Origin of the sequence: Cryobacterium mannosilyticum (genome assembly GCF_004402705.1) — a bacterium.
Taxonomy (GTDB): Bacteria; Actinomycetota; Actinomycetes; order Actinomycetales; family Microbacteriaceae; genus Cryobacterium; species Cryobacterium mannosilyticum.
This window is the reverse complement of the sequence record NZ_SOFM01000030.1, coordinates 1-49,420: the sequence shown is the minus strand read 5'-3', so window position 1 is coordinate 49,420 and position 49,420 is coordinate 1. Positions and strand designations below refer to the sequence as shown.

Genomic DNA, 49,420 nt, shown 5'->3' with positions numbered 1-49,420 from the left:
GGCAACAGAAACGACTGATCACGATCCACAGGACGGTAATGAAGGGCCATGAACCATTTTCTCAGACCCCTCAAACACGCCCAGGAACGACACGCCCTGGCGGTGGGCAGCCCCATAAAGCAACAGGCTCTACGCCCGTCGGGCTCGACCGAAACGGTAGAACTCGACGCCAGGGCGGTGGTCCTCCACAGAGGGCAACCTCGGGCTGGTGTGCACGGGGGCGGCTGGCTCCGGTGCGGAGGAGCGCCGCGTCGCAATGATCGGCGGGTGGACACTCGCGACTTCCTGCATCCAACAGCCCTCTCCCTGACGCGCCGCAGCCAGCCGGTGCCGTCCCACCACTCGGCAGCCCGGGTGTGGGGTCTGCCGATACTGGGCCGGTGGCCTGCGAACGTGCATCTCCTCCTCCCCGCCGGCGCCAAGCGAAGAACCCACGCCAGGGTCGTCTGGCCCTATGACAATTTCCGCGACGATGAGGTCGTCGAATCGGACGACTACCTGGTCACCAGCCGACTGCGCACGCTGGTCGATCTCGTACGCGCAACTCCGTTCGCCTCCGCCGTGACTACTCTCGACGCCGGACTTCGCGCGCCCTACCTCTTGCCGGACGGGGAGCGCAGCGAGACGATCGCCCAGGAAGAACTCCAGGAGGCCGTGGCACGGCTCGGCGGGATGCCGGCGCCGATTCTCCAGGTCGCCTACCCGATCCCCGGCGGCGGCGAGGACAGGGTCGAAGGTCCGGGAGGATCGACTCCGGGCCCCGAATCGGGCAATGGCGCGCCGGCTCCGGGCCGTTCTGGTGAGCCCGACGAGACTCCGAACTCTGCTCATCGCCGCCGGGCTGAGGCCGGAACGGTGACCAGCCGCGGCCACTCCGCCCTGTGCGGCCGAGACCGACCGGTGCGCAGGTCGGTTTCGACCGAAAAGGCAGATCTCGGCGGTTGGGGGACGCGAACCGTCGGCGCGGAGGGCGCCGGGCCGGAGCGGTGGCGAACGGCCGCTGCATCCGGTAGTCTTGGCAGGTTGTCTGCGCGCCGGAATCCCGGCCTCCGCCTTCGACACATGCACAACCCTCCTGTTGCAGAGATTCTGCAGCCGTTTAGTCCGAAGGAGGTGGGTTAGTCATGCATCAGTACGAGTTGATGGTTATCCTCGATCCCGAGATCGATGAGCGCACCGTAGCTCCCAGCCTTGACAAGTTCCTCAACGTTGTTCGCAACGATGGTGGAACGATTGACAAGGTTGACGTTTGGGGTCGCCGCCGTCTCGCATACGAGATCAACAAGAAGACCGAGGGCATCTATGCCGTCGTCGACTTCACCGCGAACGCTTCTGCGACGGCCGAGCTCGACCGCCAGTTGAAGCTGTCCGAGGCAGTCATGCGCACCAAGGTTCTCCGCGCAGAAGAAGGCATCGCCCAGGTTGCCGTCGCGAGCAAGCTTGCCGCCGAGAAGGCCGCCCGCAAGGCAGCCAACCCGAAGGTCATCGCAGCCAAGGCTGAAGCCGCCGCTGCCGCTCCCGCCGCCAAGGTCGCCGCATCCGTGAAGCCCGCATCGGCATCCGCCGCCGCGGCCGTCAAGGCTGCTCCCGCCAAGGTCGACGCTCCTGCCGCGACGGAAGCCGACGCTCCCGCCGCTGCCGTGCCCGCCGACAAGGCAAGCGACAAGTAGCCGATGGCCGGCGAGACCGTAATCACCGTAGTGGGCAACCTCACCAGCGACCCGGAGCTGCGTTACACGCAGAACGGACTGGCGGTTGCCAACTTCACCATCGCATCCACTCCGCGCAATTTCGATCGCGCATCGAGCGAGTGGAAAGATGGTGAGTCGTTGTTCCTGCGTGCGAGCGTCTGGCGTGAATTCGCCGAGCACGTTGCAGGGTCACTGACCAAGGGTTCCCGAGTCATCGCTACCGGGCGTCTCAAGCAGCGTTCGTATGAGACGAAGGAAGGCGAGAAGCGCACGAGCATGGAGCTCGAGATCGACGAAATTGGTCCCTCGCTGCGCTACGCCACCGCTTCGCTCACCCGCGCGCAGTCATCGTCCTCTCCTCGTGGCGGCGGCGCACCTGCCGTCTCCGGGAACGACGAGCCCTGGGCAGCCACCGCCCCCGCCGCGAACACCGGCGGAGACGTGTGGAACACTCCGGGCAACTTCAGCGACGAGACACCCTTCTAAGCCAGGCCCCCGGGCAGCTGGCTGAAAAACTCTTCTTAAGAAAGTAAGGAAATCATGGCTGGAAAGTCGAGCGGCGACCGCCGCAAGCCGCTCCGCGGAGCTAAGGGTGGCAAGAATGCCGCTCCCGCGAAGTCGATCCGGGTTGGTGTCATCGATTACAAGGATGTCCCCACCCTTCGCAAGTTCATCTCCGAGCGTGGAAAGATCCGCGCCCGCCGCATCACCGGTGTCTCCGTCCAGGAGCAGCGTCTGATCGCCCGTGCCGTCAAGAACGCCCGTGAAATGGCGTTGTTGCCTTACGCCGGCTCAGGCAGGTAGGGAACCCACATGTCAAAAATCATTCTGACGCACGAGGTCTCCGGCCTCGGAGCACCCGGTGACATCGTCGAGGTCAAGAACGGGTACGCCCGTAACTACCTCTACCCGCAGGGGTTCGCCGTGTCCTGGACCCGCGGTGGCGAGAAGCAGATCGAACAGATCAAGGCAGCTCGCGTAGCCCGTGAGCACGCCACCCTCGAAGAGGCGCAGGCACTCAAGGCCGCACTCGAGAACGCCAAGGTCAAGCTGGTCGTCAAGGCCGGCGAAGGCGGACGCCTCTTCGGGTCCGTCAAGCAGTCCGATGTTGCCGAGGCAGTTGCGGCTGCCGGACTCGGTGCCATCGACAAGCGCAAGATCGAGCTCAGCCCGGTCAAGATGACCGGTGAGCACAAGGCAACGGTTCGTCTTCGTGACGAGCTCAGCGCGACCATCACCCTGCTGGTGATAGCCGCAAAGTAAGCCTGCCGAACGGAAGTAGCGGTGGGGTCCGAGAGGACCTCACCGCTACTCCTTTTTAACGCCGGCGTATCCCCCTACTTCGGGGGCATTTCAGATGCTGAAAGCCAGCTTTTGTACACAGGGCACGTCTCACAATCCCAAGGTTCAATGCGTAGTTGAGACAAGTTTTTACACACAGCTGTGAATAGATTTAACAGCTGGTCAGACCTAATATTTTGGCACGCACTCTTAAGTTGTCCACAGCTGAATGCACAGCTTGTGCACAACACACACGGCGTTTCGCCCAGATTATCCACAGTGTTATCCACAGGGGGGTTTGGTCCCTGTGAAGACGCGTCCGTATCGTGGGCACGCGGCCGATTCGTGGTGTGCACGGGGTGCGGACAGGTGTTGTCGGTGGGCCCTGATAGACCAGCACCAGGAATAGAAGGAGGCACCGGTGTCGATCGCTCACTTGGGTCTGGCAGACAAGCGCGGAGCAGATGCGCGCGGCGGAGCCGAGACCCGGCACACGGAACGCACCCTCCCCCACGACCTTCTCGCAGAGCAGAGCGCCCTCGGCGGAATGATGCTGAGCAAGGATGCCGTCGCCGACGTCGTCGAGACCGTCCGGGCCGCGGACTTCTACATCCCCAAGCACGAAATCATCTTCGACGCGATCCTCTCGCTCTACGCGCAGGGTGAGCCGACCGACGTCATCGCGGTCACCGACGAACTCACCAAGCTCGGCGAACTGTCCAGGGCCGGCGGCGCCGACTACCTGCACACCCTCACCAGCCTGGTTCCGACCGCGGCCAACGCGGGCTTCTATTCCTCGATCGTCGCCGAGCGGGCGCTGCTGCGCCGCCTGGTCGAGGCCGGCACCCGCATCGCCCAGATGGGCTACTCCGGCGAGGGCGAGGTGCTCGACCTGGTGAACACGGCCCAGGCCGAGATCTACGCCGTCACCGGCGGCACCGAAACCGAAGACTACGTGCCGTTGACGGATGCCGTCACGGCCGCCATCGACGAGATCGAGGCCGCCAAGCTCAAAGACGGTCAGATGACCGGAGTGCCGACCGGTTTCGCGGACATGGACGAGCTCACCAACGGCTTCCACCCGGGCCAGCTGATCATCGTGGCGGCCCGCCCGGCCCTCGGCAAGTCCACCCTGGCCCTCGACTTCGCCCGGGCCGCGTCGATCAAACACGACATGCCCAGCATCTTCTTCTCCCTGGAAATGGGCCGCAGCGAGATCGCGATGCGCCTGCTCGCCGCCGAGGCATCCGTGCCGCTGCAGAGCATGCGCAAGGGATCCGTCGACGCCCGGGACTGGACCACGATCGCAGCAACCCGCGGCCGGATCAATGATGCCCCGCTCTACATCGACGACAGCCCCAACATGACCCTGGTCGAGATCCGGGCCAAGTGCCGCCGGCTCAAGCAGCGCGTCGGCCTGAAGATGGTCATCATCGACTACCTGCAGCTGATGACGTCAGGCAAGAAGGTCGAGTCCCGCCAGCAGGAAGTCAGTGAGTTCTCGCGGGCGCTCAAGCTGATGGCCAAGGAACTGCAGGTTCCCGTGATCGCGTTGTCCCAGCTGAACCGTGGCCCCGAACAGCGCGCAGACAAGATGCCCGCCATCTCCGACCTCCGAGAGTCCGGCTCGCTCGAGCAGGATGCCGACATGGTCATCCTTCTGCACCGCGAGAGCGCCTACGAGAAAGACAACCCACGTGCCGGGGAGGCCGACCTCATCGTCGCCAAACACCGCAACGGGCCCACCCGCACGGTCACGGTCGCGTTCCACGGCCACTACTCGCGCTTCGCCGATATGGTACCGGGAGCCTAGCCACCCAGGCACCGGGCCATCCGGGGGGTTCCGGGTTTACCGGACGCCCAGCCATCCCCGTCATTCCATTCCCGCAGCGGTACGCGGTGGCGAAGGGCGTGCGCGATCATATTCGCCGAACGGCAAACGATCACCGCTACGCTACGAACGGGGCGTAAGTGCCGCGCAAGCGTTCGGAACGGTCCGTGCTCGCTCGTGGCTGGGCGCCATGGAGGAGACGCGCGTGAAGGTTGGCATCGGTCGAGAGCGACATGAGGGCGAACGCCGCGTTGCGGCAACACCGGAGACGGTACTCCAGATGACGGCGCTCGGCGTCGAGGTTCTGATCGAATCCGGCGCAGGCGTCGAGGCGGGGCATCCCGACTCCGCCTACACGGAGGCCGGGGCATCCGTCGTCACCGAGCTGCCGCTCGCCGAGGTCGACGTGTACTGCCACGTGCGACCGCTCAGCCCGGAGCGCGCGGCGCAACTCCACCCCGACCAGATCACGATCGGCCTGGCCGCGCCGGCCGCGGAGCTGCCCACCGTGGCCGCCCTCGCGCAGGCCGGGGTCACCGCCTTCGCCCTCGAACTGGTGCCGCGCATCTCCCGGGCCCAGTCCATGGATGCCCTCACCTCCCAGGCCCTCGTCGCCGGCTACCGCGTCGTGCTCGAGGCCGCCATCCGTTTCCCCCGGTTCTTCCCGCTCTACATGACCGCGGCCGGAACGATCCCGCCCGCCCGCGTGCTCGTGCTCGGGGCCGGAGTGGCCGGCCTGCAGGCCATCGCCACCGCCAAGCGCCTGGGCGCCCGCGTTTCCGCGTACGACGTGCGACCGGCGTCGGCCGACGAGGTCACCTCGATGGGCGGAACCTTCATCGCGCTCGACCTGGACGCCATCGAGGGCGTCGGCGGATACGCCCGCGAGCTCAGCGAGGACCGTGCCGTGCGCCAGCGCGACCTGCTCGCTCCCCACGTGGCCGCCGCCGATGTGCTGATCACCACGGCCGCGATCCCGGGCCGCCCGGCACCCCTGCTGGTGACCCGCGAGATGGTCGCCGGCATGCGGATGGGCTCGGTCGTCATCGACCTGGCCGCCGAATCCGGCGGCAACGTCGAGGGCGTCGTCGCCGGGCAGGACGTCTTCGTGCGCACCAGCGCCGACGACGGCGTGGTCACCCTGGTCGGCATGAAGGACCCGGCGTCGACCATGCCTGCCGACGCCTCCCGGCTCTACGCCAAGAACGTGGCCAACCTCCTCGCCCTGATGACGCACGACGGGCAGGTCTCCCCCGACTTCACCGACGAGGTCATCGCCGGCGCATGCCTCACCCACGCCGGCGAGGTGCGACACGCGCCGACCGCGGCGGCACTGACCGCCGCAGCACCGAACGGAGAACACTGATGGATCCCGTCACCCTGCTGACCGTCGTCGTCCTGGCGGTCTTCGTCGGCTTCGAGGTCGTCTCCAAGGTCTCGAGCACCCTGCACACGCCCCTGATGAGCGGTGCGAACGCCATCCACGGCATCATCCTGATCGGCGCCATCACGGTCGCCGGGCAAAGCCTGAACCCGTGGCTGCTCACGATCGCCCTGATCGCCGTCGTGCTCGCGACCGCCAACCTGGTCGGCGGCTTCGTCGTCACCGACCGGATGCTCAAGATGTTCGCCCCCCGCAAACCGGCCGGCGCTGACGCGAAGGACGCAAAGAAATGAGCCTGCTCTCCCCCGAGTGGACCGGCCTGCTCTACCTGGTCGCCGCGGTCTGTTTCATCCTCGCCCTGCGTGGGCTCTCGTCGCCGAAGACCGCCCGCCGCGGCAACCTGATCGGCGCCGCCGGCGCGCTCCTCGCCGTCATCACGGTGTTCCTCTCCGCCCGGATCGAGAACATCCCCGCCATCCTGATCGCCATCGCGGTCGGCTCGGCAATCGCCGCCCCCATCTCCCGCCGGGTCGAGATGACGCAGATGCCCCAGCTCGTCGCGCTGTTCAACGGCGTCGGCGGCGGAGCCGCCGCCCTCGTCGCGATGCTCGAGCTGGGCAACACCGACGGGCCGTGGGCCAAGGTTGCCGTCGTCTTCACGATGCTCGTCGGCGCCGTCTCGTTCTCCGGGTCGGCCGTCACCGTCGGCAAGCTGCAGGGCCTGATCAGCTCCCGCCCGCTCGTCTTCCCGGGGCTCGCGCTCGTGATGGGCGGAATCGTGCTCGTGGCCCTCGTCGCCGGCGGTTTCGTCGTCGCGACCGGCGCCGCGCTCTGGGCGGTCATCCTGCTCGGGATCGGCCTCATCGTCGGGGCACTGCTGGTACTGCCGGTCGGCGGCGCCGACGTGCCGATCGTCATCTCGCTGCTCAACGCGTTCACCGGCCTCGCGGTCGCCGCCTCCGGAATCGTGCTCGGCAACCTGCTGCTCGTCGTGGCCGGCACCCTCGTCGGGGCCAGCGGTACCATCCTCACCCGGGCCATGGCCTCGGCGATGGGCCGCGGGGTCAGCGGCATCCTCTTCGGCGCGTTCAAGGGCGGCTCGACGGCGGGGTCGACCACTCAGAGCGACCGCCCGGTGCGCACGTCCAACCCCGAGGACGTGGCGGTGCTGCTCAACTACGCCCAGCGGGTCGTGATCGTGCCCGGCTACGGCCTTGCCGTCGCGCAGGGGCAGCACACGATCGCCGAACTGGCCACCACCCTCGAGGCGCGCGGCGTGGAGGTCGTCTTCGCCATCCACCCGGTGGCCGGGCGGATGCCGGGCCATATGAACGTGCTGCTCGCCGAGGCGAACGTGCCCTACGAGTCACTCCGGGAGATGGCCGAGGTCAACCCCGAGTTCAAGAACACGGACGTCGCCCTCGTCGTCGGGGCCAACGACGTCGTCAACCCTGCAGCGAAGACGTCTCCCGGCTCACCGATCTACGGCATGCCGATCCTCGACGTCGGCGACGCCCGCCAGGTCGTCTTCCTCAAGCGGTCGATGCGCCCGGGCTTCGCCGGGATCGAGAACGAGCTCCTCTACGACCCGAAGACCAGCCTGCTCTTCGGCGACGCCAAGGACTCCCTGACCAAGATGCTCGGCGCCGTCAACGCCCTGTGAACGTGGGGTCGGTCCAGCCGAGCGCAGCCTGACCTGAGGCGTGCCGCGTAGACTGAACCAGTCCTAACCCGTTACGAAAGAGGTTGCCGCGTGGCGAACGTCCAGGCAGTCAGCGCCGTCGGCACCCGGTACTGGACGGTCCCGATCGTGCGCGCGGCACTGGCCCTCGTGCCGGCCGCAGCGATCACGTTCAACGCGAACCACTCGGCCGAGTTCGGCCTCTTCGCGTTCGGCGCCTTCGCCCTGCTCAGTGGCCTGGCGGTGGGCGTGCTCAGCCGCCGCACCCTGGCCGACCCGCGGGACCGTTCCCTGTTCCTTGTCCAGGGTTCCGTGGGCGTCACCGCCGGCACGATCGCCCTGGTCTTCCACGGCGGCGGGCTCGGTTTCTTCCTCTACCTCGTCACCGTCTGGGCGGCCGTGACCGGCTTCGCCGAGCTGTACAGCGGCATCCGTGCCCGCCGCCGCGACCCGGGTGAGCGCGACTGGATGCTGGTCGGCGCACTGACCGCGGTGCTCGCCCTCGTCTTCCTGCTCCTGCCGCCGAACGCCGTCGTCTCCGTCGGCCTGTTCGGTGCCTACCTCGTGCTGCTCGGCGTCTACCTCGTCATCGCCGGGCTCTCGCTCAAATGGGCGACGCCCGCCGCGCGCGTCGACCCGGCACCACCCAACGATTCGGACACCCTGTGACCCAGAACACCCCCCGCAAGCCCAGCCGCTCCGAACTCCTGAAGCCGCTCGAACTCGTCGGCCTGTCCGGCGTGATGGCGCTCTTCCTCGGGCTGGTGATCCTGATGAGCACGCGCGAACCCGTCCTGGCCGTGATCGGCTTCGGCGTGACCTTCATCGTCGTGCTCGTCGTGATCGCGATGCTCGTGCTCGGCATGAAGCCGAATGATGCCGAGAAGACCGATCTGGACGAGCAGAACAAGGGCCTCTGACCCTCTCCGCGGGCGGTGCGGCCGCGCGGGCGGCACCCCACCCGCGCGGCGCGTGATCGCTAGGGCAGGTAGTCGACCAGGGAGTCCGCGAGCCCGACGTACGCGGCAGGGGTGAGCGCGAGCAGCCGGGCCTTGGCCTCATCGCCGATCTCGAGCCCGGTGACGAAGGCCACCAGGTCGGCCTGGTTGATGCGCTTCCCGCGGGTGAGCTCCTTGAGCAGCGCGTACGGGTCCGCGATCGTGGACCGGCCCGCCGAGACCTCGGCCCGGATCACGGTCTGGATCGCCTCGCCGAGGATCTCCCAGTTCGAGTCCAGGTCGCTCGCCAGCAGGGTGCGATCGATGTCGATCTCCCCGAGGCCGCGCACGATGTTGTCCAGGGCCAGCAGGGAATGGCCGAAGCCCACGCCGATGTTGCGCTGCGTGGTCGAGTCGGTCAGGTCCCGCTGCAGCCGTGAGGTGACGAGGGTGGCGGCGAGCGAATCGAGGATCGCGCTGGAGAGCTCGAGGTTGGCCTCCGCGTTCTCGAACCGGATCGGGTTGATCTTGTGCGGCATGGTCGACGACCCCGTGGCGCCGGCCTGCGGGATCTGACGGAAGTAACCGAGGGAGATGTAGGTCCAGACATCCGTGGCCAGGTTGTGCAGCACCCGGTTGGCGTGGGAGACCTTCGAATAGAGCTCGGCCTGCCAATCGTGGGATTCAATCTGGGTGGTGAGCGGGTTCCAGGTCAGGCCGAGTCCTTCGACGAACTCGCGGGACACGGTCGGCCAGTCCACGGCAGGGTCCGCGGCGACATGCGCGGCGAACGTTCCGGTCGCGCCGCTGAACTTGCCGAGATACTCGTTGGCGGCGATCTGCTTGTCCAGGCGCTCGAGCCGGTAGACGAACACCGCGAGCTCCTTTCCGACGGTGGTGGGCGTGGCGGGCTGGCCGTGGGTGCGGGCGAGCATGGCGTCGGCCCGGTACTCGAGGGCGCGCAGGCGGAGGGCGTCGATGGTGGCCCGGAACTTCGGCAGCCAGACCTCGCGGACGGCCTCGCTCACCGTCAGGGCGTAGGAGAGGTTGTTGATGTCCTCGCTGGTGGCCGCGAAATGGGTGAGTTCGCTGATGTGGTCGAGGCCGAGCGCGGTGAGACGGCGGCGGACCAGGTACTCCACGGCCTTCACGTCGTGGCGGGTGGTGGCCTCGAGCACGGCGAGTTCGTCGATCTCGGCCTGGCCGAACCCGGTGACCAGGGCGCGCAGCGCCGACTTCTGATCAGCGGTGAGCGGGGCGGACCCGAACAGGCTGCGGTCGGTGAGGGTGATCAGCCATTCCACTTCGACCTGCACGCGAGCGCGATTGAGGCCGGCCTCGGACAGGTACTCTCCCAGTTCGGTGACGGCGGCCAGGTAGCGGCCATCGAGTGGGCTGAGGACCTGGGGCGGTAGTGGACTCATCGGACTCCCTGTCTGATTGCGGGCGCGAGTTGCGCGAAAAGCGCGTGGTTTGCCCTCTCAATCATGCCTAAAACGGAGTCAAACAGCGCATCGTCGGAATAGTAGGGGTCCGGCACGTCGAGGAGGGGCGCCTGTTCCGGGTCGAAACTGAGCAGCAGGCGCACCTTGCTGCGGTCTCGATCGGTCGTCGCCCAGTTGTGCAGGATGCGTTCCTGCGCCCGGTCGAGCACGACAACGAGGTCGAGGTCGGCGTACCAGTCCGGGTCGAACTGGCGGGCGCGATGGTGGCTTCCGTCGTAGCCCCGGCGGGCGAGTGCGGCGATCGTGCGGGCATCGGCCTGCTCGCCCACGTGCCAGTCCCCCGTGCCGGCGGAGCTCGTGGCGATCAGCCGGCCGAGGCCGGAGCGGGTGACCAGGTCACGCAGGGTCACCTCGGCCATCGGCGAGCGGCAACTGTTCCCGGTGCAGACGAAGATTATCCGGAAGGGCGTCGACTCGTCGGGAGAGAGCGCCGCAAAATTCATGCCTCCATTGTGGTCCCCATTCCTCTCCTCCACACACCCCCGTCGGGCGTACAGCGGGTGAATTCCGTGCTCGGACGGCCGGCGCCTTGCCCGGTGTGCTTCGCTGGGCAGCCAACCAGGGAGGCGCCGCCGTGATCCAGACCGGCCCGATCGTGCTCGTCGACCCCGCCCGGCGCGAGAGACGGCTGGCCGAACTGCGTCACAGACGGATGCTGCTGGGCGGGCTCCGGGACGACGTCGACCTCGCCTGGCGGGCGCTCGCCCCCGCCGACCTCGACGGTTCCTGGCGGTCGGCTGCCCAACGCGGCTACTCCGAGCGCCGCCGGGAACTCGCGGACGGGCTCCGCCGGGCCTGCCGGGACCTCGACGACGCGCAGACGGCTGTCGAGGCGGCGATCGCCGCGGCCACGGCATCCGCGTGACGGGGGTCGAGGCGGCCGGGCGCTCGGTCCCCGGCGGTGAGGGTGGGGGCTCCTCCACCGACCTGATCGTCTCCGGCGGCGGCAGCCTGGTCGCCACCGACGTGCTGCTGGCCGAGGCGGTGACGCTGCGCGCGCTGCAGGCGGCGGCGGGCGGCTGGCTTGAACGGCTGGAACGCATCCGGTTGCTCGACTCGGAGCCGGTCCCGGCCCCGCAGTGGTCCGGTTCCGACGTCGGGATGAGCGTGTTCGCGGCCGAACGAGCCATCCACGAGGTCGGCCGGAGGAGCGGTGCCCTGGCCGACGCCCTGGTCTGCGCGGCAGAGGGCTACGGCCGGGCCGAGCGATCGGCGGAGTTCCTCGGCGGGCTGGGCGGGGTGTGGCTCGGCTATCTGGTCGGACGGGTGGGACCGTTCCTCGCGCTGGCCGCGGTGCCGGCCCTCACCGCCGGAGCGGTCGGCTGGTTCCTCGGCAGCCTGCTGACCGGCAGCCGCCCCGGGGCCGCGCCGGAGGCGGCGGCACGGTGGTTGGCCGACAACCCGCGGGCGCTGACCAACCCGATCCTGCCCGCCGCGCTGCGCGTGCTCGTGTCGTCGGTCGACGACGCGGCGGCGGGGGTGAGCGCGCTCCCGTTCCCCGTGTCGTTCGCGCTCGGCGACCAGGGCGCCGGGCTGCTCGGCGTGACGACGTCCGCGGCGGGGGTGCTGGCTCTCGCCCGCCCGCTCGGCCTGCTCAGGGAGACCGGCGTCACGGTCGGCCGGGTCGGCCGGCCCGCGCCGGCCCGCCCGCCGACCGGGTTCGCTGAACTGGCCGCCCGCATCCCGGCGGCCACCGCCGGCGGGGCGCAGGTGCGGGTCGAGCGCTACGGTCCGGCCGGCTCAGCGGCCTGGGTCGTCTACCTCGGCGGCACGGCCGAGTGGAGTCCGGGGGTCACCGCGGAGCCGTGGGACCTCAGCTCGAACGTCGCCGCCGTGGCCGAGGAGGGTGCCGGGTCCTACCGGGCAGTCATGGCGGCCATGCGCGAGGCCGGGGTGCGACCGGCCGACCCGGTGGTGCAGGTCGGGCACTCCCAGGGCGGGCTGGTCGCCAGCCAGGTGGCGGCATCCGGGGAGTTCAACACCGTCCTGATCGCGACCTTCGGCGCCCCGAACGGCCAGGTCGAGGTTCCGGCCGGCCTGGCCGCCGTGGCGGTCGAGCACGCCGACGACATCGTCCCCGCTCTCGGCGGGATCGGGGCACGGGCGGAGGACCGCCTGATCGTGCGCCGGGAGGTGTTCGCCACCGAGCCGGTACCCGTCGACCGGGGCCTGCCGGCCCACGCCCTCACCGCGTACCGGGAGACGGCGCGGCTGATGGATGCTTCGCCGGAGCCACGGCTGCGGGAGTTCCGTTCGGCACTGGGAACGGTGCTCGGCGGCGAGCCGGGGACCGTGTCCCGGTGGCGGGGGGTGCGGGCGCCCGGGGACTGACCCGGTCCGGCCGCCGGCGCCCGACCGGGGCGGTCTGCCGGGGCCGGTCTACCGGCGGGGCGTGGCCGGCCGGGCGAGCAGGCCGAGCAGCCAGCTGACGACGCCGAGCACGAGGGCGCCCAGCACACCCCAGCCGAAGCTGTCGACGACGAGTCCGAAGCCGAGAAGGCCGGAGATCCAGGCGACCAGCAGCAGGAGCAGACCGTTGACGACGAGCGCCAGCAGACCCAGGGTGAGGATGTAGAGCGGGAACGCGACCACGCGCACGAACCCGCCGACCACCCCATTCACGATGCCGAAGATGAGGGCGATCAGCAGGTAGCTGATCAGCACGGCGGCCGTGTCCGGCGCGTACGGGACCACGTGCACCCCGACCACGAGCAGGGTCGTGATCCACAGGGCGACGGCGTTGAGGATCAGCTTGATCAGGAATCTGGCCATGCCCCCACTATGGCACCGGATGCCGGGGGCCGCACCGCATTTCACTGTCTGCATATGGCCCGGCGTAGAATCGGCGAGTGAGCCCATCAGACCAGCCATCGGTCCGCCTGCGCCCCGAGATTGTCGCCCTTCCGGCCTATAAGCAGGGACGGGCCGCCGCGGCCACGGCGTTCAAACTCTCGAGCAACGAGAACCCCTTCGACCCGCTGCCCGGCGTCATCGACGCCGTCAGCGCCGAGACCGCCTACAACCGGTACCCGGATGCCTCGGCCCTCGCCCTACGTGAGCGTCTCGCCGCGAAGTACGAGGTCGGTGTCGACGAGGTCCACGTCGGCGCCGGATCGGTTGCCCTGCTGGCGCAGTTCATCCTCGCGGCGGCCGGGCCCGGCGACGAGGTGCTGTACTCCTGGCGGTCCTTCGAGGCCTACCCCAGCCTCGTCACCGTCGCCGGCGCGACCAGTGTGCGCGTGCCGAACCGGGACGACCACGGGCACGACCTGCCGGAGATGGCCGCCCGGATCACCGAGCGCACCCGCGTCGTCATCGTCTGCAGCCCGAACAACCCCACCGGCACCATCGTCACCTCGGACGAGTTCGAGGCGTTCATGGCCGTTGTGCCGAACAACCTCCTGGTCCTGCTCGACGAGGCCTATGCCGAATTCGTCACCGACCCCGAGGCGGTCATCGGCCTGCCGCTGTTGAAGCGCTACCCGAACCTCGTCCTGCTGCGCACCTTCTCGAAGGCGTACGGCCTGGCCGGCCTGCGGGTCGGCTACGCGCTGGGTCCGGTGCCGATCCTCGACGCCGCCCGCGCCACCGCGATCCCCCTGTCGGTCACCGGAGTCGCCGCCGCCGCCGCCATCGCCTCCCTCGCGGCATCCGACCAGCTGTTGCGGCGGGTGCGCACCATCACGGAACGCCGGGACGCGGCCTGGCGGGCGCTCACCGAGCAGGGCTGGAACATCCCCGCACCCCAGGGCAACTTCGTCTGGCTGCCCGCCGGCGAGGAAACCACCGACATCGCCGACGTCCTGTCCGCCGTCGGACTGGTCGTGCGTCCGTTCCCGCCGGAAGGCATCCGGATCTCGATCGGCGAGGAAGAATCTGTGGAAAAGCTCGTATGCATGTGCGCAGACATTGTCGATGATCTACCAACGGGGCATCCGGCCCGGCGGATAGGTTAGGACGGTGTCAGCGACCCCGAACGCCTCGCCAACGGTGCAATTGCTCTCCCCCGCCGGTGTCTTCGCGCCCAGCGAGGCCGCGGCAGAGTTCCTGCCCTACCTCGACCGGCTCACCGAGGCCGACCACCGCCGGTTCTACCGGGACATGGTCGTCATCCGCCGGTTCGACAAGGAGGCGGCCAACCTGCAGCGCCAGGGGCAGCTCGCCCTCTGGGTGCCCAGCCACGGCCAGGAGGCCGCCCAGGTCGGATCCGCCTACGCCACCCGCCCGCAGGACCACATCTTCCCGTCCTACCGGGAGCACGTCGTCGGCATGATCCGCGGCCTCGACCTGGTCGACATCCTCCGGATGCTGCGCGGGGTCACCCTCGGCGGCTGGACTCCCGAGGACCACGGCAACTTCCACCTGTACACGCTCGTGCTCGCCTCGCAGACCCTGCACGCCACGGGCTACGCAATGGGAATGCAGTTGGACGGCTCGACGGCGACCGGCAACCCGGAGACCGACCAGGCCGTCATCGTCTACTACGGCGACGGTGCATCCTCCCAGGGCGACGCCAACGAGGCCCTCGTCTTCGCGGCCAGCTACCAGACCCCGCAGGTGTTCTTCCTGCAGAACAACCACTGGGCCATCTCCGTGCCGGTGACACGCCAGTCGCGCACCCCGCTGTACCTGCGGGCCGGCGGATTCGGCATCCCGGGAACCCAGGTCGACGGCAACGACGTGCTCGCCAGCTACGCGGTGACCGCCAAGCACCTCGACGACGCGCGTGCCGGCAAGGGTCCGGCCCTGATCGAGGCCCTCACCTACCGGGTGGGCGCACACACCACGGCCGACGACCCCACCAAGTACCGCGACCCCGACGAACTCGCCTACTGGGTGGCCAGGGACCCGATCGTGCGGTTCCGCGCCTACCTGCAGGGACTCGGCGTCGAACAGGAATTCCTCGACGCCGTCGACGAGGAGGCGGAGGACAACGCCGCCGACGTGCGCCGGCGCGCCCTGGAGATCCACTCGCCGGAGAAGAACGTGATCTTCGACAACGTGTACGCCGAACCCCACCCGCGGGTGCAGGAGCAAGAGGCCTGGCTGGGGCGCTATGAAGCATCCTTCGAAGGAGGCGACGCATGAGCGACACGATCGTTTCGGCCTCCGCGCACGCCGCACCGGCGTCGGGAACCGCAGTGACCCCGGTCGGCCCGGAGACGGCCAGCCTGCCGATGACCAAGGCCCTGAACGCCGGGCTGCGCAAGGCGATGCAGGACAACCCGAAGGTGCTTCTGATGGGCGAGGACATCGGCCCGCTCGGCGGCGTCTTCCGGGTGACGGAGGGCCTGTACGCCGAATTCGGCGACAAGCGCGTGCTGGACACCCCGCTGGCGGAGTCCGGCATCATCGGCACCGCGATCGGCCTCGCGCTGCGCGGATTCCGCCCGGTCTGCGAGATCCAGTTCGACGGTTTCGTGTTCCCCGGCTTCGACCAGATCACCAGCCAGCTCTCCCGCATGCGCAACCGGCACGAGGGACAGGTGATCATGCCCGTCGTGATCCGCATCCCCTACGGCGGCCACATCGGCTCGATCGAACACCACCAGGAGAGCCCGGAGGCCTACTTCGCGCACACGCCGGGCCTGCGGGTGGTCAGCCCGTCCAACCCGCATGACGCCTACTGGATGATGCAGGAGGCCATCGCCTCCGACGACCCGATCATCTTCTTCGAGCCCAAGAGCCGCTACTGGCCCAAGGGCGAGGTGAACCTGGGAACCAGCGGCACCCCTCTCCACGCCAGCCGGGTTGTGCGCACCGGCACGGATGTCACCGTGCTCGGCCACGGCGCCATGGTCAGTGTGCTGCTCCAGGCCGCCGAGCTCGCCGCCGCGGAGGGCATCAGCATCGAGGTCATCGACCTTCGCTCGATCTCCCCCGTCGACTACGGGCCGATCCTCGCCTCGGTGGAGAAGACGGGCCACCTCGTCGTCGCCCAGGAGGCGCACGGCTTCGTCAGCGTCGGGTCGGAGATCGCCGCCACCGTGATGGAGAAGGCGTTCTACCTGCTCGAGGCCCCCGTGCTGCGCGTCTCCGGCTTCGACACCCCGTTCCCGCCCGCCGCCGTGGAGACGCACTTCCTCCCAAGCCCGGACCGGGTGCTCGAGGCCGTCGACCGCGCCCTCGCCTACTGAATATGCCCTGCATGCTCCCCTCCCTCACCAATCGCAAGGAGCGCACTCCATGAGCGTGTCGAAGTTCACACTGCCGGATGTCGGCGAGGGTCTCACCGAGGCCGAAATCGTCGAGTGGAAGGTGGCGCCGGGCGACACCGTCGCGATCAACCAGGTGCTGGTCGAGATCGAGACGGCCAAGTCCCTCGTCGAACTGCCCTCCCCCTACATCGGCGTGGTCGGCGAGATCCTCGTCCAGCCCGGAACGACGGTCGACGTCGGGACCGTGATCATCACGATCGTCTCCGACTCCGCAGCCGATGCCGCGGCGTCCGTTCCCCCGGTCGCGCCCGGCGCCCCGGCAGATGCCACCGAGAACGAGCTGGCCGGCGCGGCAGCAGATGCCGGTTCCACCATCACCGACGAACCGGCCGAAAAGCCCGGCGCCGTGCTCGTCGGCCGCGGCGCCACCGCCACCATGCCCACCAGGCGCCAGCGCCACGGCGGCACCCCCGTCGCCCACGAGTCGATCGCGCCGCCGCCCGTCGCCGCCCCGCGGCCCGCGGCAGCGCCGCTCCCCCAGCTGCCCCGCGCGGCATCCGCCGGACCGGTCATCGCCAAGCCGCCCATCCGCAAGCTCGCCAAAGACCTCGGCGTCGACCTCGCGCTGGTCGAGGCGACCGGCCCGGTCGGCGACGTGACCCGGGAGGACGTGCTGCGCGCCGCCACCCAGGCCAGCGTCTTCCGCAACATCCAGACGCCCGAGTGGCCGAGCGACCGTGAGGAGCACATCCCCGTCAAAGGCGTGCGCAAGGCCATCGCCCAGGCCATGGTCTCCAGCGCGTTCAGCGCACCGCACGTGAGCCTGTTCGTCGACGTGGACGCCACCCGCACGATGGAATTCGTCAAACGGCTCAAGGCCTCCACCGACTTCGCCGGCGTGCGGGTCTCCCCCATGCTGATCATGGCCAAGGCCATGATCTGGGCGGTGCGCCGCAATCCCACGGTCAACTCGATCTTCACCGACGAGGAGATCATCATCAAGCACTACGTCAACCTCGGCATCGCGGCGGCGACCCCGCGGGGCCTGATCGTGCCCAATGTGAAAGAGGCGCAGGACATGAGCCTGCTCGAGCTGGCGGGTGCGCTCGAGCGCCTCACGATGACCGCGCGCGACGGCAAGACCACCCCGGCGGACATGTCGGGCGGCACGATCACGATCACCAACATCGGCGTGTTCGGGATGGACACGGGCACTCCCATCCTCAACTCCGGCGAGGCCGGCATCGTCGCCCTCGGCACGATCAAGCCCAAGCCGTGGGTCGTCGACGGCGAGGTACGGGTGCGCCAGGTCACCACCATCGGGGCGAGCTTCGACCACCGGGTCGTCGACGGAGACGTCGCCAGCCGCTTCCTGGCCGACGTCGCGAGCATCATCGAGGAACCGGCCCTCCTCCTCGAATAACGAGCCTGAACTTTGGGAAGCCTCACCTCACCACCTCTTTAACGCGCTGGTGAGGTAAGGCTTTCCACGCTGGCGGCCTTCGATTCCGTGTGTTCTGATGTTCACATGACCTCCATCGCCCCCGCCAGAATCGCCCCGGTCACTCCCTCGGTCGACACCGCAGCCGACGACCGGAAGCCTGCCGAGAGCCATGCCGGCCGCCTGAACTGGCTCCGCGCCGGGGTGCTCGGCGCCAACGACGGCATCGTCTCCGTCGCAGCGCTCGTCGTCGGAGTCGCGGGGGCAACCCACTCGACCGCCGCGATCGCCGCGGCCGGTACCGCCGGCCTCGTCGGCGGCGCCATCTCCATGGCCCTCGGGGAATATGTCTCGGTGAGCAGCCAGAGCGACAGCCAGCGCACCCTCATCGCGCGCGAGAAGAGGGAACTCCTCGCCGATCCGGTCGGCGAGCTCGAGGAACTCGCCAGACTCTACGAGAACCAGGGCCTCGCCCCCGCCACCGCCCGGCAGGTCGCCGTGGAATTCACCACGATCGACCCCGTTCGGGCCCATCTTCTCGCGGAGCACAACATTGCGGAGGACGACGTCGTGAGCGCCTGGCACGCCGCCTGGGTCTCCGCCATGGCCTTCACGCTCGGCGCGCTCCTGCCGTTCCTGGCGATCCTGCTGCTGCCGGAGACCGTGAGGGTCCCGGTGACCTTCGCCGCCGTCCTGATCGCGCTGGCTGCCCTCGGGGCGACGGGCGCCCACCTCGGCGGCAGCCCGAAACCCCGCGCGATCGCTCGGGTGGTCCTCGGCGGCGCCGCAGCCCTCTTTGTGACGTTTGCCATCGGCTCGCTCCTCGGAACTTCCGGAGTCGTCTAGGCCCGACGGCTCACCCCCCCCCGGGCGTCCGCACGGCCCGCTGACAAGGGTGGCGCGCGCACGAGCAACAGTTGTCCGTAGCGGCAACAGTTGCGGCGCCGATCGTTGGACGGGACGCGGCGCGCACACCTAATGGTTTTGACACTCATTATCAATAGGCATATCGTTGACGGTGTGACCACCTCGAAACTCGTCCTGCCAGCGATCCTGGTCGCGGCCGCGCTCGCGCTCAGCGGATGCTCGGCAGCGACGTCCGGGTCGGCCGGCGGTTCCGGCGGCTCGTCGGGTGAACTCACGGTTGTGGCAACGACGACCCAGGTCGCCGATCTCACCCGCAACGTGGTGGGGGACACCAGCGGGGTCAGTCTGACCCAGCTGGTGCAGCCCAACCAGAGCGCCCACGCCTACGACCCCTCGGCCGCCGACCTCACCGCCCTCGGCCGCGCCGACGTGCTCGTGATCAACGGCGTCGGCCTCGAGGAATGGCTCACCGACGCGATCGACGCCTCCGGCTTCCATGGAGTCACGATCGAATCCGACACCGGCATCACCATCGCCGCGGATGCCGCGGGCAACGATGAGACGGCGCCCCGCGGCGACGCCGCCCAGGACAACGCCGGCGGGAACCCGCACATCTGGACCGACGTGGCCAACGCCGAGGCCATGGTGCGCACCATCGAGACGGGGCTCGGCGCGGCCTCACCGCGCCACGCCGACGCGTTCGCCGCCAACGCGGCCGCCTACGGGGCCAAGCTGGCAGAACTCGACGCGTGGATCCGGGCCAATGTCGACCAGGTCCCGGCCGGCCAGCGCCTGCTCGTGAGCAACCACGACGCCTTCGGCTACTTCACGACCGCCTACGGCATCACCTACGTCGGCAGCGTCATCCCGAGCTTCGACGACAACGCCGAGCCGAGCGCCGCCGCCATCGACCGGCTGGTCGCCGCCATCAAGGCCACCGGAGTGAAGGCGGTGTTCTCCGAGGCCTCGATCAGCCCGAAGGCCGCGGACACCATCGCCACCCAGGCCGGCGTCGCCGTCTACTCCGGCGCGAACGCCCTCTACGGCGACTCCCTCGGCCCGGCCGGGAGCGACGGCGCCTCCTACATCGCGTCCCAACTGCACAACGTGCGACTGATCCTCCGGTCGTGGGGAGTCACCCCCTCCGCGATCCCGGCCGACCTGCAATAGTGGACTCGTGAACGAGAACGATTCTCAGCTGGGCGGGACGCCCACCGCCGCCCTCAGGGTGGCCGGCGCATCCTTCTCCTACGGGCAGAAGCCGGCCCTGGAAGACATCAGCTTCGCGCTGGCAGCCGGCGAGGCTGTGGCCCTGATCGGCCCCAACGGCTCCGGCAAGTCCACCCTGCTCAAGGGCATCCTCGGCCTGATCACCCGGGTCGCCGGCACCGTCGAGGTGCTCGGGGAGTCGCCGGCCCCGACCGGCACGATCGGCTATGTGCCGCAGACCGACGAGCTCGACCCCGAATTCCCGGTCACCCTCGGGCAGGTGGTGCTGATGGGCCGCTACCGCACGCTCGGCTGGCTCCGGTTGCCCGGCAAACGCGACCGTGCCCTGGCGGCGAAAGCGCTCGACGCCGTCGGTCTCGGCCACCTCGCGAAGACCCGTTTCGGCGAGCTCTCCGGCGGCCAGCAGCAACGGGGCCTGCTCGCCCGGGCCATCGCCTCCGGGCCGCGCCTGCTGCTGCTCGACGAACCGTTCAACGGCCTCGACCAGGAGAACCGGGCGGCGCTGGTCGACACGGTCAAACGGCTGAAGAGCGACGGCGTGGCCGTCCTCGTCTCCACCCACGACCTCGGACTTGCCCGCGAAGTCTGCGAAGACGTCCTCCTGCTCAACGGCAGCCAGGTGGCCTTCGGGCCGACGGAGCAGGTGCTGAGCCTGGAAAACGTGCAGCGCACGTTCAAGGCCGTCGGCGTCGAAATGGACGAGCACACCGTTGTCGTCCCCGGCCACACCGGTCACTGAGTTGGACATCCCCGGCGCCCTGTTCGACGCATTCACGCTGCCGTTCATGGCCCGCGCCCTCGTGCTCCTGCTCGTGCTCAGCCTGGTCGCCGGAGTGGTCGGGGTGCTCGTGAACCTTCGCGGACTCGAATTCATCAGCGACGGGCTCACCCATGCCGTCTTCCCCGGCATCGCCATCGGTTTCGTCTGGGGAGGCCGGGAAGGTCTCTTCGCCGGCGCCATGGTCGCCGCCGTGCTCACGGCCGTCGTGCTCGCCCTGATCGCGCGCCGGGCCGTGGCCATCGACGCCGCGATCGCGATCGTCTTCACCGCCATGTTCAGCATCGGCGTCATCGTGGTGTCGCGGGAGACGAACTACGTCGGCCAGCTCGAACAGCTCTTGTTCGGGCGCCTCCTCACGGTGAGCCCGGTCGAGGTGATCCAGACCGTGGTCATCTGCGCGGCAGCGCTTTCCATTGTGGCCGTCACCCTCAAGGAACAGGTCTTCCGGGCGTTCGACCGCACCGGCTTCGCCGCGGTCGGCTTCCACCCGCTCCTCCTGGACGTGCTCCTCAACGTCGCGATCGCCCTCGTGGTGGTGGCCGCATCGAGCGCCGTCGGGACGCTGCTCGTGCTGGCCGTGCTGATCGTCCCCGGTGCCGTGGCCCGGCTGGCCACGAACCGGCTCTGGCTGCTCTTCCCGATCGCTGCGACGGTCGCCGCCGTCGGGGCCTGGCTGGGGCTCACGCTGGGCTATGCGGCATCCGTCAGCGCCGGGATCGACCTGCCCAGCGGCGCGACCGTCGTGCTCGTGCTGGTGGCCGCGTACTTCCTCGCACTCGTGGGGCGGCTCGCCGTCGACCGGCTGAGACGTGCGCGGGTGGCCCGTTGATGGGCTACTTCGAGAAGGCACTGCTGGCCGCCGCGGTGATCGGGGCGCTCTGCGGACTGGTCGGCGCGCTGGTCATCCTGCGCCGGCGCACCTTCTTCGCCCAGGCCCTGACTCATGCGACCTTTCCCGGCGCGGTGGCGGCGGCCGTCCTCGGCCAGAGTATTCCGTTGGGGGCATTTCTTGCCAGCATCGCGATCGTGGGCGTGATGACGCTGATCGGACGGGTGCGCCGGCAGGGGAGCCAGGTCGCCTCCGGGATCGTGCTGACCGCCGGTTTCGCGTTCGGGGTGCTCCTGCAATCGCTGAACCCCGCCCTGCCGGTGCACGTCGACTCCTTCCTGGTCGGGTCGATCCTCACCGTGGCGACGGCGGATGTCGCGCTGGCCGGCGGGGTGCTCGTGGTCGCCGTGCTCGTCGTCGTCTTCCTCGGCAAGGAGATCCTGTTCTCGACCTTCGATCGCACCGGATACCGGGCGGCGGGCTACCGGGAATGGCCGATCGAGCTCCTCAGCCTCGCGCTGATCACCGCGACCGTCGTCACGGCCATGCCGGCCGTCGGCGCCATTCTCGCCATCGCGCTGATCGCGGCGCCGGCCGCCGCGACACGCCTGCTGGCCCGCACGACGACACAGATCTTCCTTGCCGCCCCGGTGCTCGGCGCCGTCGCCGGCATCAGCGGGGTGCTGCTGTCCCGAGGGCTGGATATCGCGGCCGGGCCCGCCATCGCCCTCACCGCCGCCGCATTCTTCCTGGCCGCCCTCGGTGTGCGCTCCCTCGGCCGGGCGCGGTTACGGTTGAGACCATGAGGTTGAGACCGTGAAGCGAAACACCTGGCAGCGGGAGGCCGTGCGTACGGCACTCGGCGACACCGAGGGCTTCGTGAGTGCCCAGGGCCTGCATTCCCGGCTGCACTCCACCGGGTCGCCGATCGGCCTCGCCACGGTCTACCGGGCCCTGGCCGACCTGGCCCTCGAGGGCGAGGCCGACTCCCTGCAGTCCCCGGAGGGGGAGAGCCTGTACCGCGCGTGCAGCACCACCGACCATCACCACCACCTGATCTGCCGCCGGTGCGGCCTCACTATCGAAATCGAAGTGGATGCCGTCGAGAACTGGGCGACGAACGTGGCCGCCGAGCACGGCTTCAGCCAGGCGGCGCACGTGATCGACATCTTCGGAGTCTGCGCCGCCTGCACCGCGGCATCCGTCACCGCCTGACCTGCCGTCGCCCTGAACCGGGCCACCCGGCCCGGGAGCGGTACCGGTTTGCGGATCGGCGGCCGTGCCCGTAGTGTTGGACGTTGCTGCGCATATCTGTGCGTGCACTGCCGTGTCACGGGCTCCCGGTTCACCGGGAATCGCCTGCGTTTCGGCCGACAAGAGATCTTGGGAAGGGCATTCGCCCTTCGGTATTGGAGGAGAACCATGGCAGCTACCTGCCAGGTGACCGGAGCCGTTCCCGGCTTTGGACACAACATTTCGCACTCGCACCGACGCACCAAGCGTCGCTTCGACCCGAACGTTCAGACCAAAAAGTACTACGTACCGTCGCTTCGCCGTAACGTGACCCTGACCCTCTCGGTCAAGGGCATCAAGGTAATCGATGCTCGTGGCATCGAGTCGGTCGTCAAGGACCTTCTCGCCCGTGGGGAGAAAATCTAATGGCCAAGCAGCATGACGTCCGCCCGATCATCAAGCTTCGTTCGACGGCCGGAACCGGTTACACCTATGTGACCAAGAAGAACCGCCGCAATGACCCCGACCGTCTCGTGCTCAAGAAGTACGACCCCGTAGTGCGCAAGCACGTTGACTTCCGTGAGGAGCGCTAAAAATGGCGAAGAAGAGCATGATTGCCAAGAACAACCAGCGCAAGGTTATCGTCGAGCGCTACGCGGCGAAGCGCCTTGAACTGAAGAAGGCCCTCGTTGACCCGGCCGGCACCGACGAGTCGCGTGAAGCGGCTCGCCTCGGCCTGCAGAAGCTGCCCCGCAACGCGTCGCCGGTTCGCCTGCGCAACCGCGACGCGGTCGACGGCCGTCCACGCGGACACCTCAGCAAGTTCGGGATCTCGCGCGTTCGTTTCCGCGACATGGCTCACCGGGGCGAACTGCCCGGGATCACCAAGTCCAGCTGGTAATACCGCCTGATTCCGGTTCGAGACCCAGGTTTTGAACAGTGAAGGGGATGTCGACTTCGGTCGGCATCCCCTTTGTTTTGCGCGGAGAGCGCAAAATGAGCCGCTTCCGGGGGTGAATGCGTCTCAAAACGCCGTAAATCCGCGGTTTTTCGCGGAACTCTGTTAGATTCAACGCGGTCGAACCGACCAACGGGGTCGCTCTCAGGGCGTCGCCCGCATTTACGTGAAAACCTGTTTTTACAGACAAAGGTCCGAGGAGGACACTCAATGGCTGACAAGTCGCTGAACAAGACCGAGCTCGTTGCCAAGGTTGCCGCAGACTCTGGCCAGAGCCAGGCTGCCGTCGACGGCGTTCTGAACGCTTTCTTCGCAACCCTCGCCGACACCGTTGCAAACGACGGCAAGGTCACGATCCCGGGTTGGCTCGGAGTCGAGCGCACCGCTACCGCAGCGCGCACGGGCCGCAACCCGCAGACCGGTGAAGAGATCGCCATCGCCGCGGGCCACCGTGTCAAGCTGACCGCCGGCAGCAAGCTGAAGGCCGCCGCAAAGTAGTCTCGCTTTCGTGCAGGGGGCGTCGACTTCGGTCGACGCCCCCTGTGTTTAACCTCCCTGGTGTGAGTGAGGGAGGTCTGGGCGTTCGGCACAGGTGGGCGCGGATAGGCTGAGTCAGTGACTCGTCTCCTGCGCATCTCCGGTCCGGCGGTCCTCCTGATCGCGGCCGTGCTGTCGGCCCTGGTCGCTCTCGCGTACGGCGGCGGCGCCACCGGACAGCTGCTCGCCGACCCGGGTCCCGTCGTGCGGTGGGGTCTTCCGCTGGCCAAACTGCTCGTCAACCTCGGTGCGGCCGGAACCATCGGTGCGCTCGTGCTCACCTGTTTCGCGCTGAGCCCGCGGGAGCCGGAATTCAACACGGCGATCGACTTCGCCGCGGCATCCGCCGCCCTGCTCACGGTGGCCGCTGCGCTGACCGGCTTCCTTACCTTCCTGCAGGTGACCAATGTGCCGCTCAGCTTCGACGACCGGTTCAGTGCGACCGCCGGGCAGTTCTTCAGTGAGATCGAACTCGGCCAGGCCTGGCTCGGCACGACGCTCATCGCGGCGGGCGTCACGGTGCTCTGCTTCGCGGTGCGGAACCAGACCGCGCTGGTGTTCGTGGCGGCCCTCGCCGTCGGGGCGCTCGTGCCCATGGCGTTGCAGGGGCACGCGGCCGGCGCGGAGGGGCACGACGTCGCCATCACCGCCCTTGGCCTGCATCTCGTCTTCGCGGCCGTCTGGCTCGGCGGCCTGCTCACCATCGTCGTGCTCCGCAAACACTTGGTCGGGAGTCGGATCGGCGTCGTGATCGGCCGGTATTCCTCACTGGCCATGGTCTGCTTCATCGTCGTCGCGGCCACCGGCTATGTCAGCGCCGAGCTCCGCATCGGAACCTGGGAGCGGCTGCTCACGGGCTATGGCATTCTCGTGCTGGTCAAGGTGATCGCGCTGATCGCCCTCGGCGGGTTCGGGGTGCTGCAGCGCCGCTTCCTGGTGGCCCGGATGCAACGGAGCGCGCAGCCGGGCGACGACCGGTCGCGCACCTGGTTCTGGTGGCTTGTCGTGGCCGAACTGGGCTTCATGGGCCTGGCCTCCGGCGTCGCCGCGGCGCTGGCGCGCACGGCCACCCCGGTGGCGCAGATCGTGGCGACGTCGGTGCCGACCGCGACCCCCGCCCAGATCCTGACGGGGGAGGTGCTTCCGCCGGAACTCACCTTCGGCCGGTATTTCACCGAGTGGAGGTTCGACCTGGCCTGGGTGTTGTTCTGCGCGTTCGGGATCTTCTTCTACCTCGCGGGCGTGGCCCGCCTGCGGCGCCGCGGCGACAAGTGGCCGGTCTACCGCACCGTGCTCTGGGTCATCGGCATGCTCATCCTTTTCTACATCACCAACGGCGGGGCCAACCTCTACGCGAGCTACCTGTTCTCGTCGCACATGCTCATGCATATGGCGCTGACGATGCTCGTGCCGGTGTTCCTCGTGCCCGGAGCGCCCGTGACGCTCGCCGCCAGGGCCATCCGCAAGCGTCAGGACGGCAGCCGGGGCCCGCGCGAGTGGATCCTGCTGGCCGTGCACTCCCGCTATGCGGGCATCCTGGCGAACCCGCTCGTCGCCGCCGGACTCTGGGCCGGGTCGTTGTGGGTGTTCTACTACTCTTCCCTGTTCAGCTGGGCGACGACCGACCACATCGGCCACGAGTGGATGGTGGTGCACTTCCTGATCACCGGGTACCTGTTCGTGCAGTCGCTGATCGGGATCGACCCGGTGCCCTACCGACTGCCGTATGCCGGCCGGCTGCTCCTGCTGCTCGGGACGATGGCGTTCCACGCCTTCTTCGGGGTGACCCTGATGACCGGCACCGGGCTCCTGCTGGCCGACTGGTATGGCGCGATGGGACGGGACTGGGGCCTCAGTGGCATTGCCGACCAGCAGATGGGCGGCGGCATCGCGTGGAGCGTCGGCGAGATCCCGACGATCGCCCTGGCCATCGCCGTCGCCATCCAGTGGAGCCGCAGTGATGAGAAGGAATCCCGGCGCACCGACCGCAACGCGGACCGCACCGGCGAGGCGGAGTTGAAGCGGTACAACGACCAGTTGGCCGCCCTGGCCTCCCGCGACCGGCTGGGCTGAACGGGCCGGCGGGTTGAACGGGCCGGCGGGCTGAACGGCGGGCTGAACGAGTCAGTGCAGCTGGATCGCCAGCGATCCGTCGGGCCGGACGGTCACGCTCAGCGCGACCGCGAACGGGACGTCCTCGTCGCGGGTCTCGACGTCGCCGTCGAACAGGGACTGCACCTCGACGACGATGTGGGCCTGGCCGGTGGTGTCGGCCATCTCGAAGGTGGTTGTTCCCGCGGTCAGGGCCACCACCGGGTAGGCCGCGATCGTCCAGACCGGAACGCCTTTGACCCGGTCGTTGATCTCGATGCCGAAGGGGCAGTTCGACGGCTGGAGCACCTGCTGTGTGGTGCAGGCGTCGAGGAAGCCGTTCAGCTCGGTCTGCACCTGATCGAGGAACAGCTTGTTCGGTTCGGCGTCGACCGTGACATCCGCGGCCCCGTTCTTCGTGACCGCGATCTGCTGGGCCGGGGCGGTGAGCAGGTTCGACGAGTGTCCGACGGAGTACAGCGCGGGCGCGAACGCGAGGTACGCGGCCTGGTTCGAGAAGGTGGCCGGGGCGTCGGCCGCTGCGTGTGCCCGGGTGTCGAGGGTCAGGCCGTTGACCGTGAAGGACGCCTCGTGCAGCACCGTGACCTGCAACACGGCGAGCGGGCTGGCGTTGAAGCGCCAACTGTCGAAAACCCCGGCGAAGGTGCCGGTGTGGGCGACGCTGAACGCCATCGAGGCGGGCTTGCCGTCGAGGCGGAAACCGTAGACGACGGTGTGCTTGCCCGGTTCGTCCTCGGTGTCACTGGTCAGGTGGATGTCGGTGAGCGCGCCGAGCACCGCCGGTCGCAGCAGGGTGGCCGGCAGGTTCTGGGGCAGTTTGGCGGCCTTGAGCGCCTTATCCGTGAGTTCGACCCCGGGCAACTGGAGCGCACTGGTCGTGTCGTGCCGGGCGATGGCCTCGAGGTACTGGCGCACGAAACCGCCGGCGCTGTACAGGTCGCGGTTGAGCGAACCGATCGCGGCCGCGAAGGCGGCACAGAGCAGGGCGGCAATCACGACCATGGCGAGGATGGCGCGTCGCCGGCTGCCACGGCCCGTGCCGTCCCCATTGCTCACGTCCATATCCTCCCATGGCGCGGGTCCACGGGCAGGCACCCGCTCAGCCGGAGTGCACAAGCCGGGTGGTGACGGCCGCCGGTCGCAGGACAGCGGATACAGTGGAATGTCCCTCCCGCACCCATCGAAAGCGTCCCACGTGTCCGAGATCCCGCTGTCGCGCGAACAAGCCGAGGTGTTCCAGGCGATCGAGGGCACCCGCCAGAACGTCTTCGTCACCGGCCGGGCCGGAACGGGAAAGTCCACGCTGCTGAACCACCTCTCCTGGAACACCAGCAAGCAGATCGTCATCGCGGCGCCCACCGGCGTCGCCGCCCTCAATGTGGGCGGCCAGACCATCCACTCGCTGTTCCGGCTGCCGATCGGGGTGATCGCCGATCACCCGATCGACCAGAACGACCAGCTGCGCAAGCTGCTCAACACGATCGACACCGTGGTCATCGACGAGGTGTCCATGGTCAACGCCGACCTGATGGATGCGATCGACCGCAGCCTGCGCCAGGCCCGCCAACGGCCCAATGACACCTTCGGCGGGGCCCAGATCGTGCTCTTCGGCGACCCGTACCAGCTTGCCCCGGTCCCGGGGGACTCCGACGAGCGCGCCTACTTCGCCGACACCTACCGGTCGATGTGGTTCTTCGACGCCAAGGTCTGGCGGGACGCCGACCTGCGCATCTTCGAGCTCAGTGAGGTGCACCGCCAGCGCGACGCGGACTTCAAGCTCATGCTCAACGCGGTCCGGCACGGCCAGGTCACGCCGGAGATCGGCGGGGCGCTCAACGCGGCGGGGGAGCGGAAGCCGCCGACGGAGGGCGTGATCACCCTCGCGACCCGGAACGATTCCGTGAACCGGATCAATGCGGCCGCGTTGAAGAGGCTCTCCGGGAAGGCCCTCACCGCCAAAGCGGACGTCACCGGCGATTTCGGCGGCCGCACGTTCCCGGCCGACGAGGTGCTCGAACTGAAGGTGGGCGCGCAGGTCATGTTCCTGCGCAACGATTCCCCGCAGGACGGCGGTCCGCGCTGGGTGAACGGCAGCATCGGCACCGTCACCCGGGTCGACTCGACGGTCTACGTGGACATCGACGGGGTCACCCACGAGGTGGAGCCCGCCGTGTGGGAGAAGTTCAAGTACACCTACAACGCCACCACCAAGAAACTGAGCAAGGACGTCGTGGCCGAGTTCACGCAGTTCCCATTGCGGTTGGCCTGGGCGGTCACCATCCACAAGTCGCAGGGGGCCACCTACGAGCGGGCGATCGTGGACCTCGGGGCGCGGGTGTTCAGTCCAGGTCAGACCTACGTCGCCCTGAGCCGGCTGACCAGCCTCGACGGCCTCTACCTCACCCGGCCGCTGCGGCCGAGCGACATCATCGTGGACGAGAACGTGCAGCGGTTCATGAACGGTCCCCGCGGCGACCTGCCGGTCCTGCCCGCCTGACCTGCCCGCCTGACCTGCCCGCCTGACCTGCCCGCCTGACCTGCCCGCCTGACCGGCCCGCCCGGTCTGCGCGTCACGAACGAGCGCCGCGGCGCACGTTGCGAAAGCGGGCGCACGATCGAACATGCGCCCCCAGCTCGAACCTGCGCCGCGAGGCGACGGATGCCCGGGGTCAGTGCTGGTGGCCGGTCGGGTCGAGGGTGGGGGACGTCGACGCCGGGAGACCGTGCGAGCCGTGCGCCACGGCGTGGGCTCCGGCCTCCGTCGCGGCCAGGGCCGGCGTGGTCAGGCCGGAGAACAACAGCCCGCCGATCGTGAGGGCGACGAGGAAACGCCAGCCCTGCGGGGAGGCCGCGGCATTAGGTCGCCCGGCGCCGGGCTCGGCGGTGCCCGCGCCACCGGCCGCGCGGCGACCGATGGCGAGGGCGGCGGCGATGAAGAGACCGAACAGCGACGCCACCACCATCGGGAAGAGGGGGAGGCCCGTGGCGCCGGTGGGCAGCCCGAACCCGCTGCCCAGCGTCGCCGTCGCTCCCCACACGAAGACGGGGATGAGGGCGCCGAACAGGGCCAGGTCCGTGGCGACCAGCCGCCCGCGGACCAGCGTCACGACGCCCCAGCCGAGTTCGGCGGCGCCGAACCCGACCAGGACGATCGCGAGGAGCACCGGGGCGCTCGCGCCGACGGCGAGGTGGATCGTGCCGGCGCCCATCGCGGCGAAGGCGAGCCAGAGGCGGCTGATCGAGGTCATGGCGTGCCTTTCGGTTGATCGGGCGTTGACGACGGCGGTGCGGGCCGGGCAGTGGCCGATCAGGCCGTGGCGGCGCGGTCGTGGCTGCGGTTGACGACCTTGTCGGTTGCGAGGCCGGCGCCGAGCAGCACGATGGCGCTGGCGAGGTGCAGGAAGTGGTCCGGCGTGTTGAGCGCGAGGATGTTCAGCGCGGTGCTCGCGATGAAGAAGCCGACGATGCCGAGCAGCAGGTAGACCGCTCCGATCGTGGTGTTGACGGCCTTCGCGGCGGGAACACTCGCCAGCCCGGCGATCAGGAGCGCCGCGCCGATCAGAAGGTGGGCCACGTTGTGCAGCGGGTTGACCGCGAAGAGGCCGAGGAGCAGGCCGCCCTCGGTCGCGATGAAGCTGATGCCGCCGGTCACGGCGAAGCCGAGGAGTCCGACGAGCAGGTAGACAGCGCCGAAGACCGTGGCGACGAGGCGGTTGGGTGAAGTGCGCATGAGAAGACCTCCTGTTTGGTGTCACGGTCGATCCGTGCACGATAACTATTCGGAGTTCCGGGCGATTCGGTTTGGTCAATGCACGCACGGCATCCGGGTCCTGAGTACACTCCCTCGTAGAGGGGTCAGCAGCCGATGGGGGTAACGGAATGAACGTCGAGATGTCATGACGAACGCTGGGAGGGCGCCCCGACGATGCGCCGTGAGCGCACTCGCGGTGAGCGCGGCCCTTCTGCTCTCCGGATGCACGGGCACGGCCGGTGCCGTCGGCGACAGCCACCCGCAGGTGCAGGCCCCGTTCCCGGCGGCGATCGCCGGCCGCCTGGACGCAGCCCTCGCCGAAGCGATCACCCAGTCCGGCTCCAGCGGAGCCCTCGCCGGCGTCTGGGCGCCGTGGGCGGGGCAATGGGTCGTGTCGCCCGGCACCACGGCGCCGGGGAACGCCGTTCCCATGGGCACGGCCATGACCTACCGGATCGGCACGAACACGACCGCGCTGACCTGCACTGTGCTGGCGAAGCTCGTCGATGAGGGCATCGTGAAGCTCGACGACCAGGTCTCGACCTACCTCGACCGGATGGTGGGACTCGAGGGAGTCACTCTCGGCCAGTTGTGCCGCAACACGTCCGGCCTGGCCGACTACACCCGGAACCTGCTCCCGCAGTTCGTGAAGAACCCGACCCGGATCTGGCCGGCGCAGGAGGTGGTGTCCAGCGGGATGGGGTCTCCGCGCGTGGGGTTGCCCGGTGGCGTCTGGGCGCAGTCCGACACCGGGGTTGTGCTGCTCGGGATGGCCCTCGAGGAGGCGGCCCACCAGGACCTGTCGTCTCTCTACCGCAGCCTGGTGCTCGACCCGGTGGGCATGACCGGCACGAGCCTGCCCGGCCCGAATGAGCTGGGCCTGCCCGGCTCACACCCCGAGGGGCTCACCGCCGCGCTCGACGCGGCCGGGCACCCCGTCTGCGACAGTGTCCTCACCGTGACCGAGCTGTCGCCGTCGATGGGCGGTGCCGCGGCCGGCGCCGTGTCGACCCTGGCCGATCAGAAGAAGTGGGTGAGCGCCCTCGCCGAGGGCAGCCTGCTCACCGACGCGACGGCGAAGGCGCAGTGGGCGACGGTGGCCGAAGGAGCCGACGCGCCCGGCTGGCGCCGCTACGGCCTCGGCGCCGAGCAGATCGGTCCGCTCCGCGGGCGGTCCGGGGCGATCCCCGGGTTCATCTCGGCGGCGTACTCCGATCCGGCCAGCGGCCTCACGATCGTGGTCGCCTTCAACAACTCGACTGACGGGGCCGGTTTCGCCGAGGCCGTGGCGCGGCGCCTCGCCGCCATCGTGTGGGCCGTGCCTGCGGCTGACGACACGGCAGGCACCGGGGCAGGTGCCGCCGCCCCCGCCGCGGACTCTGCGCCGGCCCCCGCACCGACGACACCCTTGCCGTGGACCGAGGAGCAGGCTGCGGAAGCGATCCGCGCCGCCACGGCGTGCGCCCCTCCCGCTGCGCCGGCACCGGCCGGGTAGGATCTGCCCATGGCAATCGACCCAGACACGAAGGACTGGACCTGGGTGCTCGAGACCCGGTGCCCCGACTGCGGTTTCGCGGCAGCCGAGGTCGACTTCGACGACATCCCTCGGCTCGTGCGCCGGAACGCGGCCCGATGGATTCCGGTGTTGCACCGCGCGGATGTCGCGGTGCGCCCGAACGACCACACCTGGTCGGCCCTGGAGTACGCGGCCCATGTCCGCGACGTCTTCCGCATCTTCGAGGCACGCCTGCGGATGATGCTCACCGAGGTCGACCCGGCCTTCCCGAATTGGGACCAGGACGCGACGGCGGTCGCCGACCAGTACGACCAGCAGGAACCAGCCGTCGTGGCCCGGGAACTCACCGAGGCCGCGGCATCCGTCGCCGACGCGTTCGCCCACGTCGCGGTCGGCGACCTGGGGCGCACCGGGCGCCGAAGCGACGGCGCCGTGTTCACCGTGGCGACGCTGGGTCGGTACTTCCTGCACGACCCGGTGCATCATCTGCACGATGTAGCCGGCGACTGACACCCGACTGACACCCGGAGGTCACGAAAAAACGGGCGCACCATGACTGGTGCGCCCGTTCTCGGCTGAGTGGCCTTCGTGCCGGTCAGGCCCGGCGGCGTCCGGCGAGGGCGCCGTAGACCAGAAGCACGATGATCGATCCGGCGATGGCGAGCAGCCAGGTCGAGATCGAGAAGAAGTCGCCGAGGTTGACCCCGAAGATGATTGATCCGAGCCAGCCGCCGAGGAACGCGCCGATAACGCCGAGGAGCAGCGTGAGGAACCAGCCGCCGCCCTGACGGCCCGGCAGGATCGCCTTTGCGATGGCGCCGGCGATAAGTCCGAGAATCAGAAATCCGATGAAGCTCATGGGTGTGTCCTTCTTTTTTGTGGGGGAGTCGGGTCGGTGGACCCTGGGTCAGTACACGAGTGGGGGCGCCGAAGCGCGGGTCGAGCGGGTTCGCTTGGGTTGGTTACTCCTGGACGGCCGGGGTCTCGGGCTCGTCGGCCGGGGTCGCGGCGTAGTGGACATCCTTGACGGTCACGTCGACAGCGGTCACCTGCATGCCCACGATCGTGTGGATCGCAGTCGTGATCGCGGCCCGCACTTCATCGGCGACCTTCTGCAGTTCGTGGGGGTACTCCACGACCAGGGAGATGTCCACGGCGACGCGGGTCTCATCGACGGTGATACTCACGCCCTGGGACGGGTCGGTTCCGCTGATGGCCTCCCGGATAGCGCCGAGGGCGCGCCCGGCGCCGCCACCGAGGGCGAAGACCCCGGGAACCTCCCGCGCCGCGATCCCGACGATCTTCGCAACTACGCCGTCCACGATGACGGTCTTGCCGGTGCCGGTGGCTGCCGCGGCTTCGAATGCGGTGGTGTCGACGATGGTGAACTCCAGTCTCTCTCGGCCTGCCCGCCCGGAACGGGCGGCGACCGCAGCTTGGTCAATTACTAAGACGTTAGCCGGGACGGATTCGTCACGTCGAAGTTGCAAAAAGTCTGGAAGACGTGACAATCCGGTGCGGGAGGCGCGGGGCGGACGCCGTCGCCCGCCGTTTTCGGCGACGTTGCACTCCTGGTCGGGCATATGCCCTGAGTTAAGCTGAAACCGGCTCGGCAACCCCGAACTCGCGGGCCTCAGGCAACACCCACGGAGGTTCTCGTGCTCGAAACCACACTGCCGGTCCTCATCCAGGGCGGCATGGGCATGGCCGTCTCCTCATGGCAACTCGCCCGCACGGTGTCCCAGGCCGGTCAGCTCGGCGTCGTGTCCGGGATCGCGCTCGACACCGTGCTCACCCGGCGGCTGCAGGACGGCGACGTGACCGGCGACATCCGTCGGGCCCTCGCCGCCTTCCCGGTGCCGGCCATCGCCGAGCGAGTGCTGGAGCGGTTCTTCCTGGTCGACGGCCGCCCCGCGGGAGGCTCCTACCTGCCCGTGCCCAAGCTCTCCCTGCACCCCACCCGGGATCAGCAGGAACTGAGCGTGCTGGGCAACTTCGTCGAGGTCTGGCTGGCGAAGGAGGGCCATGCCGGCCTGGTCGGCATCAATTACATGGAGAAGGTACAACTCGCCACCCCCGCCGCGGCCTTGGGCGCGATGCTGGCAGGCGTGGATTATGTGCTGATGGGAGCGGGAATCCCGCGGGAGATCCCGCACCTGCTGAACGAGTTCGCGGCGGGCAGGGAGGGCCGGGTCACCATCGACGTCTCCGGCTCGGAGACCGTGCACACCATCGGCGTCGACCCGGTCGCCCTGCTCGGCGAGGCGCTCCCCTCCCTGAAACGCCCGAAGTTCCTCGCGATCGTCGCCGCGCACGTGCTCGCGTTCTACCTGGCCAGGGACGAGGAGATCCGCCCCGACGGCTTCATCATCGAGGGCCCGACGGCCGGCGGCCACAATGCACCGCCGCGCGGCCGGCTCACCCTCGACGACGACAAGCAGCCCATTTACGGCCCCCGGGACGACGCCAACCTCGAGAAGATCGCCGACCTGGGCCTGCCGTTCTGGCTCGCCGGCGGCTATGGCCAGCCCGAACGCGTGGCCGAGGCCCTCCGGGCCGGCGCGGCCGGTGTGCAGGTCGGCACGCTGTTCGCGCTGAGCCGCGAGTCCGGCCTCGCTGACACCCTCCGTGATGCCGTGCTCGACCGGCTCGACGACGGCGAACTGTCGATCAGAACGGATGCCGCGGCCTCGCCGACCGGCTTCCCGTTCAAGGTCGCGCAACTGCCGGGAACGCTCTCCGTGGCCGCCGTCTACGACGATCGGGTGCGGCTCTGCGACCTCAGCTACCTGCGCGAACCCTACCAGCGAAAGGACGGCGTCGTCGGCTTCCGCTGCCCCAGCGAGCCGGTGCACATGTACGTGCGCAAAGGCGGCGCCGCAGAGGACACGGTCGGCCGAGCCTGCCTCTGCAACGCGCTCACCGCGACGGTCGGCCTGGGCCAGACCCGCAAGACCGGGTACGTCGAGTCGCCCCTGCTCACCCTCGGCAACGACATCGAGGGTGCCGGTCTGCTCCGCACCATGCATCCCGAGGGCTGGGGTGCGGCCGACGTCGTGGCCTGGCTGCTCGGCCAGGTGCCCGCCGCCCGCTGAGCCGCGACTAGCCGGGCCTCCAGCCCGCGCTGCAGGTGAATCACGGCGAAAGCACCTTCCGCTCACACCTTCCGCTCAAGGGGGAGGGTGCTTTTCTCCGCAACTCAGCCGAACGCGGTGTCCCGGCGACGGGTGTGCGCGGCTCAGCCGGCGACGTCGAACACGGCCGTGAGGGTGTGGCTCTGGTCGGGTTCGAGCCGCACCCGGTTCTCCCGCACGTTCGCCGATTCGACGCAGACCATCCCGGTCCACTCGTCGTCGCCGAAGTCGCCCATCGAGGCGGCCTTGGCCATCCACGGGTTCCAGACGATCGTGCTGTGCGAGCCCTGGGTCGTGATCCCAACGGTGCGCCCGGAGCCCTCGGTCACGGCCGTGGCGGCGGGGGTGTCCAGGTAGATCCGGTCCGTCTCGGCGCCGAACCGCACCGGGCCGGTCTCGGTCCCGACCGACATCCCGGCGAGCTGGTCGAGGTAGGGCGCACCCTCGAGGCCGGTGACCTCGGTGGCGCGGATGTCGTCCACGGCCAGGTAGCTGTGCAGCGCCTCCTCGAAGCTGACGGAATCCGTGTCCCGGTTCGTCACCGTCAGCGCGAGGGTCAGCCGGGCGCCGACGGTCACGGTGTAGAGCGCCTCGAAACGGTGCGGCCAGGCCGTGGCGCGGGTGGCCGGGCTGTCTGCCAGCCGCAGGGAGACGGTCACGGTCTCGCCGTCGTCTCGCGCGGCGACGAGCTCCCACTCGGCCAACCGGGCGAATCCGTGCGCGGGGGCGCCCGGATCGAGCGGGTTGGCGCCGAACCACGGGAAGCAGATCGGCACTCCGCCGCGGATGGCCTTCGCCTCGGTGAACAGGCTGGCCGCGCTCAGCCAGAGCACCGGCCGCCCGTCGGCCGGCGTCCACCTGGTCAGGTGAGCGCCGTGCAGGTACAGCTCGGCAGAACCGCGTGAGCCGTCCACCCGCACGACGGGCAGGCCGCCCTCGCCGGTCTCCAGGCGAACGGATGCCGGCAGAGCGGCCGGGTCGAAGGGTGCGGGTGACAAGGGGCCTCCAGAATGTTGGCAGCGCCAACGCCGGACTCCAGTTTCGCAGCTTCGCGGCCCTGCCGTTGCGGGACCTCCGCCCAGTGGCGGCGGCGGGCCGGCGGGGCTACCGTGTGCCCTGGGCGATCGCGTCATCCGGCCCGATCGGGCTGACCAGCCAACCAGGAGGTGGCGGACATGTCAGGATTCACGGAACCAGGCCAATCGGGCTTCGTGCCCGGTCAGGACGCCTCGGCGCAGCCAGCAATGGACCGGGAATGGGCGGGCAGGAGGCTCGAACGCAGTCGCAAGCTCGGCGACACCATTGTGGCGTATGTTGTCATCAACCTGTTCCTGATCGGCATCTGGGCGGCGGTCGGCATGGGCTATTTCTGGCCCGGCTGGGTACTCGCCGGGTGGGGTGTCGCGCTGGTGCTGGAATCCTGGAGCCTGTCCTACCGCCGGGCCATCACGGACGCCGACATCGAGCGGGAGATGCGCAAGGGCAGCTAACGGCGCGATCACGACGAGACGGAGTTGGACATGGCGAAAAAACGGTGGAGCGACCTGACCGGCAGCCAGCGGGCGGGGACGATCGTGGGCTCGGCGGTGCAGTTCGCCCTGGCAGCAGCGGCGTGGTCCGACCTCGCGAACCGGCCGGCGAAGCTCGTCAACGGGAAGAAGGCGGTGTGGGCGGTGGTCATCGCGGTGAACTTCGTCGGCCCGATCTCATACTTCCTGTTGGGTCGACGCGCTCACCGGTGACTTCGCCCGGGAGGTCGGTTTCAGCGTTCCGCGCGGCTGTGTCCTAGGTCCAGCAGTCGGCGGGCGTGGTGGCGATCCTCCGGGACGCCGCCATTGCCGCGCGGGGCGTCGCGGAATAGCCTGTGCGCATGTGCGGACGCTTCGCGATGGACAAGGACACCGACGACCTGATCCGGGAGTTCGTCGCATCCGGCGGCGATTTCCGGGACTGGCGGCCGTCGTACAACATCGCCCCGACCGATCTCGTCCCCGTCGTGCGCGAGTGGGAGCACGACCAGACCGTCACCCGCGAGGTGGACGGGGCCACCTGGGGCCTGGCCCCGGCCTGGGCGGCCGGCACGAAGGCCGCGCCGGCCGGCTCGACGACCAATGCCCGGCGCCCGGCCCCGATCAACGCCCGCCTCGAGACCGTGGCCACGAACGGCATGTTCCGTGCCGCGTTCACCTCCCGGCGGTGCATCGTGCCGATGACCGGCTATTACGAATGGGAAGACCTGCCCGACGGCAAACAACCGCACTTCATCCATGGCGACGGCGTCCTGGCAGCGGCCGGACTCTACGCCGGGCGGCAGGAGCACGACGGAACCTGGTCGCACAGCATGGCGGTGATCACCAGGGAGGCCCGGGACGCCTCCGGCGACATCCACGACCGGATGCCCGCCTTCCTCACCAGGGATGCCTGGGATGAGTGGCTACGGCCGGGCAAGGTCGCCGACCCCGGTGCCCTGCTCGACCTGCTCGACCGGTCGTCACTGGCGGTGGCCGGCAACATCAGGAGCCACCCGGTGTCGCGCCGCGTCAACAACGCGCGGGTGCCCGACGAGGAGAAGCGGGACCCGGAGCTCATTGCGCCGGTGGGACTGTGAGCGGATGACGGGAATCGAACCCGCGCTATCAGCTTGGGAAGCTGAAGTTCTACCATTGAACTACATCCGCGCGCCGGGTGAAGGGGTAAGCCCGCACCGAACCGTGCCAGCATATCAACTCCACGCCGTTAGGCTGGAACCGTGCTGCTCTCGGATCGCGATATCAAGGCTGAAATCGACGCTGAACGAATCCGTCTGGAGCCGTATCGGCCCGACATGATCCAACCGTCGAGCATCGATGTGCGCCTGGACGGCTTCTTCCGCCTGTTCGACAACCACAAGTATCCGTACATCGACCCGGCAGAAGACCAGCCGGACCTCACCCGGCTGATCGAGACGCCCCGGGACGAGCCGTTCATCCTGCACCCGGGCGAATTCGTTCTCGGCGCCACCTACGAAAAGGTGAGCCTGCCCGACGACATCGCCGCCCGGCTGGAGGGCAAGAGCTCCCTGGGCCGCCTCGGCCTGCTCACGCACTCCACGGCCGGGTTCATCGACCCCGGCTTCACCGGCCACGTCACGCTCGAGCTGAGCAACGTCGCCACACTGCCGATCAAGCTGTGGCCCGGCATGAAGATCGGCCAGCTGTGCTTCTTCCGGCTGAGCTCGCCGGCAGAGAAGCCCTACGGCTCGAGCGAGTACAGCTCCCGCTACCAGGGCCAGCGCGGACCGACGGCGTCCCGGTCGTTCCTCAACTTCCACCGCACCGACGTCACGGTCTCGACAAGCCCGACCGCCACGGAGTAGTTCGACCAGGGGGAGCAGCCCGTTCATACGGATGCAACACGCGCCCGGTAAAATCGGCTCATGATCACATCCGTGCCCCGTTTCGCCGAGGCGCTCATCGCGCCGGGACCGACGCCCGAGTACCCCGGGCGGATGCGCCGGTTCGGCCAGCTCGTCGGCAGCTGGGCGGCCAAGGGTTCACGGCTCGACGAGGCCAGCGGGGAGTGGCGCGAACGCGACTTCACCTGGATCGTCGAATTCGTCCTGGACGGGCGCGCCGTGCAGGACCTCGAGGTGGTCGCCAGTGACACGCACCCGAGCGGTTTCGAGACCGTGGCGATGGCCGTGCGCGTCTACGACCCGCACGCCGGCGCCTGGCGGGTCAGCTACTTCGCGCCCAAGATCGGGGAGTACTGCCACCTCGTGGCCACCCCGCACCGCAACGGCCTGCGCCAGGACGGCACGGGCACCGACGGCCGGCCGATCCGCTGGAACTTCGTCTCGATCACGGACGACTCCTACTCCTGGGAGGGCTGGGTGTCCGACGACGAGGGCGCGACCTGGCTGCTGGTCGAGCACAACGAGGCCACTCGCATCCGTTAGTCGGTCGCGTGCGTGCCGGGCCGGACGATCTCCGTCGCCGCGCCCGACACGAGCTTCGGAACGAGGCCGAGCATGCCGAGCACGAGGATGATCTCCAGGCCGCCGAGAGCGAAGTATGCGGTCTGCAGCACAGAATATTGCCTGATCACGGCGATCTCGACGAAGATCCAGATGAGCATCCCGAAACCGGCGACGGCCGAGGCGAGGAGCGCCCAATTTCGGCGCAGCACGAGACCGACCGCACCGGCGAGCTGGGTGCCGCCGACGATGAGGCCGAGCACGAGCCCTGGCACGAGGTACGAGTCGAACGGACTGCCCTCGAGGTAGGAGAGGGGCATGCCGCCGCCGTTGGCCGCGATTGCGATCACCGCACCAGCGAAGGAGGAAACCGCGCCGAAGATCAGCAGGCCGAACAGGATGCCGCGGAGCACGGTGAAGGGGATGCTGAATCTCATGATGGATGGCCTTTCGCCCGGAGGCGATGGTCAGCGCCTGCACAGCGAGGATATTCCTCCCGGTGAGTCTGCACCCGATCGCCTTGCGGCCGCGTCCGCTGGCCGAGCGCTCCAGTTCCGCCGCTGCGCGCCCGGCACGCCTGGTGCGCAGAGGCGGAATTGGAGCGCTGCCGCCTGCCGCGGCGTGCGGGGCCGGCCCTAAAGGGCGAAGGGGAAGGCGAGGTCGGCGGGGTAGTCGCCGAGGGCGGTGAGCTGCGCTGCGGAACGCTGCAGGGCCGCGAGGGTGAGACCCAGTGAGCCGGGACCGAAGCTGACCCGGGAGACGCCGAGCTCGGCGAGGCGGGCCAGCGGCACGGCGCCCGGATGCCCGATCACCGAGATGCGGCCGTTGACCTCGTCGAGGGCGCGCTTCACCTTGTTCTCGTCGTTCAGCCCGAGGAAGAAGATCACATCGGCGCCCGCGTCGAGGTAGGCGTTCGCGCGGGCGACGGCCTCGTCCCACTCGCCGCCGCCGGCCAGGGTGTCCACCCGCGCGTTGATCACGAGCGGGATCCCGGTCGCTTCCGCGGCGGTGCGGGCCGCGGAGACCCGGGCGGCCGCGGTCGGGATGTCGAACTGGGGAGCCTTCGGCGCGCCGACCGAGTCCTCGAGGTTGATGCCGACGGCGCCGGACTCCTCGATCAGGCGGCGCACGTTTCGGGCCACCCCCGCGGCATCCGGGGCATAGCCCTTCTCGAAATCGACCGACACCGGAAGGTCGACCGCGTCGACGATCAGGCGCGCCGCGGCGATGGCCTCGTTCACGCTGAGCCCTTCGCCGTCCTGCAGCCCGCGCACATTCGACACCGAATGCGAGGCGGTCGCGAGAGCCCGCACGCCGGACGCCTGCGCCACGACCGTAGCGGTGATGGCGTCCCACACGTTCGTGACAATCAGCGGTGTCCCGGGGAGGTGCAGCGCGTTGAGGAGTTCGGCCTTCTGGATCTGCAAGGTAGTCATCACTCCAGCCTGACAACGAAGACCGGCCCGGACGAGAGTTCAGCGAATGTCCAGAGAACAAACAGGTTATGTTCAGCCGATTTGGTCCTGTTTCGGCTTCACCGGAATCAGCACGAGCAGACCGACGAAGAGGACCAGCACGATGCCCAGGATGCCCCAGTAGGTCTCGCCGAAGATCGTGACCATCAGCGCGAACATGGTCGGGGCGAGGAAGCTCACCGCACGCCCCGTGGTGGCGTAGAGGCCGAACACCTCGCCTTCGCGCCCCGGCGGGATCAGCCGGGCCAGGAAGGTGCGGCTGGCCGACTGGGCGGGCCCGACGAAGAGGGTCAGGGCGAGGCCGGCGGTCCAGAACACGATCTGCCCGCCGTCGTGCAGGAAGAAGACCAGCCCGCCGCAGACGATCAGCCCGACCAGGGCCGTCACGATCACCGGTTTCGCGCCGAGGCGGTCGTCGAGAACGCCGACGCTGATGGTCGCGATGCCGGCGACCACATTCGCCGCGATCGCGAAGATGATCACCTCGCCGGGCGAGAAACCGAAAACGGATGCCGCGAGCACCCCGCCGAAGGTGAACACCCCGGCCAGGCCGTCCCGGAACACCGCGCTGGCGATCAGGAAGTACACCGTGTGCCGGCTGGTGCGCCAGAGCCGGGCGATGTCCTGGCCGAGTACGACATAGGAGCGGAGAAAGCCCACCCGTTCCCGCCGCACGGTGGCGGGGGAGTGGTATTCGGGCACGGTGAGCAGCACCGGCAGGGCGAACAGGCCGAACCAGGCCGCCGCGATCAGCATGGCAACCCGAACCGACAGGCCGTTCTCCCCGGTCACACCGAACAGGCCCACCTCCGGCCTGATGAAGCCGAAGTAGACGATCAGCAGCAGCACGATCCCGCCGATGTAGCCCATGCCCCAGCCGAAGCCGCTGACCTTGCCGATCGTGCGCGGGGTGGACACCTGGGCGAGCATGGCGTTGTAGTTCACGCTGGCGAACTCGAAGAAGACGTTGCCGGCGGCCACCAGGACCAGGCCGAGCAGCAGGAAGCCGGGTGAGGCCTGCACGAAGAACATCCCGGCGGTGATGCCCACGACGATGAACGTGTTCACTCCGAGCCACAGCTTTCGCCGGCCTGACGTATCGGAGCGCTGCCCGGTGATCGGCGCGAGAACCGCGACCAGGAAACCGGCGATCGCCAGGGCCCAGCCCAACTGCGCCGAGATCACGTCCTTGTCGCCGAAGGAGGATCCCGTGAGGTACACCGTGAAGACGAAGGTGGTCACCACCGCGTTGAACGCCGCCGAGCCCCAGTCCCAGAAGCTCCAGGCCACCACGCGGCGGCGACGCGTCTCGTGTGGCAACACCTGGGCATCCGTGCCGCCCTGCGCAATCCCGGTCATGCGCCCAGAGTAGTGGGCGGCGGCCGCGAATCGGGGGAAACGGCCGCGCCTTCTTTCGCCGCTCAAAGTTGAGTCGTTCACACTCAACTTTCAGGTGGCTGGCTTGACTCGGATTTGCGGTGATGCCACACTTGAGTCATTACCGCTCAAGTCTGATGAATCATACCGATCACTCACGCTGAGAAACACTTTTGAAGGAGAACGCACACATGGCCCGTGCAGTAGGCATCGACCTCGGAACCACCAACTCTGTGGTGGCCGTCCTCGAGGGTGGAGAACCCACCGTCATCGCAAACGCCGAAGGCTTCCGGACCACCCCCTCGGTGGTCGCCTTCACCAAAGACGGCGAGGTGCTCGTCGGCGAGACCGCCAAGCGCCAGGCCGTCACCAACGTCGACCGCACGATCGCTTCGGTCAAGCGCCACATGGGCACCGACTGGAACGTCGCCATCGACGACAAGAAGTACACCCCGCAGGAGATCTCGGCCCGCATCCTGGCCAAGCTCAAGCGCGACGCCGAGGCGTACCTGGGCGACAAGGTGACGGATGCCGTCATCACCGTTCCCGCGTACTTCAACGACGCCGAGCGCCAGGCCACCAAGGAGGCCGGCGAGATCTCCGGCCTCAACGTGCTCCGCATCATCAACGAGCCCACCGCCGCCGCACTCGCCTACGGCCTCGACAAGGGCAAGGAAGACGAACTCATCCTGGTTTTCGACCTCGGCGGCGGAACCTTCGACGTCTCCCTCCTCGAGGTGGGCAAGGACGACGACTTCTCCACGATCCAGGTTCGGTCCACCGCGGGCGACAACCGCCTCGGCGGCGACGACTGGGACCAGCGCATCGTCGACCACCTGATCAAGAAGTTCAAGGAAACCACCGGCGTCGACGTCTCCAAGGACAAGATCGCCAAGCAGCGCCTCAAGGAAGCCGCCGAGCAGGCCAAGAAGGAACTGTCCTCGAGCATGTCGGCCAGCATCCAGCTGCCCTACCTTTCGCTCACCGAGAACGGCCCCGCGAACCTCGACGAGACGCTCACCCGCGCCCAGTTCGAGAAGATGACCGAAGACCTGCTCGACCGCACCAAGAAGCCGTTCCAGGACGTCATCCGTGAGGCCGGCATCAAGGTGGGCGACATCGCCCACGTCGTGCTCGTCGGAGGTTCCACCCGCATGCCCGCCGTCTACGAGCTCGTCAAGGCGGAGACCGGTGGCAAGGACCCGAACAAGGGCGTCAACCCGGACGAGGTCGTCGCCGTCGGCGCCGCCCTGCAGGCCGGCGTGCTGAAGGGCGAGCGCAAGGACGTCCTGCTCATTGACGTCACCCCGCTGAGCCTCGGCATCGAAACCAAGGGCGGCATCATGACGCGCCTGATCGAGCGCAACACGGCCATCCCGACCAAGCGCAGTGAGACGTTCACGACGGCGGACGACAACCAGCCGTCCGTGGCGATCCAGGTCTTCCAGGGAGAGCGCGAGTTCACCCGCGACAACAAGAACCTGGGCACGTTCGAGCTGACCGGGATCGCACCGGCGCCGCGCGGCATCCCGCAGGTCGAGGTCACCTTCGACCTCGACGCCAACGGCATCGTGCACGTGTCCGCGAAGGACAAGGGCACCGGCAAGGAGCAGTCGATGACCATCACCGGCGGCTCGTCGCTGGCGAAGGAAGACATCGAGCGCATGGTCCGCGAGGGCGAGGAGCACGCCGCGGAGGACAAGCGCCGCCGCGAGGCCGCTGAAACCCGCAACACCGCGGAGCAGCTCGCCTACTCGATCGAGAAGCTGATCAAGGAGAACGACGAGAAGCTTCCCGAGGAGGTCAAGACGGAGGTCCAGGCCGACGTCGACGCCCTCAAGTCCGCACTGGCCGGAGACGACGACGCGGCCGTGAAGACCGCGTTCGACAAGCTCAACGAGAGCCAGGGCAAGATCGGCGAGGCCATCTACAAGACCAGCCAGGCGGATGCCGCAACGCCTCCCGCCGACGCCGGGGAGCCGCAGGCCGAGTCGGGCAGCGCCGATGAAGACGTCGTCGACGCCGAGGTTGTCGACGACGAGGACGAAGCGAAGAAGTAATGGCAGACGACACGCGTCCCGAGGACGAGCCGTTCGAGCAGGGGGTGCCCGCTGAGGGTGCCCCCGGGGCGGGCGACACGGCGGAGACCGGCGCTCCGGCCGACGGGATCGACGAGGACGAACTCACTGTCCAGGACATCCTCGACGCCGCAGACCGGGAAGCCGCCGAGCCGTCCGACGAGCACCTCGCCGACCTCAAACGGGTCACCGCTGAGTACGCGAACTACCGCAAGCGCACCGAAGCGAACCGCGAGGTCGAGCGCGAGCGCGTCACCGTGGATGTCGTCAAGGGCCTGATCCCGGTGCTCGACGACCTGGACCGGGCGGAGAAGCACGGCGACCTCGTTGCCGACACGGCGTTCAGCACGATTGCCGCCAAGCTGCGGGCGAGCGTGGAGCGCCTCGGCGTGAAGCCGTTCGGCGCGGTGGGGGAGGCCTTCGACCCGAACGTGCACGAGGCGATCTTCCAGATGCCCACCGCGGGCATTGAGGTGGACACCGTCGGTGATGTCGTGGAGACCGGCTACTTCCTCGGTTCGACGCTCCTGCGGGTGGCCAAGGTCGTAGTTCAGGTACCGAGCGATGGCTAGCCAGGACTGGTTTGACAAGGACTTCTACAAGGTCCTGGGGGTATCGAAGGACGTCACTCCGGCCGAGCTGAAGAAGGCTTACCGGAAGCTGGCGCGAAAGTACCACCCTGACTCCAACCCGGGCAACCCGGCAGCCGAGGCGAAGTTCAAGGAAATCAGCGAGGCGCACTCGGTGATCGGCGACCCTGCCCAGCGCAAGGAGTACGATGCCGTTCGCGCCATGGGCGGTGGAGCTCGCTTCACCGCCCCCCGGGGCGGCGGCGGGCAGGCCGGCGGTTTCGACGACGTGTTCGGCGGCATGTTCGGCGGCGGTGCCCGACAACAGGGCTACTCCTACGAGCAGGGCGGCTACGACGACCTCCTCGGCGGGCTGTTCGGCCGAGGTGGCGGAGGCGGCGGCGGCGGTTTCGGCAGCACGAGCGGCGGCTTCCGCGGCTACGGCGGCCCGACCCGTGGGCGTGACGTCATCGCGTCGACCACGGTCGACTTCATCACGGCCACCCATGGTGACCAGATCACCCTGCAGACGCAGGATGGCCGCGCGATCAAGGTGAAGATCCCGGCCGGTGTCGCCGACGGGCAGAAGATCAAGCTTCGCGGCCAGGGGCAGCACAGCCCCGACGGCGGCGAGGCCGGCGACATCGTGCTCACGGTCTCGGTGCGCAAGCATCCGGTCTTCGAGCGCGAGGGGCTCAACCTCAGGGTGGCCGTTCCGGTCACCTTCGTCGAGGCCACGCTGGGGGCGACGATCGAGGTGCCCACCCTGGGCGGTCCCCCGGTCAAGCTGCGGATCGTGCCCGGCACCCCGAGCGGGCGCGTGCTGCGCGTCAAGGGGAGAGGCGTCGTGACACCCAAGGGCACCGGCGACCTGCTCGCCGAGGTTCAGGTTGCCGTGCCGTCGCACCTGTCGAAGGACGCGGAGGAGAAACTCGAAGCCTTCGCGGCAGCCCTGCCGAAGGAGAACCCGCGCGACGACCTCCTGGCGAAGGCGAGAGACTAGCGGTGGATGAGAACACCCGGGTTTTCGTGATCTCGATGGCGGCGGAGCTTGCGGGCATGCACCCGCAAACCCTCCGCCAGTACGACCGCCTGGGGCTGGTGAGCCCCGACCGCACCCCCGGTCGGTCCCGCCGGTATTCCATGCGGGACGTGGCGAAGCTGCGGGAGATCGCGGACCTGGGTGCCGAGGGTGTGAGCCTGGAAGGCATCCGGCGCATCCTCGAACTCGAAGACCATGTTCGCGGGCTCGAGTCCCGCCTGCGCGAACTCGAGGCAGCCCTCGCCGACGAACTGCTCAACCGTCCGGGCCGCCGTGTCTTCGCGGCCGGCTCGGCCGGTGAGGTCATCTCGATGCGCGCCGGCACCCGCACCAGGCGCGCGAACCAGATCGTGATCTGGCGCCCGCTCGGCCACCGGGAATAGCGCCGCATGAGCCATCTGACCGGGGCGGCCGCCCAGCCGTCCCCCTTCGCCTTCGAACGGCTGCGGCGCTACCCGGATGTCGAAGCCGACAACCTCTTCGCCGTGGATGCGAGCGACCGGCTGATCCTCGATGAGGCGGCCGACGCCGTCGCGGCCGCGGCCCCCGGCGAGGTCGTGGTGATCGAAGACCGATACGGTGCCCTGACCCTGGGCGCGGCGCACCTCGGGGGAGCCCGCGACATCCGGGTGCACCAGGACGTGCTCTCGGGGGAACTCGCCCTCGCCCGCAACGCCGCCGACGCCGGTCTGGCCGGGGCGTACCGCTCGGTGGGCCTCACCGAGGAACTGCTCTCCGGCGCCAGGGTGGTGTTGCTGCAGCTCCCGCGGAGCCTCTCGGCCCTCGACGAGATCGTCGGCGCCATCGCGCGGTGGGCCGCCGCCGACGTCACCGTCTTCGCGGGTGGCCGGATCAAGCACATGGCGCCGGCGATGAACGGGGTGTTCGCCCGCCACTTCACCAGGCTGGACGTGACTCCGGCCCGTCAGAAGTCGCGGGTGCTGGTCGCGACCGGCCCGATCCGGCCGCCCTCGGCCGGGACCACCCCGGACTGGCCGCACACCCAGCGCCACGAGGACCTGGCCATCACCGTCTGCGCGCACGGCGCGGCGTTCGCGGGAACCACCGTCGACATCGGCACCCGGTACCTGCTCGAGTTCCTCGGCCGGATGAAACCGGGAGCCCGCACGGCAATCGACCTCGGCTGCGGCACCGGCGTGCTCGCGGCAGGCCTGGCCCTGCGCCGCCCCGACCTCACCGTCATCGCCTCCGACCAGTCCGCGGCCGCCGTAGCGTCGGCCGGCGCCACCATGGTCGCCAATTCCGTCGCCGACCGGGTGTCGGTGATCAGGGACGACGCCCTGGCGAGCCGACCGGATGCCTCCGCTGAGCTGATCCTGTTGAACCCGCCGTTCCACATCGGGTCGTCGGTCCACGCCGGCATCGCCCTCAAGCTGTTCGACGACGCCGCCAGAGTGCTCGCACCCGGCGGTGAACTCTGGACGGTCTGGAACACGCACCTGGGCTACCGTCCCGCGCTCACCCGCATCGTCGGACCCACCCGCCAGGTCGGCCGGAACTCCAAGTTCACCGTCACGGTCTCCACCCGTTCCTGACCCCTCAAGCCGTGGCTGCGAACCGCCGGTCGGGCCCGTGCTGACCCGCGTCCGGGGGCGACACGCCCGGGATGTAGACGAGAGTTGCGGCCCCCGGGGATTCACCGTAATGTCATTCAAGTCACCCCACAGGTTCGGAAAGCGGAAGTGCTTACCGGCCTCAAGCGGGACCACTCCCAAGTCAGTTTCTGCCAGTCAGATTCTGCTTGATGATGTCGTGTTGAGTCCCTTCACCGGGACCGAACACGACAACAAGAAACAACAGGAAGAGCCCCGAAGCGACAGCCCATTTGGGCCTGAAGTCGGGTGCGTCCGATCCTTGAGAACTCAACAGCGTGCACAATGTCAAATGCCAAAAACCTCGGTCGTAGGGCTCCTTTCTAGGGAGTACCGCGGAAGAGATTCCTTTGGAAAACATTTAAACAACAAAGCAAGTCAGTAATGATTTGTTCTGTCAGTTTCAAACTTGTGTCTGGTCCGCCCATTCCGGCGGTCAGTCACACTAGATGTGCCGGATGCTTGCATCCGTGCAATCAAACATTTACGGAGAGTTTGATCCTGGCTCAGGACGAACGCTGGCGGCGTGCTTAACACATGCAAGTCGAACGGTGATGAGGAGCTTGCTTCTCTGATCAGTGGCGAACGGGTGAGTAACACGTGAGCAATCTGCCCTTGACTCTGGGATAAGCGTTGGAAACGACGTCTAATACCGGATACGACCTTTGGAGGCATCTCTGGGGGTGGAAAGAATTTTGGTCAAGGATGAGCTCGCGGCCTATCAGCTAGTTGGTGAGGTAATGGCTCACCAAGGCGACGACGGGTAGCCGGCCTGAGAGGGTGACCGGCCACACTGGGACTGAGACACGGCCCAGACTCCTACGGGAGGCAGCAGTGGGGAATATTGCACAATGGGCGAAAGCCTGATGCAGCAACGCCGCGTGAGGGACGACGGCCTTCGGGTTGTAAACCTCTTTTAGTAGGGAAGAAGCGTAAAAGTGACGGTACCTGCAGAAAAAGCACCGGCTAACTACGTGCCAGCAGCCGCGGTAATACGTAGGGTGCAAGCGTTGTCCGGAATTATTGGGCGTAAAGAGCTCGTAGGCGGTTTGTCGCGTCTGCTGTGAAAACCCGAGGCTCAACCTCGGGCCTGCAGTGGGTACGGGCAGACTAGAGTGCGGTAGGGGAGATTGGAATTCCTGGTGTAGCGGTGGAATGCGCAGATATCAGGAGGAACACCAATGGCGAAGGCAGATCTCTGGGCCGTAACTGACGCTGAGGAGCGAAAGCATGGGGAGCGAACAGGATTAGATACCCTGGTAGTCCATGCCGTAAACGTTGGGAACTAGATGTGGGGACCATTCCACGGTCTCCGTGTCGCAGCTAACGCATTAAGTTCCCCGCCTGGGGAGTACGGCCGCAAGGCTAAAACTCAAAGGAATTGACGGGGGCCCGCACAAGCGGCGGAGCATGCGGATTAATTCGATGCAACGCGAAGAACCTTACCAAGGCTTGACATATAGAGGAAACGTCTGGAAACAGTCGCCCCGCAAGGTCTCTATACAGGTGGTGCATGGTTGTCGTCAGCTCGTGTCGTGAGATGTTGGGTTAAGTCCCGCAACGAGCGCAACCCTCGTCCTATGTTGCCAGCACGTAATGGTGGGAACTCATGGGATACTGCCGGGGTCAACTCGGAGGAAGGTGGGGATGACGTCAAATCATCATGCCCCTTATGTCTTGGGCTTCACGCATGCTACAATGGCCGGTACAAAGGGCTGCAATACCGCAAGGTGGAGCGAATCCCAAAAAGCCGGTCTCAGTTCGGATTGAGGTCTGCAACTCGACCTCATGAAGTCGGAGTCGCTAGTAATCGCAGATCAGCAACGCTGCGGTGAATACGTTCCCGGGCCTTGTACACACCGCCCGTCAAGTCATGAAAGTCGGTAACACCCGAAGCCAGTGGCCTAACCCGCAAGGGGAGGAGCTGTCGAAGGTGGGATCGGTGATTAGGACTAAGTCGTAACAAGGTAGCCGTACCGGAAGGTGCGGCTGGATCACCTCCTTTCTAAGGAGCACAGCAGTGCCGTCTGTCTACAGCGGAACACCACNCAAGAGGTTCTAATCCAGTACATGCTCTTCGGGGTATCGGAAAGGTTGGTTTCTGGCGGGTCTGTATATGCACGCTGTTGGGTCCTGAGGGACCGGAACATTCCTGGCCTTGGGCCGGCGGATGATCTGTTCCTCTGGACCTTTTCTCAGTCACATCATTCGTGGCTGGGTGAGGGTACCGCCCGTACTTTGAGAACTACACAGTGGACGCGAGCATCTTAAATTTGACAGTTTTCGGACTGCAAATTACAAAGATCTAAGCAATTAGATCATTGGTCAATTTCTGTCGCGAATTTTATTCGTGACACCAATCGATTCAAACTCATGTGATTTCAAATTTCTAAGAGCAAACGGTGAATGCCTTGGCATGTAGAGCCGAAGAAGGACGTAGTAATCTGCGATAA

At 68.2% G+C, this 49,420-nt stretch carries 53 protein-coding genes, 1 tRNA gene, 1 rRNA gene and 1 pseudogene; 43 read left to right on the top strand and 13 right to left on the bottom strand.

Annotated elements, in window-relative coordinates; translation table 11 throughout:
- Positions 1-393: 393 nt before the first annotated feature.
- The 11 genes and pseudogenes from E3O32_RS11215 (at position 394) to E3O32_RS11165 (ending at position 8,788) form a co-directional block, all read left to right on the top strand.
- Positions 394-1,122: a hypothetical protein gene (locus E3O32_RS11215; RefSeq protein ID WP_134509536.1), complete on the top strand. Its 729-nt coding sequence runs from the start codon at positions 394-396 to the stop codon at positions 1,120-1,122.
- A 2-nt stretch (positions 1,123-1,124) separates the two neighbouring features.
- Positions 1,125-1,493: pseudogene (rpsF, locus tag E3O32_RS17820) on the top strand (30S ribosomal protein S6); the annotation flags it as partial.
- A 180-nt stretch (positions 1,494-1,673) separates the two neighbouring features.
- Complete coding sequence (locus tag E3O32_RS11205) at positions 1,674-2,177, top strand: single-stranded DNA-binding protein (RefSeq protein ID WP_134509532.1); 504 nt, start codon at positions 1,674-1,676, stop codon at positions 2,175-2,177.
- 54 nt (positions 2,178-2,231) lie between these two features.
- Positions 2,232-2,495 (top strand): 30S ribosomal protein S18, encoded by a 264-nt coding sequence (rpsR, locus tag E3O32_RS11200; RefSeq protein ID WP_035835236.1) that lies wholly within the window; start codon positions 2,232-2,234, stop codon positions 2,493-2,495.
- 9 nt (positions 2,496-2,504) lie between these two features.
- Positions 2,505-2,954 carry a 50S ribosomal protein L9 gene (gene rplI / locus E3O32_RS11195; protein WP_134509530.1) on the top strand — a complete coding sequence of 150 codons (450 nt, stop codon included), beginning with the start codon at positions 2,505-2,507 and terminating at the stop codon, positions 2,952-2,954.
- Positions 2,955-3,393: 439 nt separating this feature from the next.
- Positions 3,394-4,785 carry a replicative DNA helicase gene (gene dnaB, locus E3O32_RS11190; RefSeq protein WP_134509528.1) on the top strand — a complete coding sequence of 464 codons (1,392 nt, stop codon included), beginning with the start codon at positions 3,394-3,396 and terminating at the stop codon, positions 4,783-4,785.
- A gap of 223 nt (positions 4,786-5,008) precedes the next feature.
- Positions 5,009-6,169 (top strand): Re/Si-specific NAD(P)(+) transhydrogenase subunit alpha, encoded by a 1,161-nt coding sequence (locus E3O32_RS11185; protein WP_134509526.1) that lies wholly within the window; start codon positions 5,009-5,011, stop codon positions 6,167-6,169.
- Positions 6,169-6,480, top strand: coding sequence for an NAD(P) transhydrogenase subunit alpha part 2 (locus E3O32_RS11180; RefSeq protein ID WP_134509524.1), 312 nt, complete (start codon positions 6,169-6,171; stop codon positions 6,478-6,480). Before E3O32_RS11185 ends, E3O32_RS11180 begins: the two co-directional genes overlap by 1 nt.
- A complete protein-coding gene (locus E3O32_RS11175) occupies positions 6,477-7,850 on the top strand; it encodes an NAD(P)(+) transhydrogenase (Re/Si-specific) subunit beta (protein WP_134509522.1) in 1,374 nt (457 codons plus the stop codon). Before E3O32_RS11180 ends, E3O32_RS11175 begins: the two co-directional genes overlap by 4 nt.
- Before the next feature lie 90 nt (positions 7,851-7,940).
- Positions 7,941-8,537, top strand: coding sequence for a DUF308 domain-containing protein (locus E3O32_RS11170; RefSeq protein ID WP_134509520.1), 597 nt, complete (start codon positions 7,941-7,943; stop codon positions 8,535-8,537).
- On the top strand, positions 8,534-8,788 hold the full coding sequence (locus E3O32_RS11165) for a hypothetical protein (RefSeq protein WP_134509518.1): 255 nt from the start codon (positions 8,534-8,536) through the stop codon (positions 8,786-8,788). The genes E3O32_RS11170 and E3O32_RS11165 overlap by 4 nt, the downstream gene beginning before the upstream one ends.
- Positions 8,789-8,847: 59 nt before the next feature.
- Here E3O32_RS11165 and purB read toward each other — a convergent pair whose 3' ends face one another.
- Together purB and E3O32_RS11155 are read right to left on the bottom strand one after the other, a co-directional pair.
- Positions 8,848-10,230 carry an adenylosuccinate lyase gene (gene purB, locus E3O32_RS11160; RefSeq protein WP_134509516.1) on the bottom strand — a complete coding sequence of 461 codons (1,383 nt, stop codon included), beginning with the start codon at positions 10,228-10,230 and terminating at the stop codon, positions 8,848-8,850.
- Positions 10,227-10,754, bottom strand: a complete 528-nt coding sequence (locus tag E3O32_RS11155) for a low molecular weight protein-tyrosine-phosphatase (protein WP_134509514.1) — start codon at positions 10,752-10,754, stop codon at positions 10,227-10,229. The genes purB and E3O32_RS11155 overlap by 4 nt, the downstream gene beginning before the upstream one ends.
- Positions 10,755-10,885: 131 nt before the next feature.
- On the opposite strand from E3O32_RS11155, the gene E3O32_RS11150 reads away from it, so the two are divergent.
- Positions 10,886-11,176: a hypothetical protein gene (locus tag E3O32_RS11150; protein WP_134509512.1), complete on the top strand. Its 291-nt coding sequence runs from the start codon at positions 10,886-10,888 to the stop codon at positions 11,174-11,176.
- Positions 11,173-12,642, top strand: a complete 1,470-nt coding sequence (locus E3O32_RS11145) for a hypothetical protein (RefSeq protein ID WP_134509510.1) — start codon at positions 11,173-11,175, stop codon at positions 12,640-12,642. The genes E3O32_RS11150 and E3O32_RS11145 overlap by 4 nt, the downstream gene beginning before the upstream one ends.
- Before the next feature lie 48 nt (positions 12,643-12,690).
- Here E3O32_RS11145 and E3O32_RS11140 read toward each other — a convergent pair whose 3' ends face one another.
- Positions 12,691-13,083 (bottom strand): phage holin family protein, encoded by a 393-nt coding sequence (locus E3O32_RS11140; RefSeq protein ID WP_134509508.1) that lies wholly within the window; start codon positions 13,081-13,083, stop codon positions 12,691-12,693.
- A 77-nt stretch (positions 13,084-13,160) separates the two neighbouring features.
- Here E3O32_RS11140 and E3O32_RS11135 point away from each other — a divergent pair, with 77 nt between their 5' ends.
- The 15 genes from E3O32_RS11135 to E3O32_RS11065 all read left to right on the top strand — a co-directional run bounded on the left by E3O32_RS11135 (position 13,161) and on the right by E3O32_RS11065 (position 26,418).
- Positions 13,161-14,267 carry a histidinol-phosphate transaminase gene (locus tag E3O32_RS11135; protein ID WP_134509506.1) on the top strand — a complete coding sequence of 369 codons (1,107 nt, stop codon included), beginning with the start codon at positions 13,161-13,163 and terminating at the stop codon, positions 14,265-14,267.
- 4 nt (positions 14,268-14,271) lie between these two features.
- Positions 14,272-15,399, top strand: coding sequence for a thiamine pyrophosphate-dependent dehydrogenase E1 component subunit alpha (locus E3O32_RS11130; protein ID WP_241974809.1), 1,128 nt, complete (start codon positions 14,272-14,274; stop codon positions 15,397-15,399).
- An 89-nt stretch (positions 15,400-15,488) separates the two neighbouring features.
- The gene (locus E3O32_RS11125) at positions 15,489-16,448 is read left to right on the top strand and encodes an alpha-ketoacid dehydrogenase subunit beta (RefSeq protein ID WP_241974811.1); all 960 of its coding nucleotides are present in this window, start codon (positions 15,489-15,491) and stop codon (positions 16,446-16,448) included.
- 49 nt (positions 16,449-16,497) lie between these two features.
- Positions 16,498-17,892, top strand: a complete 1,395-nt coding sequence (locus E3O32_RS11120; protein WP_134509502.1) for a dihydrolipoamide acetyltransferase family protein — start codon at positions 16,498-16,500, stop codon at positions 17,890-17,892.
- A 105-nt stretch (positions 17,893-17,997) separates the two neighbouring features.
- Positions 17,998-18,756 (top strand): VIT1/CCC1 transporter family protein, encoded by a 759-nt coding sequence (locus tag E3O32_RS11115; RefSeq protein ID WP_134509500.1) that lies wholly within the window; start codon positions 17,998-18,000, stop codon positions 18,754-18,756.
- 174 nt (positions 18,757-18,930) lie between these two features.
- Entirely contained in the window at positions 18,931-19,947 is a 1,017-nt protein-coding gene (locus tag E3O32_RS11110) for a metal ABC transporter substrate-binding protein (RefSeq protein ID WP_241974807.1), read from the top strand.
- A gap of 7 nt (positions 19,948-19,954) precedes the next feature.
- A complete protein-coding gene (locus E3O32_RS11105; RefSeq protein ID WP_241974805.1) occupies positions 19,955-20,746 on the top strand; it encodes a metal ABC transporter ATP-binding protein in 792 nt (263 codons plus the stop codon).
- Position 20,747: 1 nt separating this feature from the next.
- Positions 20,748-21,617 (top strand): metal ABC transporter permease, encoded by an 870-nt coding sequence (locus E3O32_RS11100; protein ID WP_241974803.1) that lies wholly within the window; start codon positions 20,748-20,750, stop codon positions 21,615-21,617.
- Positions 21,617-22,423 (top strand): metal ABC transporter permease, encoded by an 807-nt coding sequence (locus E3O32_RS11095; RefSeq protein WP_134509496.1) that lies wholly within the window; start codon positions 21,617-21,619, stop codon positions 22,421-22,423. The genes E3O32_RS11100 and E3O32_RS11095 overlap by 1 nt, the downstream gene beginning before the upstream one ends.
- 10 nt (positions 22,424-22,433) lie before the next feature.
- Positions 22,434-22,832 (top strand): Fur family transcriptional regulator, encoded by a 399-nt coding sequence (locus E3O32_RS11090; protein ID WP_134509494.1) that lies wholly within the window; start codon positions 22,434-22,436, stop codon positions 22,830-22,832.
- A gap of 207 nt (positions 22,833-23,039) precedes the next feature.
- The gene (rpmB, locus tag E3O32_RS11085; protein ID WP_104099753.1) at positions 23,040-23,276 is read left to right on the top strand and encodes a 50S ribosomal protein L28; all 237 of its coding nucleotides are present in this window, start codon (positions 23,040-23,042) and stop codon (positions 23,274-23,276) included.
- Complete coding sequence (gene rpmG / locus E3O32_RS11080) at positions 23,276-23,443, top strand: 50S ribosomal protein L33 (protein WP_104099752.1); 168 nt, start codon at positions 23,276-23,278, stop codon at positions 23,441-23,443. The genes rpmB and rpmG overlap by 1 nt, the downstream gene beginning before the upstream one ends.
- A 2-nt stretch (positions 23,444-23,445) precedes the next feature.
- Entirely contained in the window at positions 23,446-23,751 is a 306-nt protein-coding gene (gene rpsN, locus E3O32_RS11075) for a 30S ribosomal protein S14 (RefSeq protein WP_134364793.1), read from the top strand.
- A gap of 267 nt (positions 23,752-24,018) precedes the next feature.
- Positions 24,019-24,306: an HU family DNA-binding protein gene (locus E3O32_RS11070; RefSeq protein WP_066598601.1), complete on the top strand. Its 288-nt coding sequence runs from the start codon at positions 24,019-24,021 to the stop codon at positions 24,304-24,306.
- A 117-nt stretch (positions 24,307-24,423) separates the two neighbouring features.
- The gene (locus tag E3O32_RS11065; protein ID WP_174776507.1) at positions 24,424-26,418 is read left to right on the top strand and encodes a bifunctional copper resistance protein CopD/cytochrome c oxidase assembly protein; all 1,995 of its coding nucleotides are present in this window, start codon (positions 24,424-24,426) and stop codon (positions 26,416-26,418) included.
- A gap of 51 nt (positions 26,419-26,469) precedes the next feature.
- On the opposite strand, the gene E3O32_RS11060 is transcribed toward E3O32_RS11065, so the two are convergent.
- Positions 26,470-27,513: a hypothetical protein gene (locus E3O32_RS11060; protein ID WP_134509492.1), complete on the bottom strand. Its 1,044-nt coding sequence runs from the start codon at positions 27,511-27,513 to the stop codon at positions 26,470-26,472.
- 139 nt (positions 27,514-27,652) lie between these two features.
- Here E3O32_RS11060 and E3O32_RS11055 point away from each other — a divergent pair, with 139 nt between their 5' ends.
- Positions 27,653-28,954, top strand: a complete 1,302-nt coding sequence (locus E3O32_RS11055; RefSeq protein ID WP_134509490.1) for an ATP-dependent DNA helicase — start codon at positions 27,653-27,655, stop codon at positions 28,952-28,954.
- A 172-nt stretch (positions 28,955-29,126) separates the two neighbouring features.
- Here the strand turns inward: E3O32_RS11055 and E3O32_RS11050 are convergent, their stop codons facing one another.
- A complete protein-coding gene (locus E3O32_RS11050) occupies positions 29,127-29,705 on the bottom strand; it encodes a hypothetical protein (RefSeq protein WP_134509488.1) in 579 nt (192 codons plus the stop codon).
- A 59-nt stretch (positions 29,706-29,764) separates the two neighbouring features.
- The gene (locus tag E3O32_RS11045) at positions 29,765-30,187 is read right to left on the bottom strand and encodes a DUF4383 domain-containing protein (protein WP_134509486.1); all 423 of its coding nucleotides are present in this window, start codon (positions 30,185-30,187) and stop codon (positions 29,765-29,767) included.
- A gap of 202 nt (positions 30,188-30,389) precedes the next feature.
- Here E3O32_RS11045 and E3O32_RS11040 point away from each other — a divergent pair, with 202 nt between their 5' ends.
- A complete protein-coding gene (locus tag E3O32_RS11040) occupies positions 30,390-31,703 on the top strand; it encodes a serine hydrolase domain-containing protein (RefSeq protein WP_166790832.1) in 1,314 nt (437 codons plus the stop codon).
- Between the two features lie 9 nt (positions 31,704-31,712).
- The gene (locus E3O32_RS11035; RefSeq protein WP_134509482.1) at positions 31,713-32,234 is read left to right on the top strand and encodes a DinB family protein; all 522 of its coding nucleotides are present in this window, start codon (positions 31,713-31,715) and stop codon (positions 32,232-32,234) included.
- Positions 32,235-32,319: 85 nt separating this feature from the next.
- On the opposite strand, the gene E3O32_RS11030 is transcribed toward E3O32_RS11035, so the two are convergent.
- On the bottom strand, positions 32,320-32,583 hold the full coding sequence (locus E3O32_RS11030; RefSeq protein WP_134509480.1) for a GlsB/YeaQ/YmgE family stress response membrane protein: 264 nt from the start codon (positions 32,581-32,583) through the stop codon (positions 32,320-32,322).
- Between the two features lie 103 nt (positions 32,584-32,686).
- Positions 32,687-33,214: an Asp23/Gls24 family envelope stress response protein gene (locus E3O32_RS11025; RefSeq protein ID WP_241974801.1), complete on the bottom strand. Its 528-nt coding sequence runs from the start codon at positions 33,212-33,214 to the stop codon at positions 32,687-32,689.
- Between the two features lie 168 nt (positions 33,215-33,382).
- Between E3O32_RS11025 and E3O32_RS11020 the strand changes: the two genes are divergently transcribed.
- Positions 33,383-34,819 carry a nitronate monooxygenase gene (locus E3O32_RS11020; RefSeq protein ID WP_338145194.1) on the top strand — a complete coding sequence of 479 codons (1,437 nt, stop codon included), beginning with the start codon at positions 33,383-33,385 and terminating at the stop codon, positions 34,817-34,819.
- Between the two features lie 143 nt (positions 34,820-34,962).
- Here the strand turns inward: E3O32_RS11020 and E3O32_RS11015 are convergent, their stop codons facing one another.
- The gene (locus E3O32_RS11015; RefSeq protein ID WP_166790831.1) at positions 34,963-35,856 is read right to left on the bottom strand and encodes a D-hexose-6-phosphate mutarotase; all 894 of its coding nucleotides are present in this window, start codon (positions 35,854-35,856) and stop codon (positions 34,963-34,965) included.
- 177 nt (positions 35,857-36,033) lie between these two features.
- Here E3O32_RS11015 and E3O32_RS11010 point away from each other — a divergent pair, with 177 nt between their 5' ends.
- The 3 genes from E3O32_RS11010 (at position 36,034) to E3O32_RS11000 (ending at position 37,466) form a co-directional block, all read left to right on the top strand.
- Entirely contained in the window at positions 36,034-36,348 is a 315-nt protein-coding gene (locus E3O32_RS11010) for a 2TM domain-containing protein (RefSeq protein ID WP_134509474.1), read from the top strand.
- Positions 36,349-36,378: 30 nt separating this feature from the next.
- On the top strand, positions 36,379-36,600 hold the full coding sequence (locus E3O32_RS11005) for a PLD nuclease N-terminal domain-containing protein (protein ID WP_134509472.1): 222 nt from the start codon (positions 36,379-36,381) through the stop codon (positions 36,598-36,600).
- 128 nt (positions 36,601-36,728) lie between these two features.
- Positions 36,729-37,466, top strand: a complete 738-nt coding sequence (locus E3O32_RS11000) for an SOS response-associated peptidase (protein ID WP_134509470.1) — start codon at positions 36,729-36,731, stop codon at positions 37,464-37,466.
- On the opposite strand, the gene E3O32_RS10995 is transcribed toward E3O32_RS11000, so the two are convergent.
- Positions 37,466-37,536, bottom strand: a tRNA-Gly gene (locus E3O32_RS10995). The genes E3O32_RS11000 and E3O32_RS10995 overlap by 1 nt on opposite strands.
- 71 nt (positions 37,537-37,607) lie before the next feature.
- Here E3O32_RS10995 and dcd point away from each other — a divergent pair.
- Together dcd and E3O32_RS10985 are read left to right on the top strand one after the other, a co-directional pair.
- The gene (gene dcd / locus E3O32_RS10990) at positions 37,608-38,213 is read left to right on the top strand and encodes a dCTP deaminase (protein ID WP_134509468.1); all 606 of its coding nucleotides are present in this window, start codon (positions 37,608-37,610) and stop codon (positions 38,211-38,213) included.
- A gap of 60 nt (positions 38,214-38,273) precedes the next feature.
- Positions 38,274-38,795 carry a hypothetical protein gene (locus E3O32_RS10985; protein ID WP_134509466.1) on the top strand — a complete coding sequence of 174 codons (522 nt, stop codon included), beginning with the start codon at positions 38,274-38,276 and terminating at the stop codon, positions 38,793-38,795.
- On the opposite strand, the gene E3O32_RS10980 is transcribed toward E3O32_RS10985, so the two are convergent.
- The 3 genes from E3O32_RS10980 to E3O32_RS10970 all read right to left on the bottom strand — a co-directional run bounded on the left by E3O32_RS10980 (position 38,792) and on the right by E3O32_RS10970 (position 41,647).
- Positions 38,792-39,250, bottom strand: a complete 459-nt coding sequence (locus tag E3O32_RS10980; RefSeq protein WP_134509464.1) for a hypothetical protein — start codon at positions 39,248-39,250, stop codon at positions 38,792-38,794. The genes E3O32_RS10985 and E3O32_RS10980 overlap by 4 nt on opposite strands.
- A 198-nt stretch (positions 39,251-39,448) precedes the next feature.
- A complete protein-coding gene (locus E3O32_RS10975; RefSeq protein WP_134509462.1) occupies positions 39,449-40,249 on the bottom strand; it encodes an isocitrate lyase/PEP mutase family protein in 801 nt (266 codons plus the stop codon).
- A gap of 72 nt (positions 40,250-40,321) precedes the next feature.
- Positions 40,322-41,647 (bottom strand): MFS transporter, encoded by a 1,326-nt coding sequence (locus tag E3O32_RS10970; RefSeq protein ID WP_134509460.1) that lies wholly within the window; start codon positions 41,645-41,647, stop codon positions 40,322-40,324.
- A 209-nt stretch (positions 41,648-41,856) separates the two neighbouring features.
- On the opposite strand from E3O32_RS10970, the gene dnaK reads away from it, so the two are divergent.
- The 6 genes from dnaK to E3O32_RS10940 all read left to right on the top strand — a co-directional run bounded on the left by dnaK (position 41,857) and on the right by E3O32_RS10940 (position 48,972).
- Complete coding sequence (dnaK, locus tag E3O32_RS10965; protein WP_134509458.1) at positions 41,857-43,725, top strand: molecular chaperone DnaK; 1,869 nt, start codon at positions 41,857-41,859, stop codon at positions 43,723-43,725.
- The gene (locus E3O32_RS10960; RefSeq protein WP_134509456.1) at positions 43,725-44,315 is read left to right on the top strand and encodes a nucleotide exchange factor GrpE; all 591 of its coding nucleotides are present in this window, start codon (positions 43,725-43,727) and stop codon (positions 44,313-44,315) included. The genes dnaK and E3O32_RS10960 overlap by 1 nt, the downstream gene beginning before the upstream one ends.
- Positions 44,308-45,315 carry a DnaJ C-terminal domain-containing protein gene (locus E3O32_RS10955; RefSeq protein ID WP_134509454.1) on the top strand — a complete coding sequence of 336 codons (1,008 nt, stop codon included), beginning with the start codon at positions 44,308-44,310 and terminating at the stop codon, positions 45,313-45,315. The genes E3O32_RS10960 and E3O32_RS10955 overlap by 8 nt, the downstream gene beginning before the upstream one ends.
- A gap of 2 nt (positions 45,316-45,317) precedes the next feature.
- Complete coding sequence (locus tag E3O32_RS10950) at positions 45,318-45,737, top strand: heat shock protein transcriptional repressor HspR (RefSeq protein ID WP_134509452.1); 420 nt, start codon at positions 45,318-45,320, stop codon at positions 45,735-45,737.
- Between the two features lie 6 nt (positions 45,738-45,743).
- Complete coding sequence (locus tag E3O32_RS10945; RefSeq protein WP_174776506.1) at positions 45,744-46,910, top strand: class I SAM-dependent methyltransferase; 1,167 nt, start codon at positions 45,744-45,746, stop codon at positions 46,908-46,910.
- A gap of 540 nt (positions 46,911-47,450) precedes the next feature.
- Positions 47,451-48,972 (top strand): 16S ribosomal RNA (locus E3O32_RS10940).
- Positions 48,973-49,420: the final 448 nt, after the last annotated feature.

Coding starts and splice junctions, on each gene's coding strand:
- E3O32_RS11125 (WP_241974811.1), top strand. CDS start 15,489: ATGACCAAGGCCCTGAACGCCGGGCTGCGCAAGGCGATGCAGGACAAC.
- E3O32_RS10975 (WP_134509462.1), bottom strand. CDS start 40,249: ATGACTACCTTGCAGATCCAGAAGGCCGAACTCCTCAACGCGCTGCAC.
- E3O32_RS11175 (WP_134509522.1), top strand. CDS start 6,477: ATGAGCCTGCTCTCCCCCGAGTGGACCGGCCTGCTCTACCTGGTCGCC.
- E3O32_RS11035 (WP_134509482.1), top strand. CDS start 31,713: ATGGCAATCGACCCAGACACGAAGGACTGGACCTGGGTGCTCGAGACC.
- E3O32_RS11115 (WP_134509500.1), top strand. CDS start 17,998: ATGACCTCCATCGCCCCCGCCAGAATCGCCCCGGTCACTCCCTCGGTC.
- rpsR (WP_035835236.1), top strand. CDS start 2,232: ATGGCTGGAAAGTCGAGCGGCGACCGCCGCAAGCCGCTCCGCGGAGCT.
- E3O32_RS10985 (WP_134509466.1), top strand. CDS start 38,274: ATGATCACATCCGTGCCCCGTTTCGCCGAGGCGCTCATCGCGCCGGGA.
- rplI (WP_134509530.1), top strand. CDS start 2,505: ATGTCAAAAATCATTCTGACGCACGAGGTCTCCGGCCTCGGAGCACCC.
- purB (WP_134509516.1), bottom strand. CDS start 10,230: ATGAGTCCACTACCGCCCCAGGTCCTCAGCCCACTCGATGGCCGCTAC.
- E3O32_RS10960 (WP_134509456.1), top strand. CDS start 43,725: ATGGCAGACGACACGCGTCCCGAGGACGAGCCGTTCGAGCAGGGGGTG.
- E3O32_RS11140 (WP_134509508.1), bottom strand. CDS start 13,083: ATGGCCAGATTCCTGATCAAGCTGATCCTCAACGCCGTCGCCCTGTGG.
- rpmB (WP_104099753.1), top strand. CDS start 23,040: ATGGCAGCTACCTGCCAGGTGACCGGAGCCGTTCCCGGCTTTGGACAC.
- E3O32_RS10945 (WP_174776506.1), top strand. CDS start 45,744: ATGAGCCATCTGACCGGGGCGGCCGCCCAGCCGTCCCCCTTCGCCTTC.
- E3O32_RS11180 (WP_134509524.1), top strand. CDS start 6,169: ATGGATCCCGTCACCCTGCTGACCGTCGTCGTCCTGGCGGTCTTCGTC.
- E3O32_RS11120 (WP_134509502.1), top strand. CDS start 16,498: ATGAGCGTGTCGAAGTTCACACTGCCGGATGTCGGCGAGGGTCTCACC.
- rpmG (WP_104099752.1), top strand. CDS start 23,276: ATGGCCAAGCAGCATGACGTCCGCCCGATCATCAAGCTTCGTTCGACG.
- E3O32_RS11010 (WP_134509474.1), top strand. CDS start 36,034: ATGTCAGGATTCACGGAACCAGGCCAATCGGGCTTCGTGCCCGGTCAG.
- E3O32_RS11095 (WP_134509496.1), top strand. CDS start 21,617: ATGGGCTACTTCGAGAAGGCACTGCTGGCCGCCGCGGTGATCGGGGCG.
- E3O32_RS11205 (WP_134509532.1), top strand. CDS start 1,674: ATGGCCGGCGAGACCGTAATCACCGTAGTGGGCAACCTCACCAGCGAC.
- E3O32_RS11000 (WP_134509470.1), top strand. CDS start 36,729: ATGTGCGGACGCTTCGCGATGGACAAGGACACCGACGACCTGATCCGG.
- E3O32_RS11030 (WP_134509480.1), bottom strand. CDS start 32,583: ATGAGCTTCATCGGATTTCTGATTCTCGGACTTATCGCCGGCGCCATC.
- E3O32_RS11045 (WP_134509486.1), bottom strand. CDS start 30,187: ATGCGCACTTCACCCAACCGCCTCGTCGCCACGGTCTTCGGCGCTGTC.
- E3O32_RS10955 (WP_134509454.1), top strand. CDS start 44,308: ATGGCTAGCCAGGACTGGTTTGACAAGGACTTCTACAAGGTCCTGGGG.
- E3O32_RS10970 (WP_134509460.1), bottom strand. CDS start 41,647: ATGACCGGGATTGCGCAGGGCGGCACGGATGCCCAGGTGTTGCCACAC.
- E3O32_RS10980 (WP_134509464.1), bottom strand. CDS start 39,250: ATGAGATTCAGCATCCCCTTCACCGTGCTCCGCGGCATCCTGTTCGGC.
- E3O32_RS11155 (WP_134509514.1), bottom strand. CDS start 10,754: ATGAATTTTGCGGCGCTCTCTCCCGACGAGTCGACGCCCTTCCGGATA.
- dnaK (WP_134509458.1), top strand. CDS start 41,857: ATGGCCCGTGCAGTAGGCATCGACCTCGGAACCACCAACTCTGTGGTG.
- E3O32_RS11005 (WP_134509472.1), top strand. CDS start 36,379: ATGGCGAAAAAACGGTGGAGCGACCTGACCGGCAGCCAGCGGGCGGGG.
- E3O32_RS11070 (WP_066598601.1), top strand. CDS start 24,019: ATGGCTGACAAGTCGCTGAACAAGACCGAGCTCGTTGCCAAGGTTGCC.
- E3O32_RS11050 (WP_134509488.1), bottom strand. CDS start 29,705: ATGACCTCGATCAGCCGCCTCTGGCTCGCCTTCGCCGCGATGGGCGCC.
- rpsN (WP_134364793.1), top strand. CDS start 23,446: ATGGCGAAGAAGAGCATGATTGCCAAGAACAACCAGCGCAAGGTTATC.